Origin of the sequence: Aeromicrobium sp. (genome assembly GCF_032084975.1) — a bacterium.
GTDB lineage: Bacteria > Actinomycetota > Actinomycetes > Propionibacteriales > Nocardioidaceae > Aeromicrobium.
Genome location: NZ_DAMDLR010000013.1, coordinates 1 through 54,895, shown reverse-complemented (window position 1 = coordinate 54,895; position 54,895 = coordinate 1). Strand labels below are relative to the sequence as shown.

The 54,895-nt window shown below is 68.6% G+C and carries 65 protein-coding genes and 3 tRNA genes (1 of these 68 cut by a window edge); 63 read left to right on the top strand and 5 right to left on the bottom strand.

Annotated elements, in window-relative coordinates:
- The 6 genes from RT323_RS05335 to RT323_RS05310 all read left to right on the top strand — a co-directional run.
- Positions 1-382, top strand: partial view of a hypothetical protein gene (locus RT323_RS05335; protein ID WP_313405647.1) — the 3' portion only. 140 nt of this gene lie to the left of the window's left edge; the window shows 382 of its 522 coding nt (coding positions 141-522); the start codon falls outside the window, past its left edge; the stop codon is at positions 380-382.
- Between the two features lie 116 nt (positions 383-498).
- Positions 499-1,524 (top strand): quinone-dependent dihydroorotate dehydrogenase, encoded by a 1,026-nt coding sequence (locus tag RT323_RS05330; protein ID WP_313405646.1) that lies wholly within the window; start codon positions 499-501, stop codon positions 1,522-1,524.
- A gap of 86 nt (positions 1,525-1,610) precedes the next feature.
- Positions 1,611-1,683 (top strand) — tRNA-Thr (locus tag RT323_RS05325).
- 30 nt (positions 1,684-1,713) lie between these two features.
- Positions 1,714-1,787, top strand: a tRNA-Met gene (locus RT323_RS05320).
- Positions 1,788-1,851: 64 nt separating this feature from the next.
- A complete protein-coding gene (gene rpmG / locus RT323_RS05315; RefSeq protein ID WP_313405644.1) occupies positions 1,852-2,022 on the top strand; it encodes a 50S ribosomal protein L33 in 171 nt (56 codons plus the stop codon).
- Positions 2,023-2,123: 101 nt separating this feature from the next.
- The gene (locus RT323_RS05310; RefSeq protein WP_313405642.1) at positions 2,124-3,149 is read left to right on the top strand and encodes a UDP-N-acetylmuramate dehydrogenase; all 1,026 of its coding nucleotides are present in this window, start codon (positions 2,124-2,126) and stop codon (positions 3,147-3,149) included.
- A gap of 3 nt (positions 3,150-3,152) precedes the next feature.
- Here RT323_RS05310 and RT323_RS05305 read toward each other — a convergent pair whose 3' ends face one another.
- Both RT323_RS05305 and RT323_RS05300 read right to left on the bottom strand, forming a co-directional pair.
- Positions 3,153-3,683 (bottom strand): DUF4190 domain-containing protein, encoded by a 531-nt coding sequence (locus tag RT323_RS05305; RefSeq protein ID WP_313405640.1) that lies wholly within the window; start codon positions 3,681-3,683, stop codon positions 3,153-3,155.
- A complete protein-coding gene (locus RT323_RS05300; protein WP_313405638.1) occupies positions 3,680-4,711 on the bottom strand; it encodes an adenosine deaminase in 1,032 nt (343 codons plus the stop codon). Before RT323_RS05300 ends, RT323_RS05305 begins: the two co-directional genes overlap by 4 nt.
- A gap of 138 nt (positions 4,712-4,849) precedes the next feature.
- Between RT323_RS05300 and RT323_RS05295 the strand changes: the two genes are divergently transcribed.
- From RT323_RS05295 to RT323_RS05240, 12 genes are all read left to right on the top strand, one after another.
- Positions 4,850-4,922: transfer RNA gene (locus RT323_RS05295), tRNA-Trp, on the top strand.
- A gap of 48 nt (positions 4,923-4,970) precedes the next feature.
- Positions 4,971-5,192, top strand: a complete 222-nt coding sequence (gene secE / locus RT323_RS05290) for a preprotein translocase subunit SecE (RefSeq protein WP_313405637.1) — start codon at positions 4,971-4,973, stop codon at positions 5,190-5,192.
- Between the two features lie 21 nt (positions 5,193-5,213).
- The gene (gene nusG, locus RT323_RS05285) at positions 5,214-6,002 is read left to right on the top strand and encodes a transcription termination/antitermination protein NusG (protein ID WP_313405636.1); all 789 of its coding nucleotides are present in this window, start codon (positions 5,214-5,216) and stop codon (positions 6,000-6,002) included.
- A gap of 91 nt (positions 6,003-6,093) precedes the next feature.
- A complete protein-coding gene (gene rplK / locus RT323_RS05280; protein WP_313405635.1) occupies positions 6,094-6,525 on the top strand; it encodes a 50S ribosomal protein L11 in 432 nt (143 codons plus the stop codon).
- Positions 6,526-6,662: 137 nt separating this feature from the next.
- Positions 6,663-7,379 carry a 50S ribosomal protein L1 gene (gene rplA / locus RT323_RS05275; protein WP_313405633.1) on the top strand — a complete coding sequence of 239 codons (717 nt, stop codon included), beginning with the start codon at positions 6,663-6,665 and terminating at the stop codon, positions 7,377-7,379.
- A gap of 115 nt (positions 7,380-7,494) precedes the next feature.
- A complete protein-coding gene (locus RT323_RS05270) occupies positions 7,495-8,331 on the top strand; it encodes a hypothetical protein (RefSeq protein WP_313405631.1) in 837 nt (278 codons plus the stop codon).
- Positions 8,332-8,545: 214 nt separating this feature from the next.
- On the top strand, positions 8,546-9,181 hold the full coding sequence (rplJ, locus tag RT323_RS05265) for a 50S ribosomal protein L10 (protein WP_313405629.1): 636 nt from the start codon (positions 8,546-8,548) through the stop codon (positions 9,179-9,181).
- A 59-nt stretch (positions 9,182-9,240) separates the two neighbouring features.
- Positions 9,241-9,630, top strand: a complete 390-nt coding sequence (gene rplL, locus RT323_RS05260) for a 50S ribosomal protein L7/L12 (RefSeq protein ID WP_313405628.1) — start codon at positions 9,241-9,243, stop codon at positions 9,628-9,630.
- Positions 9,631-9,856: 226 nt separating this feature from the next.
- Positions 9,857-10,333, top strand: coding sequence for a hypothetical protein (locus tag RT323_RS05255; protein ID WP_313405627.1), 477 nt, complete (start codon positions 9,857-9,859; stop codon positions 10,331-10,333).
- 13 nt (positions 10,334-10,346) lie between these two features.
- The gene (locus tag RT323_RS05250; protein WP_313405626.1) at positions 10,347-10,616 is read left to right on the top strand and encodes a hypothetical protein; all 270 of its coding nucleotides are present in this window, start codon (positions 10,347-10,349) and stop codon (positions 10,614-10,616) included.
- A gap of 431 nt (positions 10,617-11,047) precedes the next feature.
- Complete coding sequence (locus RT323_RS05245) at positions 11,048-14,599, top strand: DNA-directed RNA polymerase subunit beta (RefSeq protein ID WP_313405625.1); 3,552 nt, start codon at positions 11,048-11,050, stop codon at positions 14,597-14,599.
- Positions 14,600-14,744: 145 nt separating this feature from the next.
- Positions 14,745-18,569 (top strand): DNA-directed RNA polymerase subunit beta', encoded by a 3,825-nt coding sequence (locus tag RT323_RS05240; RefSeq protein ID WP_313405623.1) that lies wholly within the window; start codon positions 14,745-14,747, stop codon positions 18,567-18,569.
- A 96-nt stretch (positions 18,570-18,665) separates the two neighbouring features.
- Here the strand turns inward: RT323_RS05240 and RT323_RS05235 are convergent, their stop codons facing one another.
- Together RT323_RS05235 and RT323_RS05230 are read right to left on the bottom strand one after the other, a co-directional pair.
- Positions 18,666-19,829 (bottom strand): acyltransferase family protein, encoded by a 1,164-nt coding sequence (locus tag RT323_RS05235; protein ID WP_313405622.1) that lies wholly within the window; start codon positions 19,827-19,829, stop codon positions 18,666-18,668.
- Positions 19,830-19,882: 53 nt separating this feature from the next.
- The gene (locus tag RT323_RS05230; RefSeq protein WP_313405620.1) at positions 19,883-20,905 is read right to left on the bottom strand and encodes a hypothetical protein; all 1,023 of its coding nucleotides are present in this window, start codon (positions 20,903-20,905) and stop codon (positions 19,883-19,885) included.
- A gap of 241 nt (positions 20,906-21,146) precedes the next feature.
- Between RT323_RS05230 and RT323_RS05225 the strand changes: the two genes are divergently transcribed.
- From RT323_RS05225 to map, 32 genes are all read left to right on the top strand, one after another.
- Positions 21,147-21,857, top strand: a complete 711-nt coding sequence (locus tag RT323_RS05225) for a GntR family transcriptional regulator (protein WP_313405619.1) — start codon at positions 21,147-21,149, stop codon at positions 21,855-21,857.
- 33 nt (positions 21,858-21,890) lie between these two features.
- Entirely contained in the window at positions 21,891-24,728 is a 2,838-nt protein-coding gene (locus RT323_RS05220; protein ID WP_313405618.1) for an FAD-linked oxidase C-terminal domain-containing protein, read from the top strand.
- A gap of 36 nt (positions 24,729-24,764) precedes the next feature.
- Complete coding sequence (locus RT323_RS05215) at positions 24,765-25,496, top strand: maleylpyruvate isomerase family mycothiol-dependent enzyme (RefSeq protein ID WP_313405616.1); 732 nt, start codon at positions 24,765-24,767, stop codon at positions 25,494-25,496.
- Positions 25,497-25,725: 229 nt separating this feature from the next.
- Positions 25,726-26,100 (top strand): 30S ribosomal protein S12, encoded by a 375-nt coding sequence (rpsL, locus tag RT323_RS05210; RefSeq protein ID WP_313405615.1) that lies wholly within the window; start codon positions 25,726-25,728, stop codon positions 26,098-26,100.
- Positions 26,100-26,570, top strand: a complete 471-nt coding sequence (rpsG, locus tag RT323_RS05205; RefSeq protein ID WP_313405613.1) for a 30S ribosomal protein S7 — start codon at positions 26,100-26,102, stop codon at positions 26,568-26,570. Before rpsL ends, rpsG begins: the two co-directional genes overlap by 1 nt.
- 63 nt (positions 26,571-26,633) lie before the next feature.
- Positions 26,634-28,736 carry an elongation factor G gene (gene fusA / locus RT323_RS05200; RefSeq protein WP_313405611.1) on the top strand — a complete coding sequence of 701 codons (2,103 nt, stop codon included), beginning with the start codon at positions 26,634-26,636 and terminating at the stop codon, positions 28,734-28,736.
- 115 nt (positions 28,737-28,851) lie between these two features.
- Positions 28,852-30,045 carry an elongation factor Tu gene (gene tuf, locus RT323_RS05195; protein ID WP_313405610.1) on the top strand — a complete coding sequence of 398 codons (1,194 nt, stop codon included), beginning with the start codon at positions 28,852-28,854 and terminating at the stop codon, positions 30,043-30,045.
- A gap of 95 nt (positions 30,046-30,140) precedes the next feature.
- Positions 30,141-31,049, top strand: coding sequence for a cation diffusion facilitator family transporter (locus tag RT323_RS05190; RefSeq protein ID WP_313405608.1), 909 nt, complete (start codon positions 30,141-30,143; stop codon positions 31,047-31,049).
- Between the two features lie 355 nt (positions 31,050-31,404).
- Positions 31,405-31,713 (top strand): 30S ribosomal protein S10, encoded by a 309-nt coding sequence (gene rpsJ / locus RT323_RS05185; RefSeq protein WP_078699131.1) that lies wholly within the window; start codon positions 31,405-31,407, stop codon positions 31,711-31,713.
- 13 nt (positions 31,714-31,726) lie between these two features.
- Positions 31,727-32,380, top strand: coding sequence for a 50S ribosomal protein L3 (gene rplC / locus RT323_RS05180; RefSeq protein ID WP_313405604.1), 654 nt, complete (start codon positions 31,727-31,729; stop codon positions 32,378-32,380).
- 4 nt (positions 32,381-32,384) lie between these two features.
- Entirely contained in the window at positions 32,385-33,332 is a 948-nt protein-coding gene (rplD, locus tag RT323_RS05175; protein ID WP_313405602.1) for a 50S ribosomal protein L4, read from the top strand.
- Positions 33,332-33,634, top strand: a complete 303-nt coding sequence (gene rplW / locus RT323_RS05170) for a 50S ribosomal protein L23 (protein WP_313405601.1) — start codon at positions 33,332-33,334, stop codon at positions 33,632-33,634. The genes rplD and rplW overlap by 1 nt, the downstream gene beginning before the upstream one ends.
- Positions 33,635-33,649: 15 nt before the next feature.
- Positions 33,650-34,477, top strand: coding sequence for a 50S ribosomal protein L2 (gene rplB, locus RT323_RS05165; RefSeq protein WP_313405599.1), 828 nt, complete (start codon positions 33,650-33,652; stop codon positions 34,475-34,477).
- 20 nt (positions 34,478-34,497) lie between these two features.
- Complete coding sequence (rpsS, locus tag RT323_RS05160) at positions 34,498-34,779, top strand: 30S ribosomal protein S19 (protein WP_078699126.1); 282 nt, start codon at positions 34,498-34,500, stop codon at positions 34,777-34,779.
- Positions 34,776-35,192, top strand: coding sequence for a 50S ribosomal protein L22 (gene rplV, locus RT323_RS05155; protein WP_313405594.1), 417 nt, complete (start codon positions 34,776-34,778; stop codon positions 35,190-35,192). Before rpsS ends, rplV begins: the two co-directional genes overlap by 4 nt.
- A gap of 1 nt (position 35,193) precedes the next feature.
- Positions 35,194-35,994: a 30S ribosomal protein S3 gene (gene rpsC, locus RT323_RS05150; protein ID WP_313405592.1), complete on the top strand. Its 801-nt coding sequence runs from the start codon at positions 35,194-35,196 to the stop codon at positions 35,992-35,994.
- Positions 35,994-36,413, top strand: coding sequence for a 50S ribosomal protein L16 (gene rplP / locus RT323_RS05145; RefSeq protein WP_181754450.1), 420 nt, complete (start codon positions 35,994-35,996; stop codon positions 36,411-36,413). The genes rpsC and rplP overlap by 1 nt, the downstream gene beginning before the upstream one ends.
- Complete coding sequence (gene rpmC / locus RT323_RS05140) at positions 36,413-36,646, top strand: 50S ribosomal protein L29 (protein WP_313405588.1); 234 nt, start codon at positions 36,413-36,415, stop codon at positions 36,644-36,646. The genes rplP and rpmC overlap by 1 nt, the downstream gene beginning before the upstream one ends.
- Positions 36,643-36,924: a 30S ribosomal protein S17 gene (gene rpsQ / locus RT323_RS05135; RefSeq protein WP_313405586.1), complete on the top strand. Its 282-nt coding sequence runs from the start codon at positions 36,643-36,645 to the stop codon at positions 36,922-36,924. Before rpmC ends, rpsQ begins: the two co-directional genes overlap by 4 nt.
- 7 nt (positions 36,925-36,931) lie before the next feature.
- Positions 36,932-37,300: a 50S ribosomal protein L14 gene (rplN, locus tag RT323_RS05130; RefSeq protein ID WP_087624392.1), complete on the top strand. Its 369-nt coding sequence runs from the start codon at positions 36,932-36,934 to the stop codon at positions 37,298-37,300.
- A gap of 1 nt (position 37,301) precedes the next feature.
- Positions 37,302-37,616 (top strand): 50S ribosomal protein L24, encoded by a 315-nt coding sequence (gene rplX, locus RT323_RS05125; protein ID WP_313405582.1) that lies wholly within the window; start codon positions 37,302-37,304, stop codon positions 37,614-37,616.
- A 2-nt stretch (positions 37,617-37,618) separates the two neighbouring features.
- On the top strand, positions 37,619-38,179 hold the full coding sequence (gene rplE / locus RT323_RS05120; RefSeq protein WP_313405581.1) for a 50S ribosomal protein L5: 561 nt from the start codon (positions 37,619-37,621) through the stop codon (positions 38,177-38,179).
- 1 nt (position 38,180) lies between these two features.
- Positions 38,181-38,366 carry a type Z 30S ribosomal protein S14 gene (locus RT323_RS05115; protein ID WP_313405580.1) on the top strand — a complete coding sequence of 62 codons (186 nt, stop codon included), beginning with the start codon at positions 38,181-38,183 and terminating at the stop codon, positions 38,364-38,366.
- A gap of 88 nt (positions 38,367-38,454) precedes the next feature.
- Positions 38,455-38,862, top strand: coding sequence for a 30S ribosomal protein S8 (gene rpsH, locus RT323_RS05110; protein WP_313405579.1), 408 nt, complete (start codon positions 38,455-38,457; stop codon positions 38,860-38,862).
- 16 nt (positions 38,863-38,878) lie between these two features.
- On the top strand, positions 38,879-39,421 hold the full coding sequence (gene rplF, locus RT323_RS05105) for a 50S ribosomal protein L6 (protein WP_313405578.1): 543 nt from the start codon (positions 38,879-38,881) through the stop codon (positions 39,419-39,421).
- 3 nt (positions 39,422-39,424) lie between these two features.
- Entirely contained in the window at positions 39,425-39,808 is a 384-nt protein-coding gene (gene rplR, locus RT323_RS05100) for a 50S ribosomal protein L18 (RefSeq protein WP_313405577.1), read from the top strand.
- Positions 39,809-39,839: 31 nt separating this feature from the next.
- Entirely contained in the window at positions 39,840-40,439 is a 600-nt protein-coding gene (gene rpsE / locus RT323_RS05095; protein ID WP_313405576.1) for a 30S ribosomal protein S5, read from the top strand.
- On the top strand, positions 40,439-40,621 hold the full coding sequence (gene rpmD, locus RT323_RS05090; RefSeq protein WP_313405575.1) for a 50S ribosomal protein L30: 183 nt from the start codon (positions 40,439-40,441) through the stop codon (positions 40,619-40,621). The genes rpsE and rpmD overlap by 1 nt, the downstream gene beginning before the upstream one ends.
- Before the next feature lie 2 nt (positions 40,622-40,623).
- On the top strand, positions 40,624-41,064 hold the full coding sequence (gene rplO, locus RT323_RS05085; RefSeq protein ID WP_313405574.1) for a 50S ribosomal protein L15: 441 nt from the start codon (positions 40,624-40,626) through the stop codon (positions 41,062-41,064).
- Positions 41,065-41,181: 117 nt separating this feature from the next.
- Positions 41,182-42,486: a preprotein translocase subunit SecY gene (secY, locus tag RT323_RS05080; RefSeq protein WP_313405573.1), complete on the top strand. Its 1,305-nt coding sequence runs from the start codon at positions 41,182-41,184 to the stop codon at positions 42,484-42,486.
- A complete protein-coding gene (locus RT323_RS05075; RefSeq protein WP_313405572.1) occupies positions 42,483-43,049 on the top strand; it encodes an adenylate kinase in 567 nt (188 codons plus the stop codon). The genes secY and RT323_RS05075 overlap by 4 nt, the downstream gene beginning before the upstream one ends.
- A gap of 8 nt (positions 43,050-43,057) precedes the next feature.
- Complete coding sequence (gene map / locus RT323_RS05070) at positions 43,058-43,873, top strand: type I methionyl aminopeptidase (protein WP_313405571.1); 816 nt, start codon at positions 43,058-43,060, stop codon at positions 43,871-43,873.
- Between the two features lie 6 nt (positions 43,874-43,879).
- Here map and ddaH read toward each other — a convergent pair whose 3' ends face one another.
- A complete protein-coding gene (gene ddaH, locus RT323_RS05065) occupies positions 43,880-44,737 on the bottom strand; it encodes a dimethylargininase (protein WP_313405570.1) in 858 nt (285 codons plus the stop codon).
- A 122-nt stretch (positions 44,738-44,859) separates the two neighbouring features.
- On the opposite strand from ddaH, the gene RT323_RS05060 reads away from it, so the two are divergent.
- The 13 genes from RT323_RS05060 to RT323_RS05000 all read left to right on the top strand — a co-directional run.
- Complete coding sequence (locus RT323_RS05060) at positions 44,860-45,318, top strand: Lrp/AsnC family transcriptional regulator (RefSeq protein WP_313405569.1); 459 nt, start codon at positions 44,860-44,862, stop codon at positions 45,316-45,318.
- A gap of 135 nt (positions 45,319-45,453) precedes the next feature.
- A complete protein-coding gene (locus tag RT323_RS05055; RefSeq protein ID WP_313405568.1) occupies positions 45,454-46,890 on the top strand; it encodes an MFS transporter in 1,437 nt (478 codons plus the stop codon).
- Positions 46,887-48,203, top strand: a complete 1,317-nt coding sequence (locus RT323_RS05050) for a M20/M25/M40 family metallo-hydrolase (RefSeq protein ID WP_313405567.1) — start codon at positions 46,887-46,889, stop codon at positions 48,201-48,203. The genes RT323_RS05055 and RT323_RS05050 overlap by 4 nt, the downstream gene beginning before the upstream one ends.
- Positions 48,204-48,212: 9 nt before the next feature.
- Complete coding sequence (locus tag RT323_RS05045; protein WP_313405566.1) at positions 48,213-48,578, top strand: DUF1330 domain-containing protein; 366 nt, start codon at positions 48,213-48,215, stop codon at positions 48,576-48,578.
- 147 nt (positions 48,579-48,725) lie between these two features.
- A complete protein-coding gene (infA, locus tag RT323_RS05040; protein ID WP_313405565.1) occupies positions 48,726-48,947 on the top strand; it encodes a translation initiation factor IF-1 in 222 nt (73 codons plus the stop codon).
- Between the two features lie 51 nt (positions 48,948-48,998).
- Positions 48,999-49,112, top strand: coding sequence for a 50S ribosomal protein L36 (rpmJ, locus tag RT323_RS05035; protein WP_008361054.1), 114 nt, complete (start codon positions 48,999-49,001; stop codon positions 49,110-49,112).
- 230 nt (positions 49,113-49,342) lie between these two features.
- Positions 49,343-49,711: a 30S ribosomal protein S13 gene (rpsM, locus tag RT323_RS05030; RefSeq protein ID WP_313405546.1), complete on the top strand. Its 369-nt coding sequence runs from the start codon at positions 49,343-49,345 to the stop codon at positions 49,709-49,711.
- Positions 49,712-49,719: 8 nt separating this feature from the next.
- A complete protein-coding gene (gene rpsK / locus RT323_RS05025; protein ID WP_313405545.1) occupies positions 49,720-50,118 on the top strand; it encodes a 30S ribosomal protein S11 in 399 nt (132 codons plus the stop codon).
- Between the two features lie 32 nt (positions 50,119-50,150).
- Positions 50,151-50,759 (top strand): 30S ribosomal protein S4, encoded by a 609-nt coding sequence (gene rpsD, locus RT323_RS05020; RefSeq protein WP_313405543.1) that lies wholly within the window; start codon positions 50,151-50,153, stop codon positions 50,757-50,759.
- Positions 50,760-50,823: 64 nt separating this feature from the next.
- Positions 50,824-51,834, top strand: coding sequence for a DNA-directed RNA polymerase subunit alpha (locus tag RT323_RS05015; protein WP_313405541.1), 1,011 nt, complete (start codon positions 50,824-50,826; stop codon positions 51,832-51,834).
- A 34-nt stretch (positions 51,835-51,868) separates the two neighbouring features.
- Positions 51,869-52,417, top strand: a complete 549-nt coding sequence (gene rplQ, locus RT323_RS05010) for a 50S ribosomal protein L17 (RefSeq protein ID WP_313405539.1) — start codon at positions 51,869-51,871, stop codon at positions 52,415-52,417.
- A 150-nt stretch (positions 52,418-52,567) separates the two neighbouring features.
- Complete coding sequence (locus RT323_RS05005) at positions 52,568-54,598, top strand: S8 family serine peptidase (RefSeq protein ID WP_313405537.1); 2,031 nt, start codon at positions 52,568-52,570, stop codon at positions 54,596-54,598.
- 96 nt (positions 54,599-54,694) lie between these two features.
- Positions 54,695-54,895: hypothetical protein (locus RT323_RS05000; protein WP_313405535.1), on the top strand; the 201-nt coding region annotated here is incomplete at its 3' end.

The window sequence follows — 54,895 nt, the reverse complement described above, 5'->3', positions numbered from 1 at the left end:
GATCGTCGGCGACGACCCGTTCGCTGAGCCTGTCGCGCGTGCTCTGCTCGATGCGGCCGGGTTCGACGGCGGCATCGAGGACGAGGCCGAGGTCGTCCTCGCCATGGCCAACGGCTCGGCCAAGCGCACCGAGAAGGCCCCGGGCCACCTCGACGCGCGTGCCTTCGACTTCGACGACTCCGTCGACCTCGCCCTGCGCTCCGGCAACGGGCGGCGCCTCGCAGCGCTGGACGCCGACCTGGGTCGCGAGCTCTGGGCCTCGGGCACCGGGACCCTCGCGAAACTGGGAGAGGGCCTGGGCTCCGGCTGGACCGTCTCGGTGCCCTACGCGGACGCCCCGTACGGCGTCCTGTGGTGGGTCGGGGCCTGGGTCCGCGACTGACCTGCGGTCAGCCAGATGTGTAGCCCTGCGTACCTTCTCGGGCCGAGGAAGGTACGCGCCTCCACACATCTCGCGCGCCGACGGCGCGGTCACGGCGGTGGCCTACGCTGAGCGGCGTGGCCTACGACGCTCTCTTCGACACCGTGTTCGCCCGCATGGATCCCGAGCGGATCCACGGGCGTGCCTTCGCCGCGATCCGCGCCGGCCGGCTCGTCAGCGAACGGGTGTACCGGGTCGAGCCCAGCCCCGTCACGGTGATGGGCATCGAGTTCCCCCATCGGTTCGGCCTGGCCGCAGGATTCGACAAGGACGCGCGAGGCGTCCCGGGGCTGCTCGCGCTGGGCTTCGGCCACGTCGAGATCGGCACCGTGACGGCGCGCCCCCAGCCCGGCAACGATCGGCCTCGCCTGTTCCGCCTCGTCGACGACCACGCGATCGTCAACCGCATGGGCTTCAACAACGACGGCGCCGCGGTGGTCGCATCACGCCTGCACCGGCTGCGGGGCACGGCGGCGGGGCGCGACGCGGTCATCGGCGTCAACATCGGCAAGACGAAGGTCGTGCCCGCCGAGCAGGCCGCGCAGGACTACGTCGAGAGCGCCCGGCTGCTGGTGCCGCTGGCCGACTATCTCGTCGTCAACGTCTCCAGCCCCAACACGCCGGGCCTGCGCGACCTGCAGGCCGTCGACTCCCTCGAGCCGATCCTGAGGTCGGTCAAGGACGTCGCCGACGCGAACCTCGGCCGCCGCGTCCCCCTCGTGGTCAAGATCGCCGGCGACCTGGCCGACGCCGACATCGACGCCGTCACCGACCTGGCCCTCGAGCTGGGCCTGGACGGCATCAGCGCGACGAACACGACGATCGCCCGTCCTGAGGAGCTGCGGACGCCCCGGGCCCGGATCGACGCGGTGGGCGCCGGCGGTCTCTCGGGTCCCGTGCTGGCCGATCGCGCCGTCGAGGTGCTGCGCCGGATCCGCGCGCGGGCCGGCGACGGGCTCACCCTGATCGGGGTCGGGGGAGTGACGACGCCGGCCGACGTCCGGGCCCGGATCGAGGCCGGCGCCGACCTCGTCCAGGCGTACACCGGGTTCGTCTACGGCGGTCCGTCGTGGCCCTCGCGGCTCGCGCGGGCGGCTCGCTGAAGCACTGGCATTGCAGGGTTGTTGAGGTCGGGGGTACCCCGATTTGGGAAGTTGGCCACCGACCCGGTATCTTTACTTGTCGGCTTGCCCCTTTAGCTCAGTCGGCAGAGCGTTTCCATGGTAAGGAAAAGGTCTACGGTTCGATTCCGTAAAGGGGCTCTGAGGAGCGGGGTGACTCGCAACTTACGTGGCTGGGTAGCTCAGGTGGTTAGAGCACACGACTCATAATCGTGGTGTCGCGGGTTCGAGTCCCGCCCCAGCTACCGCATCGGCGGAAAGACCAGCAACAAGCCCAGTACTCATGGGCACGACCAGAAGAGGCACACTGTGGCCAGCAAGAGCTCCGACGTTCGTCCCAAGATCACCTTGGCCTGCACCGAGTGCAAGGAACGCAACTACATCACGAAGAAGAACCGTCGCAACGACCCCGATCGCCTCGAGGTCAAGAAGTACTGCGCGCGTTGCAACACGCACCAGGCGCACCGCGAGACGCGCTGAAACAGACTTCCCGAGACGACCCCCACGCCCATCGGGCGCGGGGGTCGTCCGCGTCTGCGGCACCCTCAGCGGCTCCCGCGCCGCCTGCTAGCGTCACCGTCATGCTGCTGTCCGAGGTCACGACCCTGCGGCTGGGAGGCCCGGCCCGCACCGTGGTCGAGGCGACCACCGAGGCCGAGCTGATCGACGCCGTCCGGTCCGCCGACGAGGCGGGCGAGCCGTTGCTGCTGGTGGGCGGCGGCAGCAACCTGGTGGTGGCCGACGCGGGCTTCGAGGGCACCGTCGTGCTGATCCGGACCCGCGGCATCGACGTCTCCGCCGATGCGTGCAGCGGCGCGATGGTCACCGTCGCCGCCGGCGAGAACTGGGACGAGTTCGTCGCGTACGCCGTCGAGCGCGACTGGGAGGGCCTGGAGGCGCTCTCGGGGATCCCGGGGTCTGTCGGCGCCACCCCGATCCAGAACGTCGGTGCGTACGGCCAGGAGGTCGCGGACACGATCGTCAGCGTCCGCACGTGGGACCGCCACGAGAAGCGCGTCCGCACGATCATGTTCACCGACCTGGGCTTCGGGTACCGCCACAGCCGGTTCAAGCAGGAGCCCGGCCGCTTCGTGGTGTTGACCGTGGCGTTCCAGCTGCGCTTCGCCGCGGGGCTGGGTGCGCCGGTGCGCTACGCCGAGCTGGCGCGGCACCTGGGCGTCGAGGTCGGCGAGCGCGCCCCCCTCGACCAGGTGCGTCGGACGGTGCTCGAGCTGCGCCGCGGCAAGGGCATGGTGCTCGACCCGCAGGACCACGACACCTGGAGCGCTGGCTCGTTCTTCACCAATCCGATCCTGGGCGAGGAGGCCGCGGCTGCGCTGCCGGCCGACGCGCCGCGATTCGGTCAGCCCGACGGTTCCGTCAAGACCAGCGCGGCGTGGCTCATCGACCACGCCGGGTTCGCGAAGGGCCACCGTCGTGGGCAGGTGGGCCTGTCGGACAAGCACGTGCTCGCGCTGACCAATCGCGGCGAGGGCACCACCGCAGAGCTGCTCGACCTCGCCCGCGAGGTGCGTGACGAGGTCGAGCGGACGTTCGGGGTGCGCTTGGTCAACGAGCCGGTGATCGTGGGCGACGCCCGGCTCTAAAGGTCAGAGCAGCCCGGACAGGGACAGCTCGTTCATCTCCTGGTAGTCCGAGGTCGACGATGCGACGCCGATGATGATCAGCACGACGAAGAACGCGAGCACCAGGATGCTCAGGATCAAGATGACGGTGGCGATGATGCCCAGGATCCGCCCGGCCTGTGCCTCGCCACGACCGTCGTAGACGCCGGGGTTGGCGTCGATCTCGGCCACCGCGCGGTTGCCCATGACCCAGGCGAACGGGCCCAGCACCTGGCACACGACCAGGCCGAGGATGCCCAGCACGAGGACGAGAGTGGCCTTGGGGTGCTTCGGGGCCACCTGCCACTGGCCGGGAGCGCCGTAGGGCTGCTGGCCGCCGTACGGCTGCTGGGCGCCGTAGGGCTGGCCCGGGGGCTGCTGGTACGGCTGCTGGGCGCCGTAGGGCTGGCCCGGAGGCTGCTGGCCGCCCGACGGCTGCTGCGGGTCGCCGGACGGGTCGTTCGGCTGCTGCCCCGGATCGTCACCGGGGTAGGACGGCGGCTGGTTCTCGCTCATGGCGCCATCGTTCCACGATCATCGGCCAACCAGGCCTCGACACCCTGCAGCGCCGCGGTGCGCAGGTCGTCCGGCGCCCGGGAGGCCCGTAGCGAGCGGCGGGCCAGCTCGGCGAGCTCCTGGTCCGAGAAGTCCTGCGCGGCCCTCAGCAAGGCGTACTGGCCCGCGAGCCGCGTGCCGAACAGCAGCGGGTCGTCGGCCCCCAGGGCGATGTCCACCCCGGCGGCCAGGAGCTCACGCACCGGGACCTCGTCGATCGTGGTGTAGACGCCCAGGGCGACGTTCGAGGCCGGGCAGACCTCCAGCGCGATGCCGGACTCGGCGATCGTGTCGAGCAGCCGGGGGTCCTCGACGACCCGGATGCCGTGCCCCAGTCGGTTCGGCGTGAGGTGGGTCAGGCACTGGCGCACGTGCTCGGGGCCTCGCAGCTCGCCGGCGTGGGGAGCGAGCGTGAGCCCGGCGCGCGCCGCGATCGCGAAAGCCGGCCCGAAGTCGGCGGTGGAGCCACGGCGCTCGTCGTTCGACAGGCCGAAGCCGTGCACGCCGCGCCCGGCGTACTGCGCCGCCAGGCGCGCCAGCGTCCGCGCGTCGAGGGGGTGGCGCGTGCGGTTCGCGGCGATGATCACGCTCATCCCCAGTCCCGTCGAGGCCGAGGCGTCGCGCACGGCGTCGATGACCAGGTCGGTGAAGGCCGAGATGCCACCGAACCGCGCACCGTAGCCGGACGGGTCCACCTGGATCTCGGTCCAGACGCAGCCGTCCGCGACGTCGTCCTCGGCGGCCTCGCGCACGAGCCGTCGCACGTCGTCCTCGGTGCGCAGGACCGAGCGGGCGACGTCGTAGAGTCGCTGGAAGCGGAACCAGCCCTTCTCGTCGGCCGCCGAGAGCTGTGGGGGCCAGTCCTCGACCAGCGCCGCGGGCAGGTGCACACCGTCGCGTTCGGCCAACTCGATGAGGGTGCCGTGGCGCATCGACCCGGTGAAGTGCAGGTGCAGGTGGGCCTTGGGCAGGGTGGTCAGGGGCCGCACGCGCCCATCGTGCCATGCCCCGTCCGGGCCGGCCGACCGGCCGATCGACGACACCGGTTTCGCATTCGTGGAGTCGTTGCGTACACTTGACGAAACCGGCGAAACTACCCTGATTCGTCATGCCCGGAATCGGGCGGAAGGGCACTGGCGCAACTGGCAGCGCATCGGTCTCCAAAACCGAAGGTTGGGGGTTCAAGTCCCTCGTGCCCTGCAAGGTCGGTCCGCACCGCGGATCGATGAGGTACGACGAAGGAGCACCGTGAGCGAGAATCACGAACTGGCTGGGACCCGCGCCAAGCGCACGTCCCCGCTCACGTTCTACCGCCAGGTGGTCGCCGAGCTGCGCAAGGTGGTCTGGCCGACCCGCCCGCAGGTCGTCAACTACTTCTTCGTCGTGCTCGTCTTCGTGCTGATCATGATGGCGTTCGTCTCCGCGCTCGACTACGGGTTCGGCAAGGCCGCCTTCGCCATCTTCGCCTAACCCCAAGGACTGAAACTCACCGTGACCTCCGAATTCGACGAGACCGACGCACCCGTGGACGAGACGTCCACCGATGAGGCGTCGGCCGACGAGACCCCCGCCGACGACGTCGTCGCCGACGAGTCCGGCGTGGCCGAGGGCGACGCCACGGACGCGGACCAGGCCGACGAGTCCGACGAGGCCGACGAGGCCGTCGACCCCCTGCAGGAGTTCCGCGACCGGCTGTGGACCCAGCCCGGCGACTGGTACGTCATCCACACGTACGCCGGCATGGAGAAGCGCGTCCAGCAGAACCTCGAGAACCGCAAGATCGCGCTCAACGCCGAGGACTACATCCACGAGATCGTCGTGCCGACCGAAGAGGTCGCCGAGATCAAGAACGGTCAGCGCAAGCTCGTCAAGCGCACCGTGCTGCCGGGCTACGTGCTCGTCCGCATGGACCTGACCGACGACTCGTGGGGCGTCGTGCGCCACACCCCGTCGGTCACGGGCTTCGTGGGCAACGCGCACCAGCCCGTGCCGCTGAGCCTGTCCGAGGTCGAGAAGATGCTCGCCCCCGCCGTCGAGGCCGAGGTCGCCGCCGAGGCCACCGAGACCGCCGAGAAGGCGCAGCAGGCCGCGGCCCCCAAGGTCGAGTTCAGCGATTTCGCCGCCGGCGACTCCGTGCTCGTCATCGACGGCCCGTTCGCGACGCTGCACGCCACCGTCACCGAGATCAACATCGAGGGCCAGAAGGTCAAGGGCCTCGTCGAGATCTTCGGTCGCGAGACGTCGGTCGAGCTGCCGTTCGACTACATCCAGAAGGTTTGATCGCCCCGCGATCAATGTCGGCCGAGTCGCCGCGCCTGAACGAGTGGCGCACCCGGCCCTGAACGAACACCACCAGTAAGAAGGACCCGAAATGCCTCCCAAGAAGAAGGTCGCAGCTGTCGTCAAGGTGCAGCTGCAGGCCGGCAAGGCCAACCCGGCGCCGCCCGTCGGCACCGCGCTCGGCCCGCACGGCGTCAACATCATGGACTTCTGCAAGGCGTACAACGCCCAGACCGAGTCCATGGCCGGCAACGTCATCCCCGTCGAGATCACGATCTACGAAGACCGGTCGTTCACCTTCGTCACGAAGACGCCGCCGGCCGCCGAGCTGATCAAGAAGGCCGCGGGCCTGGCCAAGGGCTCGTCCGTGCCGCACACCGACAAGGTCGGCAAGCTCAGCAAGGACCAGGTGCGCGAGATCGCCCAGACCAAGCTGCCCGACCTCAACGCCAACGACGTCGACGGCGCCATGAAGATCGTCGAGGGAACCGCCCGCTCCATGGGCGTCACCATCGACAACTGATCGTCATCGCACACGGTTTCTGAGCATTCGATCGCTCAGGACCACGGTTCTTGAGCACGTGCCCAAGGATCAAGGAAACGTGGAAGGGCCAGCTGGGTCCGCACCACATCTGGTAGCAACAGGAAGAGACACCAGTCATGCCACAGCACAGCAAGGCGTACCGCGCGGTCGCCGAGAAGATCGATCGCGACGCCCTCTACACGCCGCTCCAGGCCGTCACCCTGGCCAAGGAGTCCGGCTCCAAGAAGTACGACTCGACCGTCGACGCCGTCGTGCGTCTCGGCGTCGATCCCCGCAAGGCCGATCAGATGGTGCGCGGCACCGTCAACCTGCCGCACGGGACCGGCAAGACCGCCCGGGTCCTGGTCTTCGCCACCGGCGCCAACGCCGATGCCGCTCGTGAGGCCGGCGCCGACTTCGTCGGTGCCGACGAGCTCGTCGACAAGATCAACGAGGGCTGGCTCGACTTCGACGCCGTCGTCGCGACGCCCGACATGATGGGCAAGGTCGGCCGCCTCGGCCGCGTCCTGGGTCCGCGCAACCTGATGCCGAACCCGAAGACGGGCACCGTCACGACCGACGTGGCCAAGGCTGTCGGCGACATCAAGGGCGGCAAGATCGAGTTCCGCGTCGATCGTCACGCCAACGTGCACTTCGTGATCGGCAAGGCGTCGTTCAGCGCCGAGCAGCTCGCCGAGAACTACGGCACCGCCATCGAGGAGATCCTGCGTCTCAAGCCCTCCAGCTCGAAGGGCCGTTACATCAAGAAGGCGACCATCTCCGCGACGACGGGCCCCGGTGTCCCGGTCGACCCGACGCGCTCGCGCAACTTCGCGACCGACGACGAGGCCTGAGCGGCCGACTCGCCCGCACGAACACACGACGCCGTCCCCGCGCATCGCGGGGGCGGCGTCGTCGTTCGCGCCGAACCCGCGGTCGCGTCGGTGGCCGGTCGGTAGGCTCGTCCCCATGAAGAAGTCCGTCGGCGTCCTGCTCGCCACCGCTGTCCTCGCCCTGTCGTCCGCGTGTGGCCAGTCGGGCTCTGACGCCGGCGCGGCGGCCTCCGGCGACGCTGGCAGGGCGGACACGACGGCCGCGGCGGACGAGTCGCCCAGCGACGCGCCGTTGACGCGCGACAACTTCGCCGAGCGCCTCAGTGCCGCACAGCTCGAAGCCGGCAGCGCACACATCGAGACGACCACGTCCGCCTCCGGGATGGACGTCTCCATGACGGGCGACGTCGTCATCGCGAAGAACCTGGAGGACTCGGCCAGCCGCGTCTCCATGGACTCGTCCGGGATGGCGATGGAGGTCCGCGTCGTCGGGGGCAACCTGTACATGAAGATGGGCCAGATGACCGGCGGCAAGTTCGTCAAGATCGACCTCGATGATCCCGATGGTGCCTTCGCCAAGAGCTTCGGGAGCCTCACGGAGCAGATCGATCCCGGCGAGCAGCTCGCGCTGTTCGACGACGCCCTCGTGGAGTTCGAGAACCAGGGCAGCGGCGGCGAGATCGACGGCGTCGAGACGTCGAAGCTGCGCCTCGTCCTGGACACCGAGAAGGTGCTGGGCGCCAACGCCGACGCGAAGAAGCTGGGCCCGAAGCTGCCCCAGCAGATGGAGTACGTGCTGTTCGTCGGCCAGGACGATCTGATGCGCCGGATGGTGGCGGACATCGCCGGTACCTCGACCACGACGGACTGGAGCCGTTGGGGTGAGGACGTCGAGGTCGAGGCACCGAAGAAGTCCGAGATCACCGACGCGCCGGCGTTCCCGTTCCCGACCGCGGGCGCGCTCGACGGCTGAACGACCCCGATTTGGAGGAACGCCGGGCGTCCGCCTAGACTGGTCGAACCGAAGACCGCCGGTGGTGTCTCCCACGAGTCACCCGAAGCGCCCGCCAGGGCGGCCCGCGCAGGTGCAGATCAGGGTTCGTCCCTGCGTTCTCCGAGCGTCCTGTGCCTGTGGCACGGGACGCTTTCTCGTGCAGGTGGTCTTCGCATGACAGTGAAGGAGACCCATGGCACGCCCGGACAAGGCAGCAGCCGTCGCCGATCTCGCGGACAACTTCCGTGAGGCCAACGGCGCGGTGCTCACCGAGTACCGCGGCCTCAACGTCAAGCAGCTGCAGGATTTGCGGCGCGCGCTTGGCGATGCCGCGAGCTATGCCGTCGCCAAGAACACGCTGACCAAGATCGCCGCCAAGGACGCCGGAATCGAGCTCGACGAGTCGCTGCTCACCGGCCCCACCGCGATCGCCTTCATCACGGGCGATCCGGTCGATGCGGCGAAGGGTCTGCGCGACTTCGCGAAGGCTAACCCCTCTCTCGTCCTGAAGGGCGGCTTCCTCGACGGGAAGACGCTCAGCGCGGACGAGATCAACAAGCTGGCCGACCTCGAGTCGCGTGAGGTCCTCCTCGCGAAGCTCGCTGGCGGCCTCAAGGCCAACCTGGCCAAGGCCGCGGGGCTCTTCAACGCCCCGCTGTCGCAGGCGGCCCGCACGTTCGCGGCGCTGCAGGCGAAGGCCGAAGCCGATCCGTCGGTCCTGGCTGCGGGAGCTCCCGCCGCCGAGACCGCCGAGCAGGCACCCGCCGACGACGCCCCCGCGGCCGAGTCGGACACCGAGAACGTCGAGACCGACGTCACCGAGGGCTGAACCGCCCGATTCCCATCGGGACCCCCTCGGGGTCTCATTGCAGAAAGGACGCCACAATCATGGCGAAGCTGAGCACTGACGAACTGCTGGATGCGTTCAAGGAAATGACCCTCATCGAGCTCTCCGAGTTCGTGAAGCAGTTCGAGGACACCTTCGAGGTCACCGCGGCCGCTCCGGTGGCCGTGGCCGCTGCGGGCGCCCCCGCCGGTGGCGGCGACGCCGCTGCCGCCGAGGAGAAGGACGAGTTCGACGTCGTCCTCGAGTCCGCCGGCGACAAGAAGATCCAGGTCATCAAGGAGGTCCGTGGCCTCACGAGCCTCGGCCTCAAGGAGGCCAAGGACCTCGTCGAGGGCGCGCCCAAGGCCGTCCTGGAGGGTGTCAACAAGGAAGCTGCCGACAAGGCCAAGGAGGCCCTCGAGGCCGCCGGCGCCACGATCACCCTCAAGTGATCTTCGGCTGACTGCTCGTACGAAGCGCCCATCCCGCAAGGGGTGGGCGCTTCGTCGTTCTCCACCATCGTTCTGAGTGGCCCCGTCCGTCACAGCCGCACCGGGATGCGCGCAGCCCTTGACTTCATCTGCTCAAGACCTACAGAGTCCGTCCTGACGCGGGCGATCTGGCCCGCGAAGAAATGCTTCGGGGGAATCAAGAAGGGTTGAATTCGGTCGTTTTTCCTTGAGGGCAATCGTCGCGATGTTGACGGCAGTTCTCCTCAGCACGTTCGCCGTCGGGAGTGCTTCGGCGACGGAGGACGTGAGTGAGCGCAGCTGCACGGCGGCAGAGTACGGGCAGCTGTTCGCGGCGCTGGACAAGGCGGGCGCCACGTCGACAGGCGTCGGGGGCCTCGATCCGAGAAAGACGGTCTCGGTCGATGAGAAGGCATGGGGCGACATCCAGAAGCTGAGCGCAGGCGGAGGATTCACCAACCCCTACATCTCGTTCAACAGGACGGATCAGCAGGCACTTCTCAACGGGAGTGTCGCGGGGATCGTCGGCACGATCTGTGTCGTCGGCACGCCGGTCGCCTGCGCGGTCGCTGGGGCGATCGCCGCCGTGGCCCTGGTGTACTTGAACAAGCACGGCCTGTGCCCGTCGTCGAAGAAGAACCTTCGCGTCTACGTCCACAGCCGCACGGCGAAGTGCGTTAAGTGAGGAGGTGGGTCCCATGCTCGGGTCCCTCGTGGTCGTACTCGGATTCGTGGTGATCCTGCTCGGCAGGCTCAAGGGTTTCGAGGCAGAGCGACACAGCGCACGAGCGAGTCTGGGTCGCATGATCTTGACCGTCGTCGCCGGCATGGCCGTGTGGATGCTCGTGGGCGCCGTCGGATCGTTGCCCGACTCGTCGGGTGTCTACCTCGGTGTGCTGCTGATGGGTGTCGCAGCTCTGCTCTCGATGTTCGCCCGCCGCTCGAGAATGGCTCATCCGGCCAACTAGTCGGGACTCATCCGTGCGAAGCGTCCACCCCACCCGGGGTGGGCGCTTCGTCGTGTCCACAGGCCACCGAGGCTCGTCGACCGCGTCGCGGCGAGGCGGCACGCCGCCGAACCGGGGGCCCGTTCTGCCACGTCTATCACGTGGTATGGCAGCAAAAAGCCAGAGATCATGGCTGATTGCGAACCCGTTGTCAAGAGTGGGGTTGATATCGGTGTGTCGATGGGGTTAAGATGGACGTTCGCGCCCACTTTGTCATGCCCTCGTCCCGTCCTGGCCCTGAAATGCCGGTCTTGACAGGGTTCTCGAAGCGTGCGCGCTGCACGGCGGGAGCCGTGTGAACAAGCCCCCGCGCGGTGTGAGCCGCGCGACACAAATGAATCGTACAGAACCGCCACGTTCATTCGCATGCGAGTTCCTTGGAAGGACTTCTCTTGGCCGCCTCGCGTACCGCCGCACACCAGAATCACACTTCGCGCATCTCCTTCGCGAAGATCGCCGAACCGCTCGAGGTTCCCGAGCTCCTCTCCCTGCAGACCGACAGCTTCGACTGGCTGATCGGCAGCGACGCCTGGCGTGAGCGGGTCGAGTCGGAGCTGGCCGCAGGCCGCACGGATGTCTCGACCAAGTCCGGCCTGGAGGAGATCTTCGAGGAGATCAGCCCCATCGAGGACTTCTCCGAGACGATGAGCCTGTCGTTCCGCGACCACCGCTTCGAGCCCGCGAAGTACTCGGTCGAGGACTGCAAGGACCGCGACGTCACGTACGCCGCGCCGCTGTTCGTCACCGCCGAGTTCATGAACAACGAGACCGGCGAGATCAAGAGCCAGACGGTCTTCATGGGCGAGTTCCCGCTCATGACCGACAAGGGCACCTTCATCATCAACGGCACCGAGCGCGTCGTCGTGTCGCAGCTCGTCCGTTCGCCCGGCGTCTACTTCGAGCGCACGCCGGACAAGACGTCCGACAAGGACATCTTCACCGCTCGCGTCATCCCGTCGCGCGGTGCTTGGCTCGAGTTCGAGATCGACAAGCGCGACATCGTCGGCGTCCGTCTCGACCGCAAGCGCAAGCAGTCCGTCACGATGCTGCTCAAGGCCCTGGGCTTCAGCGAGGAGAAGATCCTCGACACCTTCGGCCAGTACGACTCGATCCGCTTGACGATGGAGAAGGACTCCGTCCGCAGCGAGCTCGTCCGCGAGGAGCTCGAGAAGAAGGCCCGTGACGCGGGCGTCACGCAGGAGATGGTCGACGCCGAGGTCACCCGCCGTTCGCTCATCGACATCTATCGCAAGCTGCGTCCGGGCGAGCCGCCGAGCGTCGAGGCCGCGCAGACCCTGCTGGAGAACTACTACTTCAACCCGAAGCGGTACGACACGGCCAAGGTCGGTCGCCACAAGATCAACAAGAAGATCGGCTCCGACGCCGCGTTCGACCAGCAGACGCTGACGCTCGACGACGTCGTGGGCACGATCCACTACGTCGTGGCCCTGCACGACGGCGCGGCCGAGCTCGAGACCGCGGCCGGCACCGTCCCGGTCGAGGCCGACGACATCGACCACTTCGGCAACCGCCGCATGCGCACCGTGGGCGAGCTGATCCAGAACCAGCTCCGCACCGGCCTGGCGCGCATGGAGCGTGTCGTGCGCGAGCGGATGACGACCCAGGACGTCGAGGCGATCACGCCGCAGACCCTGATCAACATCCGTCCGATCACGGCGGCGCTGAAGGAGTTCTTCGGCACCAGCCAGCTGTCGCAGTTCATGGACCAGAACAACCCGCTCGCCGGCCTGACGCACAAGCGTCGCCTGTCGGCGCTCGGCCCGGGCGGCCTCTCGCGTGAGCGCGCCGGCTACGAGGTCCGTGACGTCCACCCGTCGCACTACGGCCGCATGTGCCCCATCGAGACGCCCGAAGGCCCGAACATCGGCCTGATCGGCTCGCTCGCGTCGTTCGGTCGCATCAACGCGTTCGGCTTCGTCGAGACGCCGTACCGCCGCGTCATCGACGGCAAGGTCAGTGAGCAGATCGACTACCTGACCGCGACCGACGAGGACCGCTACATCGTCGCGCAGGCGAACTCGCTGCTCAACGAGGACGGCTCCTTCGCCGAGGATGCCGTGCTGGTCCGCCAGCGTGGCGGCGAGGCCGAGCTCCGTCCGGCCGCCGAGGTCGACTACATGGACGTCTCGCCGCGCCAGATGGTGTCGGTCGCGACGGCCCTGATCCCGTTCCTCGAGCACGACGACGCGAACCGCGCGCTCATGGGCGCCAACATGCAGCGTCAGGCCGTGCCGCTGATCCGCAACGACGCTCCGCTCGTCGGCACCGGCATGGAGTACCGCGCCGCCGTCGACGCCGGTGACGTCACCGTCGCCAAGAAGCCGGGCGTCGTCAAGGAGGTCTCGGCCGACTCGGTCGAGATCATGGAGGACGAGGGCACGTACACGACGTACCGCCTGGCCAAGTTCCGTCGCTCGAACCAGGGCACCTGCACGAACCAGCGCCCGCTGGTCCGCGAGGGGCAGCGGGTCGAGGTCGGCACGCCGCTGGCCGACGGTCCGTGCACCGAGCACGGAGAGATGGCGCTGGGCACCAACCTGCTCGTCGCCTTCATGCCGTGGCAGGGCCACAACTACGAGGACGCGATCATCCTGTCCCAGCGCGTCGTCCAGGACGACCTGCTGACCTCGATCCACATCGAGGAGCACGAGGTCGACGCCCGCGACACCAAGCTGGGCCCCGAGGAGATCACGCGTGACGTCCCGAACGTCAGCGAGGAGACCCTGGCCAACCTCGACGAGCGCGGCATCATCCGCATCGGCGCCGAGGTCGGCAACGGCGACATCCTGGTCGGCAAGGTCACGCCCAAGGGCGAGACCGAGCTGACCCCCGAGGAGCGCCTGCTGCGCGCGATCTTCGGCGAGAAGGCGCGCGAGGTGCGCGACACCTCGCTCAAGGTCCCGCACGGCGAGTCCGGCACCGTCATCGGCGTCCGCGTCTTCGACGCGTCCGAGGGTGACGAGCTGAGCCCGGGCGTGAACCAGCTGGTGCGCGTCTACGTGGCCCAGAAGCGCAAGATCAGCCACGGTGACAAGCTCGCCGGCCGTCACGGCAACAAGGGCGTCATCGCCAAGATCCTGCCCATCGAGGACATGCCGTTCCTCGAGGACGGCAGCCCGGTCGACATCGTGCTGAACCCGCTGGGCGTGCCCGGCCGCATGAACGTCGGCCAGGTCCTCGAGACCCACCTGGGCTGGATCGCCAAGGCCGGCTGGGAAGTCCCGAAGGAGACCCAGGACGAGTGGGCCGAGCGCCTGCGCAAGATCGGCGCCGACTCGGCCGAGCCGAACACCAACGTCGCCACCCCGGTGTTCGACGGTGCTCGCGAGGACGAGATCTCCGGTCTGCTGAGCGTGACGCGTCCCAACCGCGACGGCGACCGCATGGTCGGTCCGGACGGCAAGGCGCGACTGTTCGACGGTCGTACCGGCGAGAAGTTTCCCGACCCGATCAGCGTGGGCTACATGTACATGCTCAAGCTGCACCACCTGGTCGACGACAAGATCCACGCTCGCTCGACGGGCCCGTACTCGATGATCACCCAGCAGCCGCTCGGCGGTAAGGCCCAGTTCGGTGGCCAGCGCTTCGGTGAGATGGAGTGCTGGGCGATGCAGGCGTACGGCGCCGCCTACACCCTGCAGGAGCTGCTGACCATCAAGTCGGACGACGTGGTCGGCCGCGTGAAGGTGTACGAGGCCATCGTCAAGGGCGAGAACATCCCCGAGCCGGGCATCCCCGAGTCCTTCAAGGTGCTCCTCAAGGAGCTCCAGTCGCTGTGCCTCAACGTGGAGGTGCTGTCCTCGGACGGCGCAGCCATCGCGATGGCCGACGGCGACGACGAGGACCTCGAGCGTGCCGCCGCGAATCTGGGCATCAACCTGTCCCGGAACGAGGCCGCGACCGTGGACGATCTCGCGAATTAGTTTTCGGTCCCCGGGCCGTGGAACACGGCCTGTGACGCAGTCCGTGGTGACACGGCCCGGGGGCGCTAGAGCACATTTGAATTGGCAGTCAGGAAAAGCGGATCTCACCCGCTGATCCACAATCCCTCTGGGGAAAGGAAGTTACGTGCTCGACGTCAACTTCTTCGATGAACTCCGCATCGGTCTCGCGACCGCGGAGGACATCCGCAACTGGTCCTACGGCGAGGTCAAGAAGCCGGAGACCATCAACTACCGCACGCTCAAGCCCGAGAAGGACGGCCTCTTCTGCGAGAAGATCTTCGGCCCCACCCGGGACTGGGAGTGCTACTGCGGCAAGTACAAGCGCGTCCGCTTCAAGGGCATCATCTGTGAGCGGTGTGGTGTCGAGGTCACGCGGTCCGGCGTCCGCCGTGAGCGGATGGGCCACATCGAACTCGCCGCGCCGGTCACCCACATCTGGTACTTCAAGGGTGTCCCGAGCCGGCTCGGCTACCTGCTCGACCTGGCCCCCAAGGACCTCGAGAAGGTCATCTACTTCGCGGCCTACATGATCACCTCCGTCGACGAGGAGGCCCGTCACCGCGACATGCCCTCCCTCGAGGCGCAGATCGAGGTCGAGAAGAAGACCATCGAGAACGACCGCGACGCGGCCGTCGACGCCCGCGCCAAGAAGCTCGAGACCGACCTGGCCGAGCTCGAGGCCGAGGGCGCCAAGGGCGACGTGCGCCGCAAGGTGCGCGAGGGCGCGGAGCGCGAGATGAACGCGATCCGCCGCAAGGCCGACCAGCAGGCCGAGCGCATCCAGCAGGTCTGGGACCGGTTCAAGAACCTCAAGGTCCAGGACCTCGAGGGCGACGAACTGCTCTACCGCGAGATGCGTGACCGTTTCGGCATGTACTTCGAGGGCGGCATGGGCGCGGCGGCGCTCCAGAAGCGCCTCGAGGACTTCGACCTCGACGCCGAGGCCGAGCTGCTCCGCGAGATCATCGCGACGGGCAAGGGCCAGAAGAAGACCCGTGCGCTCAAGCGCCTGCGCGTCGTCACGGCGTTCCAGACCACGAGCAACAGCCCCAACGGCATGGTGCTCGACTGCGTCCCGGTCATCCCGCCGGACCTGCGCCCCATGGTCCAGCTCGACGGTGGCCGCTTCGCGACCTCCGACCTCAACGACCTGTACCGCCGCGTCATCAACCGCAACAACCGCCTCAAGCGGCTCCTCGACCTCGGCGCGCCCGAGATCATCGTCAACAACGAGAAGCGGATGCTTCAGGAGGCCGTCGACGCGCTGTTCGACAACGGTCGTCGTGGTCGCCCCGTCACCGGCCCGGGCAACCGCCCGCTCAAGTCGATCTCCGACATGCTCAAGGGCAAGCAGGGTCGTTTCCGTCAGAACCTGCTCGGTAAGCGCGTCGACTACTCGGGCCGTTCGGTCATCGTCGTCGGCCCGCAGCTCAAGCTGCACCAGTGCGGTCTGCCCAAGCAGATGGCACTCGAGCTGTTCAAGCCGTTCGTGATGAAGCGACTGGTCGACCTGAACCACGCGCAGAACATCAAGAGCGCCAAGCGCATGGTCGAGCGTGCTCGCCCGGTCGTGTGGGACGTGCTCGAAGAGGTCATCACCGAGCACCCGGTGCTGCTGAACCGTGCGCCCACCCTGCACCGTCTGGGCATCCAGGCGTTCGAGCCGCAGCTCATCGAGGGCAAGGCCATCCAGATCCACCCGCTCGTCTGCTCGGCCTTCAACGCCGACTTCGATGGTGACCAGATGGCCGTCCACCTGCCGCTGTCGGCCGAGGCGCAGGCCGAGGCCCGCATCCTGATGCTGTCGACGAACAACATCCTCAAGCCGTCGGACGGCCGACCGGTCACCATGCCCACCCAGGACATGATCATCGGCCTGTACTTCCTGACGCTCGAGCGTGAGGGTCACGTCGGAGAGGGTCGTGCCTTCAGCTCGCCCGCCGAGGCGACGATGGCGTTCGAGCGCGACGAGATCACGCTGCAGAGCAAGATCAGGATCCGCATCGACGGCGAGCTCCGCGAGACGACCCTGGGTCGCGCGATCTTCAACGACGCGCTGCCGCAGGACTACCCGTTCGTCAACTTCCAGGTCGGCAAGAAGGAGCTCGGCGTCATCGTCAACGACCTCGCCGAGCGCTACAGCAAGGTCGACGTGGCGGTGGCCCTGGACAACCTCAAGGACACCGGCTTCCACTGGGCGACGCGCTCCGGCGTGACGATCTCGATGGACGACGTCGTCAGCCCGCAGGAGAAGCAGCAGATCCTCGAGAAGTACGAGGCGCAGGCGGCCAAGGTCCAGCAGCAGTTCGACCGGGGTCTCATCACCGAGGACGAGCGTCGCCAGGAGCTCATCGAGATCTGGACCCAGGCCACGGCCGAGGTCTCGGCCTCGATGGAGGTCCTGTTCAAGGCCAGCGGCGACAACCCGATCTGGATGATGGTCAACTCCGGTGCTCGCGGCAACATGATGCAGCTGCGTCAGATCGCCGCCATGCGAGGACTGGTCGCGAACCCGAAGGGCGAGATCATCCCTCGTCCGATCAAGGCGAACTACCGCGAGGGCCTGTCGGTCGTCGAGTACTTCATCGCAACCCACGGTGCTCGTAAGGGCCTGGCCGACACCGCGCTGCGTACGGCCGACTCGGGTTACCTGACCCGTCGTCTGGTCGACGTCAGCCAGGACGTCATCATCCGCGAGGAGGACTGCGGCACCGAGCGTGGTCTGCCCAAGGTCATCGCGACGCGTCTGGACGACGGCACGCTCGTCGCCGCCGAGAACGTCGAGACCTCGGCCTACGCCCGCAACGCGGCGGTCGACATCGTCCACCCCGAGACCGGCGAGGTGCTGGTCGGTGCAGGTGAGGACCTCGGCGACGTCGAGATCCACCACCTCATCGCCTCGGGCGTCGAGTCGATCAAGGTCCGCACGGTCCTGACGTGTGACGCCAAGACCGGCACGTGCGCCAAGTGCTACGGCCGTTCGCTGGCCACCGGCAAGCTCGTCGACATCGGCGAGGCCGTCGGCACCATCGCGGCCCAGTCGATCGGTGAGCCCGGTACCCAGCTGACGATGCGTACCTTCCACACCGGTGGTGTGGCCGGTGACGACATCACGCACGGTCTGCCGCGCGTCGTCGAGCTCTTCGAGGCCCGCCAGCCCAAGGGCAAGGCCCCCATCACCGAGGCCGCCGGTCGCATGACGATCGACGACTCGGACAAGGGCCGCAAGCTCGTCGTCACTCCCGACGACGGTGCCGAGCCGATGGAGTACCCGGTCACGAAGCGTGCGCGGCTGCTCGTCAAGGACGGCGACCACGTCGAGGTCGGCGACCAGCTCACGCACGGTACGCCCGATCCGCAGGAGGTCCTGCGCATCCTGGGTGTCCGCAAGGCGCAGGAGCACCTCGTGGACGAGGTCCAGGAGGTCTACCGCAGCCAGGGCGTGGCGATCCACGACAAGCACATCGAGATCATCGTGCGCCAGATGCTCCGTCGCGTGACGGTCATCGAGCAGGGTGACGCGAAGCTGATCCCCGGTGACCTCGCGGACCGCGCTGTCTTCGAGGAGGAGAACCGCCGCGTCGTGGCCGAGGGTGGCACCCCCGCCTCCGGTCGACCGGTCCTGATGGGCATCACGAAGGCCTCGCTGGCCGTCGAGTCCTGGCTGTCGGCCGCCTCCTTCCAGGAGACGACCCGCGTCCTCACCGAGGCCGCGATCCAGGGCAAGTCGGACTCGCTGCGCGGCCTCAAGGAGAACATCATCATCGGCAAGCTGATCCCGGCCGGCACCGGCCTGGAGCGGTACCGCAACATCCGGGTCGAGCCCACCGAGGAGGCGCGTCAGAACGCCTACGCGGTCAGCGGCTACGACAGCTTCGACTACCAGTTCGGAGCATCGGACGCGGCGCCGGTGGCGTTGGACGACTACGACTTCAGCTTCGACAACTGAGTCACTGCGAAGGGGCCCTGCCGATCCGGCAGGGCCCCTTCGTCATGTCCGAGGGCCGAGGGCGCCCAGCGAGCGACGTCGGCCGATCCGAAGGCCTCAGCGCAGCCCGTGCCCCAGGGGCCGGTCGGCCGGCCGGTCGACCCGTGGGGGAGTCATCCGCTCGAGGCCGCGGTCCCACACGTCGGGGTGGGCGTCCTGCGAGTGGTACGTGTCCTCGCGGGGGTCGCGGAACATCCACGACAGCCGCGGTTCGAAGACCGGGCGGAACACCGTGGCCACCGGGCGGGTCATCAGCAGGTTGGCCACGACGAGCGCGACGACGATGCAGCCCAGGACGGCGGTGGCGCCGTAGGGCTCGATCCGGTCCCACAGGCGGAAGTGGCGGTCGAGCCAGATGATGACGAAGCCGTGCAGCAGGTAGCAGTAGAAGGTGCGTCCGCCCAGCGTCGTGGTCCACGACCGCCCGCGCGGCACCAGGGACAGCGCGGCCAGGGTCAGCGCGAAGGCGATCACGAGCAGCAGGGCCCGGATCGCGATGCCCTCGACGGGGCCGGCACCCAGCTCGTCGTAGCGCGCCTTCCACAACAGCCACGTGGTCGGCCAGCGCTCGGCCCACGACTGGGCGAACAGCTGGCACAGTACGAAGGTGCCGCCCAGCAACAGGGCTGAGGCGATCCGGGTCCGCGTGGCGCCGAGTCGCATGAACGTGTCGCGCTCGAAGTGCAGGCCGATCACGTAGAAGGGCAGCAGTCCGAGCACCTTCGGCAGCGCCAGGACGTTCGGGATCTCGATCAGCCCGGCCAGCAGCGAGATCACGATCGCGGTCGTGATCGGGTACTTCAGGGCGCGCCAGATCGGCGTCGTGAGCCGCCAGATGAACAGCGCGGCGAGGAACCAGCCGAGCCATTGCGGCGACAGGATCATGAAATGCTCGGGCTCGCCGTCGTAGTGGCGGGTGATCAGCTGCAACCCGGTCTCGACGATCAGGTACGGGACGATGAGCGTCGACACGATGCGCCGGATCTGACGGAAGTCGCCCACGTAGTGACGCGCGGTGTAGCCGGAGATCAGGACGAAGAACGGCATGTGGAAGGCGTAGACCCACGTGTAGACGCCACGAGCGGAGTCCATGACGACCAGCTCGGTCAGCGAGTGGCCGATGACGACGAGCAGCATCACCCAGTACCGCGCGTTGTCGAGGTAGGCGACGCGCTCCTGGGGGGCCTTCGTGCTGACGGGCAGCGGATCGAGACGACTCATCGCTCTCGACTGTAGTAGTTCCGGGCCCGGTCAGCCCGGGGGAGCGGAGCGCCTCAGGCGGTCGGCTCGATGAACAGCGAGAGATAGTTGCCGCGGGCCGAGAGCGTGTGGACGGTGCGCACGATCGTGCCGCCGCGACCGGGAGCCCAGGTGGTCACGATGACCTCGTTGAGGTCGGCCATCACGTCGCGGCGCAGGGTGCCCTCGGCGACGCGCTCGGACGTGAACGACTCGCTGACCTCGGTGGCGATGGAGGCGCGGGGCGTCGTCATCGTCGCGAAGGGCGGGCGCCGGCTGGACAGCAGCACGGTGGCGCTCGACGGCGGGGTGTAGTCGTCGATGGCGGGCGAGTCGGCCGGCGCGTCCTCGTCCATCTTGGGCCAGATCCAGCCGGTCCTCTCGGTGGTCGCCTCGACGTCCGCCGGATCGGGCAGGTCCTCGGGGGTGCGGTTCTCCTGGCCCTTGCGGGGGTCCCCGACATAGGAGACGCGCAAGTGCATGACCGGCTGCTCGAGCGATGCGAGGTTGCCCGTGCGGGTCGCCACGCGACCGGGATCGACGCTCAGCTGGACCCGCAGGTCGCGCTCGCCCGGGCTGGTGCCGGTGACGTCCAGCTGGCACCCGGTGATGCGCCGGTCGCGCGCGCGGCAGTAGGCCGCGAGATCGTCGGTGACGATCCCGGCGTCGGGCAGCAGGACGGCGATGTCGGCGAGCAGGCGTCGCACGACGAGCGTCGGGTCGCCGTCGATCCGCATGAGGGAGACGAACGTGTCCGCGCGCGGCGGTTCGTCGAGGTCCTCGAAGGTGTCGCCCTCGGGGCGGGTGCTGACGGTGGGCTCGGTCGTGGGGGTGGGCTCGGTGCCTTCCTCCAGCTCACGCTCGAGCGCCTGCTCGGCCTGGACCGCCTCCAGCTCGGGGCGGTAGGCCTCGACCAGGCGCTCGCTGCGGAAGCGGACGAGCGGACCCATCTGGACTGCGCCGTCCGGGACGATCAGCCCGTAGGCGATCGGGCTGGCGGGACCGGACTCGTGGACGTTGATCTCGGGGGGCGTGCCCGTGCGGTCGCTGTCGGGCATGGTGCCTGTGCCGGTGCAACCTGCCAGCGTCAGGAGCAGAGTCGCAGCAACAGCGGCGGTCAGACGGCGCATCGATCCCCTCGGTCCGGTGTGGAAGTCCCAAGGGTATCGGGTGCCGTCGTATGGTTCTGTCCATGTTCGCGCCCAGCCGCTCGGAGCGGATCCTCGCCCGGGGGGTGCCGGTGCACCGGTCTCGTCGCGTGCGTGGACGACGCCGTCGGCTCTCGGTGACGGCGGTACCGTGACCGCGCGGCCCACCGCCACGGACCGGGTGTTCGCACTGCTGCGCGAGCGCATCGTCGGGGGCGACCTCGCCGCGGGGTCGCAGCACTCCATCTACCGGCTGGCCGAGCAGCTCGAGGTCTCGCGGACGCCCGTGCGGGAGGCGGTCCTGCGGTTGGCGGACCTCGGACTCGTCGAGATCGAGCGCAACCGGGGCGTGCGGGTCCGCAGCGTGACCGCGGCGGACGTGCGCGAGGTGTTCGAACTGCGTCTCCTGCTCGAGGTGCCGGCCGCCGCGGGCGCCGCGGTCAAGGCCGACGACACGGCGCGAGCGGCGCTGGCATCGAACGTCGAGGCGATGCGCGCGCACGCGCGGACGGGCAGCGAGGCGGACTTCACGGCGGTCGACCGCGACTTCCACGCGCTCGTCGCGGCGGCCATGCGCAACCCACGACTGGAGGCGGAGGTGGCCCGGCTGCGCGACTCGATTCAGGCCCGCGGCGTCTCCACCTTCGGCCGGTCACGGCCGTTGAGCGAGGTGGCGGGCGAGCACGCGCCGATCGCCGACGCGATCCTGCGCGCCGAGCCCGCCGAGGCCGCCGCCGCCATGGCGGGCCACCTCGAGCGCACCGCCACGTTGCTCATGCGCCAGGTGGCGATACCCGGCGACGAGGTAGACGAGCACTGGGCGGCCGACGTGCGCGCCGCTCTCGGGGCAGCCGGGGAGTAGCATGCTACTGACCGCCCCCGAAGGAGCCGCCCGATGACGACCACCGTGACCGACCCGACCCCGGGTGCGACCGGCGACGTGGTGTCCGCCCTGCGCCGCGCCGGGGTGCGCGACGTCGATGACTCGTCCCTGGCGCGAGCGCTCTACAGCTCGGACGCCTCCCTCTATCGCGTCGAGCCCACGGTCGTCGTGCGCCCGCACGACCTCGACGAGGTGCACGCGGTGCTCGAGGCCTGCCGTGCGACGGGAACGCCGCTGACGTCGAGGGGCGCGGGCACCTCGATCGCCGGCAACGCAGTCGGGACCGGCGTCGTCCTGGACTTCTCGCGGCACATGAACCGGATCCTCGCGATCGACGAGGCCACCGCGACGGCCGAGGTCCAGCCCGGCGTGGTCCACGCCGTGCTCCAGCGAGCCGCGGCACCGATGGGGCTGCGCTACGGTCCCGACCCGTCGACGCACACGCGATGCACGGTCGGCGGGATGATCGGCAACAACGCCTGCGGCAACCGCGCCCTGGGGTACGGGCGCAGCGCCGACAACGTCGCCGCGCTGGACGTGCTCACCCCGGCGGGGGAGCGGATCCAGGTGGGCCGGGACGTCGCCGTCACCTCCGAGCGGCTCGAACGGCTCAGGTCGCTCGTCGGCGACCACCTGGCCACGGTTCGGACCGAGTTCGGCCGCTTCGGCCGCCAGGTCTCGGGTTACAGCCTCGAGCACCTGCTGCCGGAGCGGGGCTTCGACGTGGCGTCCTTCCTGGCCGGCACCGAGGGCACGCTCGCGGTGATGCTCGGCGCGACCGTCGACCTCGTGCGTGATGCGCCGGTGCGTCACCTCCTGGTGCTGTCCTTCCCCTCGATGGCCGAGGCTGCCGACCACGTCCCGGCGATCCTGCCGTTCGACCCCATCGCCTGCGAGGGGCTCGGCGGCCGCATCGTCGAGGTCTATCGCGCCGCGAACGGGGTGTCGTCGGTGCCTGACCTGCCTGAGGGCGACGGCTTCCTGTACGTGGAGCTGGCCGGCGACGACGCCGCGGAGCTGCGGGCTCGCGCCGACCGGGTCGTCCGTGCGGCGGGAGCCCTGGGCCATCGCCACGTCACGTCGCCGATCGAGCAGTCGGTGCTGTGGCGCATCCGCGAGGAGGGTGCCGGGCTGGCGTCCCGCGCGTGGGACCGCCCCGCCCTGGCCGGGTGGGAGGACGCGGCCGTGCCCCCCGAGCGCCTCGGCACGTACCTGCGCGGCTTCGAGGCCCTGCTGGACGAGCACGACCTGCACGGAACCCTCTTCGGGCACTTCGGTGACGGCTGCGTCCACGTCCGGATCGACTTCCCGCTCGACGAGCCGGGCGGTCGTCAGGGCTTCCGCGCCTTCCTGACCGAGGCCGCCACGCTGGCGGCGGAGCACGGCGGCTCGTTCTCCGGCGAGCACGGCGACGGCCGGGCCCGCTCTGAGCTGCTGCCCCTGATGTACTCGCCCGAGGCGATCGGACTGTTCGAGCAGGTCAAGCACGTGTTCGACCCGGACGACCTGCTCAATCCCGGCGTGCTGGTGCGACCGCGACCGCTCGACGCCGACCTGCGCACCCAGGGGGCCGGCTGGCCGGTGGGCCTGCCCGCGACCCGCAAGGGCCTCAAGCTGCTGCACGACGGCGGCGACTTCGGGGCGGCGGTGCATCGCTGCACGGGCGTCGGCAAGTGCCTGGCAGCTCCGGCCGCCGGTGTCATGTGTCCCTCGTTCCAAGCCACGCGCAACGAGAAGGACTCCACGCGCGGGCGCTCGCGCGTGCTGCAGGAGATGGTCGACGGCCGCCTGGTCGACCAGGGCTGGTCCAGTCCCGAGGTCCACGAGGCGCTCGACCTGTGCCTGTCGTGCAAGGGATGCCTGGGTGACTGCCCCACCGGCGTCGACATGGCCAGCTACAAGTCCGAGGTGCTGCACCAGACCTATCGCGGACGCCTGCGGCCGCGGACGCACTACATCCTCGGGCGGCTGCCGCTGTGGGCCCGGCTGACCTCACCGGTCGCGCGGATCGCGAACCTCGCGCTGCGCGTGCCCGGGATCGCGCACCTCGCACGGTGGGTCGCGGGCATCGACCAGCGGCGCAGCATCCCGGCCTTCGCGACCCGCACGTTCTCGAAGGAGGTCGCGCGGCAGGAACGCGCCACCGGCGGGGAGCCCGTGCTCGTGTGGGCCGACTCCTTCACCGAGTACTTCTCGACGGAGGCCGGCCGCGCGGCCGTGCGTCTGCTGGAGTCCTGCGGGTACGAGGTGCGGTTCCTCGAGCGCCAGCAGTGCTGTGGCCTCACCTGGATCTCGACCGGACAGCTCGACACGGCGGCGGAGCTGGCCGGCGCCGCGGTCGAGCAGCTCCATCCGTTCGTGGCGCAGGGGATCCCGGTCGTGGGACTGGAGCCGTCCTGCCTCGCGGTGCTGCGGACGGACGCCGTCGAGCTCGTCGACGACCCGCGCGCGGCCGAGGTGGCTCGCGGGGTGTTCACCCTGGCCGAGCTGCTGCGCGACCGTGAGGACCTCGACCTGCCGGACCTCACCGGACGCACGCTGGTCGTGCAGCCGCACTGCCACCAGGCGTCGGTCATGGGGTTCGAGGCCGACCTGCAGCTGCTCGCGCGCACGGGCGCCACGGTCAAGCGGGTCGGTGGCTGCTGTGGCCTGGCCGGCAACTTCGGCGTCGAGAAGGGGCACTACGAGGTCTCGGTGGCCGTGGCCGAGCTCCAGCTGCTGCCGGCCGTCCGTGAGGCAGGTCCCGATGCGATCGTCGTCGCGGACGGATTCTCGTGCCGTACCCAGCTCGACGACCTCGCGGGCGTCCGCGCGGTGCACCTGGCCGAGCTGCTCCTCGGTGGCACGTGACGCGAACGGGGCCCACGGCACGAGAGGATGGGTCCCATGGAAGAGCCACTGGTCCTGCTCGGCCGCGAGATGGCGGGCGTCGCGTCCCTGGCCGGCCGGATCGAGGGTGACGAGCCCGTTCCCGCCTGCCCGGGCTGGACGACCGCCGACATGGTCACCCACCTCGGGACGGTCCACCGCTGGGCCGCCGCCATCGTGCTGTCGGGACAGCGCATCACGGAGGAGCCCGACGTGCGGGCGACCGAGCCGCTCGACGAGTGGTATGCCGGCACGGCGACGGCGCTGATCGCCGCGCTGCAGGCCGTCGACCCGCAGGAGCCCGCCCCGAACTTCGCCCACGTGGACGAGGTCGCCGGCTTCTGGGCGCGGCGCCAACTGCACGAGACGTGCGTGCACCGGGTCGACCTCGCCCAGGCGTGCGGCCTTCCCGACCTGGTGTGGGACGTGGACCCGCAGGTCGCCGCCGACGGGATCTCCGAGGTCATCCGCATCCTGGGCCGCCGGATGACCCTGCGGGGCGAGCGTCCGCATGTCGACGCACCCGTCCGCCTGGTCGCGACCGACCTGGACCGCTCGTGGATCGTCGCGCCGGACGACCAGGACCCCACCGCGGCACCGCGCCTGGTCCACCGCGAGATCGACGTGCAGGGTGAGGCGGTCGGCACCGCCGTCGACCTTTACCTCGCCCTGTGGGGACGCGTGCCGGCGTCCGCTGTCGGTCCCACCGGCGCGGCCGTCGCGTGGTTCGAGGGTCCGCGCGTGCCCTGACGCTCGGGGAACCGTCGTCGAGGCGATTTGTCCGCGCGAGGTGGGCTCAGGTAAGATGGGGAGCCGTGCCCGACGTGAGTCGGCACGACGTTCGAACGGACAAGGGCCCGTGGCCCGATGATCCGTGACCACGGTGGCCGGATGCCGCCTTGGTGGAGATCGAGGAAGACCAGCGAGGCCGCATGCGCGCCCGCGATTGGACCGGGAGAAACTCCCAGGAAGAGGCATAGTGCCCACCATCAACCAGCTTGTCCGCAAGGGCCGCCAGAGCAAGGTCGTCAAGACCAGCACGCCGGCCCTGAAGGGTTCGCCCCAGCGACGTGGCGTGTGCACCCGCGTGTACACCACGACTCCGAAGAAGCCGAACTCCGCGCTGCGGAAGGTTGCTCGTGTCCGTCTCTCCAGTGGCACCGAAGTGACCGCCTACATCCCCGGCGAGGGCCACAACCTGCAGGAGCACTCGATCGTGCTCGTGCGTGGTGGTCGAGTGAAGGACCTCCCGGGCGTCCGTTACAAGATCATTCGCGGCTCCCTCGACACCCAGGGTGTCAAGGGCCGCAAGCAGGCTCGCAGCCGTTACGGCGCGAAGAAGGAGAAGAGCTGATGCCTCGCAAGGGTCCCGCTCCGAAGCGTGCCATCGAGACCGATCCGGTCTACGGAAGCCAGCTGGTCACCCAGCTGATCAACAAGGTGCTGTTCGACGGCAAGAAGCAGGTCGCACAGCGCATCGTCTACACCGCTCTCGAGGGCACCCGCGAGAAGACCGGCACCGATCCGGTCATCACGCTCAAGCGCGCGCTCGACAACGTGAAGCCGAGCCTCGAGGTCAAGAGCCGCCGCGTCGGCGGTGCGACCTACCAGGTCCCGATCGACGTCCGCCCCGGCCGTCAGACCACCCTCGCGCTGCGCTGGCTCGTCAAGTACAGCTCCGAGCGTCGCGAGAAGACCATGGCCGAGCGCCTCATGAACGAGCTGCTCGACGCCAGCAACGGTCTGGGTGCCAGCGTGAAGAAGCGCGAGGACACCCACAAGATGGCCGAAGCCAACAAGGCGTTCGCCCACTACCGCTGGTGACCGTGGGCGCGGTGACCCCGCGCTCGCACACCACCCACCATCTCTGCGAAGGCTGATCCTCACGTGGCAACCGACATCACCACCGACCTGACCCGGGTCCGCAACATCGGCATCATGGCGCACATCGATGCCGGCAAGACCACCACCACCGAGCGCATCCTGTTCTACACCGGCATCAACTACAAGATCGGCGACACCCACGAGGGTTCGGCGACGATGGACTGGATGGAGCAGGAGCAGGAGCGCGGCATCACGATCACGTCGGCCGCGACGACCTGCTGGTGGCACAACACCCAGATCAACATCATCGACACGCCCGGTCACGTCGACTTCACGGTCGAGGTCGAGCGCTCGCTGCGCGTCCTCGATGGTGCGGTCGCGGTGTTCGACGGTGTCGCCGGTGTCGAGCCGCAGTCCGAGACGGTCTGGCGTCAGGCCGACAAGTACGGCGTCCCGCGCATGTGCTTCGTCAACAAGCTCGACCGTACGGGCGCCTCGTTCGACTTCTGCGTCAAGACGATCCGCGAGCGCCTCGGCGCCACCGCGCTCGTGATGCAGCTGCCGATCGGTGCGGAGGCGGACTTCCTGGGCGTCGTGGACCTGGTGGGCATGCGTGCCCTGACCTGGCGCGGCGAGACCGCGGTGGGCGAGGACTACACGATCGAGGAGATCCCGGCCGACCTGGCCGAGGCTGCCGAAGAGGCCCGCGAGTCGATGCTCGAGACGCTGTCGGACATCGACGACGAGATCGCCGAGCTGTTCCTCGACGGCGCCGACATCCCCGTCGACGTGCTCAAGGCCGCCATCCGTCGCGCGACGCTCGCCGCCAAGCTCAACCCGGTGCTGTGTGGCACCGCGTTCAAGAACAAGGGCGTCCAGCCCCTGCTCGACGCGGTCGTCGACTACCTGCCCAGCCCGATCGACGTCGGCGACATCGTCGGCCTCGATCCCAAGGACGAGTCGAAGAACGACACGCGTCCGCCGTCCGACGAGGCGCCGTTCGCGGGCCTGGCCTTCAAGATCGCCACCGACCCGCACCTGGGCAAGCTGACCTTCGTGCGTGTCTACTCCGGCCGTCTCGAGGCGGGCACCCAGGTCCTCAACGTGACCAAGGGCCGCAAGGAGCGGATCGGCAAGGTCTACCAGATGCACGCGAACAAGCGTGAGGAGATCGCGTCGGTCGGCGCCGGCCAGATCGTGGCCGTCATGGGCCTCAAGGACACCACCACGGGCGAGACCCTGGCCGACTCGGCCAACCCGATCGTGCTGGAGTCGATGACGTTCCCGGATCCGGTGATCCAGGTGGCCATCGAGCCCAAGACCAAGAGCGACCAGGAGAAGCTCGGCGTCGCGATCCAGAAGCTCGCCGAGGAGGACCCGACGTTCCAGGTCCACACCGACGAGGAGACAGGTCAGACGATCATCGCCGGCATGGGCGAGCTCCACCTCGACATCCTGGTCGACCGCATGAAGCGCGAGTTCAAGGTCGAGGCCAACGTCGGCAAGCCGCAGGTCGCCTACCGCGAGACCATCCGCCGCAAGGTGGAGAAGTACGACTACACCCACAAGAAGCAGACGGGTGGTTCGGGTCAGTACGGCAAGGTGCAGATCACGTACGAACCCCTCGACACCTCCGAGGGCGAGCTCTACGAGTTCAGCAACGCCGTCACCGGTGGCCGCATCCCGCGCGAGTACATCCCGAGCGTGGACGCGGGTATCCAGGACGCCCTCAACGTGGGTATCCTCGCCGGTTACCCCATGGTCGGCATCAAGGCGACCCTCATCGACGGTGCCTACCACGACGTCGACTCCTCGGAGATGGCGTTCAAGATCGCCGGCTCGATGGCCACCAAGGAGGCTCTCCGCAAGGCCGACCCGGTCCTGCTCGAGCCCATGATGGCGGTCGAGGTCCGTACTCCGGAGGAGTACATGGGCGACGTCATCGGCGACATCAACTCCCGTCGTGGGCACATGCAGTCCATGGACGACGTCAGTGGCGCGAAGGTCATCCGGGCCCTCGTCCCGCTCTCGGAGATGTTCGGGTACGTTGGCGACCTGCGGTCCAAGACCCAGGGACGTGCCAACTACACGATGCAGTTCGACTCGTACGCGGAGGTCCCCCGGGCCGTCGCGGACGAGATCGTCAAGAAGATGCGAGGCGAGTGAGGCGGGTACTCTCACCCCCTCCTCTTCGTGATCACAACGCAGTAACCCACCACAGACGCCACACCTGGCTCCCGGCCGGTGGCGTATCAACACCAAGTCCACCAGGAGGACAACAGTGGCGAAGGCGAAGTTCGAGCGGACCAAGCCGCACGTCAACATCGGCACCATCGGTCACATCGACCACGGCAAGACGACGCTGACGGCTGCGATCTCCAAGGTTCTGCACGACAAGTACCCGGACCTGAACGAGGCATCGCCGTTCGACTCGATCGACAAGGCTCCGGAAGAGAAGCAGCGCGGCATCACGATCTCGATCGCTCACATCGAGTACCAGACCGAAGATCGTCACTACGCGCACGTCGACTGCCCCGGCCACGCCGACTACGTGAAGAACATGATCACGGGCGCGGCTCAGATGGACGGCGCGATCCTCGTGGTCGCCGCCACCGACGGCCCGATGCCGCAGACGCGTGAGCACGTGCTGCTCGCCCGCCAGGTCGGCGTGCCGGCCATGGTCGTGGCGCTCAACAAGTGCGACATGGTCGACGACGAGGAGATCCTCGAGCTCGTCGAGCTCGAGGTCCGTGAGCTGCTCAACGAGCAGGACTTCGACGGCGACAACGTGCCCGTCGTCAAGGTTGCGGCCCACCCGGCCCTGACCGGCGACGCCAAGTGGGCCGAGTCGATCCTCGAGCTCATGGCCGCGGTCGACGAGTACATCCCGCTGCCCCCGCGTGAGACGGACAAGCCGTTCCTCATGCCGGTCGAGGACGTCTTCACGATCACCGGTCGTGGCACCGTCATCACCGGTCGTATCGAGCGCGGCATCGTCAAGGTCAACGACACGGTCGACATCGTCGGCATCCGTGATGACAAGCAGACCACGACGGTCACCGGCATCGAGATGTTCCGCAAGCTGCTCGACGAGGGCCAGGCGGGCGAGAACGTCGGCCTGCTGCTGCGTGGCACGAAGCGCGAGGACGTCGAGCGCGGCATGGTCGTCATCGCGCCCGGCTCGACGACGCCGCACACGGAGTTCGAGGGTCAGGTCTACATCCTGTCCAAGGAGGAGGGTGGCCGTCACACGCCGTTCTTCAACAACTACCGTCCGCAGTTCTACTTCCGCACCACGGACGTCACCGGCGTCGTCACGCTGCCCGAGGGCACCGAGATGGTCATGCCCGGCGACAACACCGAGATGTCGGTCGTGCTGATCCAGCCGATCGCCATGGAGGAGGGCCTGCGCTTCGCCATCCGCGAGGGCGGCCGCACCGTCGGCGCCGGCCGTGTCACCAAGATCAACAAGTGATCTGATCTGACACGCACTGCGTGAGGAACCCCCGGGACTTCGGTCCCGGGGGTTCTTTCGTCTGTCCGCTCCGGGTCGCCCGGTAGCCTGCGGGCATGGGGCACGACCACGCGCACGGGGCAGGCGTCAGGCACCGCGGGAGGCTGCTGGCGGTGCTCGGCCTGACGCTGCTGGTCCTGGTGGTCCAGGTCGTGGTGGGCGCGATGACCGGGTCGCTGGCGCTGCTGGCCGATGCCGGACACATGCTGAGCGACTCGGTCGGTCTCGTCCTGGCGCTGGGCGCCATCGCCGTCGCGCAGCGTCCCGGAGGTGCCCGTCACACCTACGGAGTGCACCGGACCGAGGTCCTCGCCGCCGGCGCGAACGGACTGATCCTGCTCGGCATCTGCGCGGTGATCGCGCTCAATGCCGTCCGCCGGCTCGACGACCCGCCGCCGATCGACGGGGGACCGGTGCTGGCGGCGGGTGCCGTCGGCCTGGTCGTGAACATCGTCGGGCTCCTGGTGCTCAGGGCCGGGGCGCGCGAGAGCCTCAACGTGCGTGGCGCCTACCTCGAGGTCCTCGGCGACGCGCTCGGGTCGGTCGCCGTCATCGTGTCGGCGGTGGTGATCGTCAGCACCGGGTGGCACGTGGCCGATCCGATCGCCTCTCTCGTGATCGCGGCACTCGTGGTGCCGCGAGCCGTGTCGCTGCTGCGCGACGTCGCCGAGGTTCTCCTCGAGTCCAGTCCCCGCGACGTCGACCTCGACGAGCTGCGCCAGCACATCCTCGGCGTGGCCGGTGTGGTCGACGTCCACGACCTCCACGTCTGGACGATCACCAGCGGGATGCCGGTGATGAGCGCCCACGTCGTGGTCGACGAGACGGTGACGGACATGGGGGAGGCCCACGGCGTGCTCGATCGGCTCACGGCGTGCCTGAGCGACCACTTCGACGTGGCGCACTCGACCTTCCAGATTGAGCCTGCGGGCCACGTGGAGCCTGAGGGCCACGCACACCGCTGAGGGCCGACCGGGCGAACGTGGCGGACGGCACACGAGGACCGTGAGAACCCGATTTGTGTTCGGCCCGGGGAGTCTGTCAGAATGGTCAGGTTGCCCCGACATGGTCGCGGTGGCTCCTGCGGTCAGGAACTCACGCCTGGCTCAACGCAGCGGCCGACCCCGAGTCCATGTTGTCCGGCCAGTCGAGTCGCCTCGCGACGCGGAGCCGGTCCAACCACCTAACTCGAGAAGTGTGTGAACTTGCGCGCGTCCAGCGTCGCGACACGCCCGACCTCGGGGAATGGAGCAGGGAGCATGCTGGCCCCCAAACCCGGGGACCAGCGAACGAAGACGAACGTAAAGGACGAGCGAGAGCATGGCGGGACAGAAGATCCGTATCCGGCTCAAGGCCTACGACCACGAGGTCATCGATTCCTCGGCGAAGAAGATCGTCGACACCGTGACCCGCACCGGCGCCAAGGTCGCCGGTCCCGTGCCGCTGCCGACGGAGAAGAACGTGTACTGCGTCATCCGTTCGCCGCACAAGTACAAGGACAGCCGCGAGCACTTCGAGATGCGCACCCACAAGCGGCTCATCGACATCATCGACCCGACGCCCAAGACCGTCGACTCGCTCATGCGACTCGACCTCCCGGCCGGTGTCGACATCGAGATCAAGCTCTGAGGGGAGTACGCACATGATCAGCAGCACTGTCACCGCGCGCGGCCTCCTCGGTCGCAAGCTCGGCATGACGCAGGTCTGGGACGAGAACAACCGGGTCATCCCGGTGACCGTCCTCGAGGCCTCGACCAATGTCGTCACCCAGATCCGCACCCGCGAGACGGACGGCTACAGCGCCATCCAGCTCGGCTACGGCGAGATCGACGGACGCAAGCTGAACAAGCCGCAGTCCGGTCACTTCGCGAAGGCCGGCGTCACGCCGCGTCGTCACGTCGTCGAGATCCGCACCGAGGCCGTCGCCGACTTCACCGTCGGCCAGGAGGTCTCGCCCGAGATCTTCGCCGCGGGCGACAAGATCGACGTGACCGCCACCAGCAAGGGCAAGGGCTTCGCCGGCGTCATGAAGCGTCACGGCTTCGCCGGTGTGTCCGCCTCGCACGGCGCGCACCGCAACCACCGCAAGCCGGGCTCGATCGGTGGCTGCGCCACCCCGGGTCGCGTCTTCAAGGGCCTGCGCATGGCGGGCCACATGGGCACGGACACCGTGACCACCCAGAACCTCACCGTCCACGCGGTCGACACCGAGCGCGGTCTGATCCTGGTCAAGGGCGCCGTGCCCGGGGCCAAGGGCGCGCTCGTGGTCATCCGCTCCGCTGCGAAGGGAGCCTGACGACATGGCACAGACGATCGACGTCGACCTGCCCGTCGACATCTTCAACGCCCGGGTCAGCATTCCGCTGATGCACCAGGTCGTCACCGCCCAGCTCGCCGCTGCCCGTCAGGGCACGCACGACGTCAAGTCGCGCGGCGAGGTTCGTGGCGGCGGCAAGAAGCCGTACCGCCAGAAGGGCACCGGCCGCGCCCGTCAGGGCTCGATCCGCGCGCCCCAGTACGCCGGTGGTGGCGTCGTGCACGGCCCCACGCCGCGCTCGTACGAGCAGCGCACGCCCAAGAAGATGAAGGCCGCCGCGCTGCGTGGCGCCCTCACCGACCGGGCCCGTAGTGGACGACTCTTCGTCGTCGACTCGCTCGTGACCGGCGACGCGCCGTCCACCAAGACCGCGCTCGCCGCCGTGCGCCAGCTCAGCAACCGCGCCCGTGTGCTCGTGGTCATCGACCGCGACGACACGAACACGGTCAAGAGCCTGCGCAACGCCGAGTTCATCGCGCTGCTGACGTTCGACCAGCTCAACACGTACGACGTGCTGCTGGCCGACGACATCATCTTCACCAAGGCCGCGTTCGACGCGTTCGTGGCGGCTCGCTCCGCCGAAGGTGTCGAGACGGTCAAGCTCAGCCAGGCCGTCGACTCCGACGTCCCGGCCGCGAAGCCCGCCAAGGCTCCTGCCGCGAAGGCCGCCCCGGCTGCCGCCGCGGACGACGCCAAGGCCGGCGCCACGAAGACCCAGCCGTACGGCCCGGGTTCGAAGGCTCCGCTCGCCAGCGGCAACGCGCCCAAGGGTCACGAGATCAAGGGCAACGAGGGCTCGAAGAAGTACCACACGCCCGACGGCCAGTGGTACGACCAGACGGATGCCGAGGTCTGGTTCGACTCCGCCGAGACCGCCGAGGCCGCTGGCTTCACCGCGGCCGGTGGCGACCAGGCTCAGGAGGAGAACTGATGTCCAACCACGGAACCTTCGCGCGTGACGTCCTGATCGCGCCCGTCGTCAGCGAGAAGAGCTACGCGCTGCTCGATGACAACAAGTACACGTTCGTGGTCCACCCGGACGCCAACAAGACCCAGATCAAGATCGCCGTCGAGGAGATCTTCGGGGTCAAGGTCACGGGCGTGAACACGATCAACCGCAAGGGCAAGGCCCGCCGCACCCGCAACGGCCTCGGCAAGCGCAAGGACACCAAGCGCGCCGTCGTCAGCGTCGCCGCGGGTCAGAGCATCGACATCTTCTCGAGCCCGAGCTGAAGGACTGACTGAGACATGGCTATTCGCAAGTACAAGCCCACCACGCCGGGCCGTCGCGGCTCGAGCGTGGCGGACTTCGCCGAGATCACGCGCACGACGCCCGAGAAGTCGCTGGTCCAGCCGCTGCCCAAGAAGGGTGGCCGCAACAACCAGGGCCGCATCACCACCCGTCACCAGGGTGGTGGCCACAAGCGCGCCTACCGCATCATCGACTTCAAGCGCTACGACAAGGACGGCGTGCCGGCCAAGGTCGCTCACATCGAGTACGACCCGAACCGCACCGCCCGCATCGCGCTGCTGCACTACGCCGATGGCGAGAAGCGCTACATCATCGCCCCCGAGGGCCTGACGCAGGGCATGACCGTCGAGGCCGGTACCGGCGCCGACATCAAGCCCGGCAACAACCTGCCGCTGCGCAACATCCCGGTCGGAACCACGATCCACGCGATCGAACTCCGTCCCGGCGGTGGCGCCAAGATGGGCCGCTCGGCCGGCGCCAAGGTGCAGCTCGTCGCCAAGGAGGGCTCGCGCGCCCAGCTGCGTCTGCCCTCGGGCGAGATGCGCTACGTCGACGTCCGCTGCCGCGCCTCGATCGGTGAGGTCGGCAACTCGGAGCAGTCGAACATCAACTGGGGCAAGGCCGGCCGCAACCGCTGGAAGGGCAAGCGCCCGACCGTCCGTGGCGTCGCCATGAACCCGATCGACCACCCGCACGGTGGCGGTGAGGGCAAGACCTCCGGTGGCCGTCACCCGGTCAGCCCGTGGGGCAAGCCCGAGGGCCGTACGCGCAAGCGCAAGGCCAGCGACCAGATGATCGTCCGCCGCCGCAAGAGCGGTCGCTGAGAGAGGACCTGGAGAAAAAGATGCCTCGTAGTTTGAAGAAGGGTCCCTTCGTTGACGGCCACCTCGAGAAGAAGGTGGACGCTCAGAACGCGGCCGAGACCCACAACGTCATCAAGACCTGGTCGCGTCGCTCGATGATCCTGCCGTCCTTCATCGGACACACGATCGCCGTGCACGACGGCCGCAAGCACGTGCCCGTGTTCATCACCGACTCGATGGTCGGCCACAAGCTGGGTGAGTTCGCTCCCACCCGCACGTTCAAGGGCCACGAGAAGGACGACCGGAAGGCGAAGCGCCGATGAGTGCCACCACCCGCGACAACACGAGCCTGCGCCGCGAGCGCCTGCTGGGCGACCGCCCCGGCGCCTTCGCGATCGCACGCTACGTCCGTGTCACCGCGCAGAAGTCGCGCCGTGTCGCTGATCTGATCCGCGGCTCGCGCGTCGAGGACGCGTTGACCATGCTGAAGTTCCAGCCGCAGGCCGTGGCCGAGAACTTCTACAAGCTGGTCGACTCGGCCGCCGCGAACGCCGAGACCACCGAGGGCCTGGACCGTTCGACCCTGGTCATCACCACGGTCCTGGTCGACGAGGGCCCGACGATGAAGCGCTGGCGCCCGCGCGCCAAGGGTGCGGCCAACCGCATCCTCAAGCGCACGAGCCACCTGACGGTGGTCGTCGAACCCGCAACCGATGAGAAGAAGGGTGGCAACTGACATGGGTCAGAAGATCAACCCGCACGGTTTCCGCCTGGGCATCTCCACGGATCACAAGAGCCGTTGGTACGCCGACAAGCTGTACTCCAGCTACGTGGGTGAGGACGTCAAGATCCGTCGCCTGCTGACCAAGGGCATGGACCGCGCCGGCATCAGCCGCGTCGAGATCGAGCGCACCCGCGACCGGGTCCGGGTGGACATCCACACGGCCCGTCCGGGCATCGTGATCGGTCGCCGTGGCGCCGAGGCCGACCGCATCCGCGGCGACCTGGAGAAGCTGACCGGCAAGCAGGTCCAGCTGAACATCCTCGAGGTCAAGCAGCCCGAGATGGACGCCCAGCTCGTCGCGCAGGGCGTGGCCGAGCAGCTGTCGGGTCGTGTGCAGTTCCGTCGTGCCATGCGCAAGGCGATGCAGACCACGATGCGCAGCGGTGCCAAGGGCATCCGGATCCAGTGCTCGGGCCGTCTCGGCGGCGCCGAGATGAGCCGTTCGGAGTTCTACCGCGAGGGTCGCGTCCCGCTGCACACGCTGCGCGCGGACGTCGACTACGGCTTCTACGAGGCCAAGACGACCTTCGGCCGCATCGGCGTGAAGGTCTGGATCTACAAGGGTGAGGTCGCCGGCACCCGCGCCGAGCGCGAGGCCGAGCAGGCCCGTCGCGCCGCCGCTCCCGGCAGCCGTCGTCCCGGTCGTGGAGAGCGTGGCGGACGCCGCCCCGCTCGTGACGCCGCGCCCGCTGCTGCGAACGCCGCCCCCGCGGCTGCCGCAGCGCCTGCGGCCAGCGAAGGAGCTGAGTCCTGATGTTGATGCCTCGTCGCGTCAAGTACCGCAAGCAGCACCACCCCAAGCGCCGCGGCATGGCCAAGGGCGGCACCGAGCTCGCGTTCGGTGAGTTCGGCATCCAGGCTGTCGAGGGTCACTACGTGACCAACCGACAGATCGAGTCGGCCCGTATCGCCATGACCCGCCACATCAAGCGTGGCGGCAAGGTCTGGATCAACATCTACCCGGACCGTCCGCTGACCAAGAAGCCCGCCGAGACCCGCATGGGCTCGGGCAAGGGCTCGCCCGAGTGGTGGGTCGCCAACGTCAAGCCCGGCCGTGTCATGTTCGAGCTCTCCGGTGTCACCGAAGAGGTCGCCCGTGAGGCGATGCGCCGCGCAATCCACAAGCTGCCGATGAAGGCACGCTTCATCACCCGCGAGACAGGAGACCTGTGATGGCAAGCAACGCCGCAGAACTCCGCGACCTCAACGCCGGCGACCTGGCCGACAAGCTGAAGGAGGCGAAGGAGGAGCTGTTCAACCTGCGCTTCCAGAACGCCACCGGTCAGCTCGACAACACCGCGCGTCTGCGCACGGTGCGCAAGGACATCGCGCGCATCTACACGGTCATCCGTGAGCGCGAGCTCGGCATCATCGAGCCGCTGCCGAACGAGGGGGCGAAGGCATGAGCACGAAGGACAACGAAGTGAGCAACGAGCGCTCGTCGCGAAAGATCCGTGAGGGTCTGGTCGTCAGCGACAAGATGGACAAGACCATCGTCGTCAGCATCGAGGAGCGCTTCAAGCACCCGCTGTACGGCAAGGTGCTGCGCCGCAACATCAAGCTGAAGGCTCACGACGAGGCCAACGAGGCCGGCATCGGCGACCGCGTGCTCCTGTCGGAGACGCGCCCGCTGTCCGCCACCAAGCGTTGGCGCCTCGTCGAGGTCCTCGAGAAGGCGAAGTGAGAGACAGATGATTCAGCAGGAGTCGCGACTCAAGGTCGCCGACAACACGGGTGCCAAGGAGATCCTCTGCATCCGCGTTCTCGGTGGCTCCGGTCGTCGCTACGCCGGTATCGGCGACACGATCGTCGCCACCGTCAAGGATGCGATCCCCGGAGGCAACGTCAAGAAGGGCGATGTCGTCAAGGCGGTCGTCGTGCGCACCGTGAAGGAGCGCCGTCGTCCGGACGGTTCGTACATCAAGTTCGACGAGAACGCCGCCGTCATTCTCAAGACCGATGGTGACCCGCGCGGAACGCGCATCTTCGGCCCCGTGGGCCGCGAGCTGCGCGACAAGAAGTTCATGCGGATCATCTCGCTCGCTCCGGAGGTGCTCTGACATGGCTCGTATTCGCAAGGGTGACCAGGTCAAGGTCATCGCCGGCAAGGACAAGGGCGTCGAGGGCAAGGTCATCGCCGTCAACGCCGAGTCCGACCGCGTGATCGTCGAGGGCGTCAACCGCGTCCAGAAGCACACGAAGGCCGGCCAGACCGGAGCCGAGGGCGGCATCATCACCGCCGAGGCCCCGATCCACGCCTCCAACGTGATGCTCGTCGTCGACACCGACAACGGCAAGACCACCACCAAGGTGGGCTCCGGCGTCGTCGACGGCAAGAAGACCCGCATCAGCCGCAAGACCGGAAAGGAGATCTGATCATGGCCGACACCACCACCGGGCCTCGCCTGAAGGCGAAGTACCGCGAGGAGATCCTGCCCGCGCTGCGCGAGCAGTTCGAGTACGACAACGTCATGCAGGTCCCCGGCCTCACGAAGATCGTCGTCAACATGGGCGTCGGTGAGGCGGCCCGCGACGGCAAGCTCATCGAGGGTGCCATCAAGGACCTCACGGCCATCACCGGCCAGAAGCCGCAGGTCACCAAGGCCCGCAAGTCCATCGCGCAGTTCAAGCTGCGTGAGGGCATGCCGATCGGCACGCACGTCACGCTGCGTGGCGACCGCATGTGGGAGTTTCTCGACCGCCTGCTGACGCTCGCGCTGCCGCGCATCCGTGACTTCCGCGGCCTGTCGCCGAAGCAGTTCGACGGCCGTGGCAACTACACGTTCGGCCTGACCGAGCAGGTCATGTTCCACGAGATCGACCAGGACAAGATCGATCGCAGCCGGGGCATGGACATCACGGTCGTCACCACGGCCACCAACGACGACGAAGGCCGCGCGCTGCTCAAGCTGCTCGGCTTCCCGTACAAGGAGAACTGACATGGCGAAGACCGGTCTGAAGGTCAAGCAGTCCCGCACGCCGAAGTTCGCCGTGCGTGGCTACACGCGCTGCCAGCGCTGCGGCCGCCCCCGCTCCGTCTACCGCAAGTTCGGCCTGTGCCGTATCTGCCTGCGGGAGATGGCGCACCGCGGCGAGCTGCCCGGCGTGACCAAGAGCTCCTGGTAATCACCACCACCCAGACGCAGCAGGTCCCCTCCCACGGCGTCATGCCGGACGAGACGGAAACCGCAGCGAGAAACGGAACACAACTGTTATGACGATGACTGATCCGATCGCGGACATGCTCACGCGTGTCCGCAACGGCAACCAGGCGTACCACGACTCGGTGACCATGCCGCACTCCAAGCTCAAGGAAGGCGTCGCCGCCATCTTGAAGCAGGAGGGTTACATCACCGACTACTCCGTGGCCGAGCCGGGCGAGGGCGAGGTCGGCAAGTCGCTGACCATCACGCTCAAGTACGGCCCGCACCGCGAGCGCTCGATCGCCGGTATCCGACGCATCAGCAAGCCGGGTCTTCGCGTGTACGCGAAGTCCACCAACCTTCCGAAGGTCCTCGGCGGCCTGGGCGTGGCGATCATCTCCACGAGCCAGGGTCTGCAGACGGACCGTCAGGCCAACACCAACGGAGTGGGCGGGGAAGTCCTCGCCTACGTCTGGTGACGAGAGGAGACTGAACATGTCGCGCATCGGCAAACTCCCCGTCGCCGTTCCTTCGGGCGTCGAGGTCAACATCGAGGGTCAGACCATCACGGTCAAGGGCCCCAAGGGTCAGCTGTCGCACACCGTCGCCGAGCCCATCACCGTCCGCAAGGACGAGGACGGCGCCCTGGCGGTCGAGCGACCGAACGACGAGCGTCGCAGCAAGGCCCTCCACGGCCTCTCGCGCACGCTGGTCAACAACATGGTCATCGGTGTGACCGAGGGCTACGAGAAGAAGCTCGAGATCGTGGGCGTCGGTTACCGCGTGCTCCCCAAGGGCCCGTCGGAGATCGAGCTCAACCTCGGCTTCAGCCACCCGGTGCCGTTCACGGCGCCCGAGGGCATCACGTTCACCGTCGAGGGCCCGACCAAGCTCACCGTGTCGGGCATCGACAAGCAGGCCGTGGGTGAGGTCGCAGCCAACATCCGCAAGATCCGCAAGCCGGAGCCCTACAAGGGCAAGGGCGTGCGTTACGCGGGCGAGCGCATCCTGCGCAAGGCCGGAAAGGCTGGTAAGTAAGCCATGGCAATCTCGATCAAGCACGCCAAGCACACCGCTGGTCGCGTCGCGTCGCGTCAGCGCCGCCAGATCCGCGGTCGCAAGAAGATCCAGGGTTCGGCGGAGCGTCCTCGCCTCGTCGTCACCCGCTCGAGCAAGCACATCGTCGCGCAGGTCGTCAACGACCTCGAGGGACACACGCTCGCGTCGGCTTCCACCATGGAGGCGGACCTGCGTTCGTTCGACGGCGACAAGTCGGCCAAGGCCAAGAAGGTCGGCGAGCTGCTGGCCGACCGCGCCAAGGCCGCCGGCATCGCCTCCGTGGTCTTCGACCGCGCCGGCAACAAGTACGCCGGTCGCGTCGCGGCCCTGGCCGACGGTGCCCGCGAGAACGGACTGGAGTTCTGATGATCATCACGAGCAACAAGGGGAGTGCCGCATGAGCACGCGCCGACAGGGTGGCGAGCGTCGCGGAGGCCGCGGCGACCGCAACGCCGACAAGTCCAACTACATCGAGAAGGTCGTCACGATCAATCGTGTGGCCAAGGTCGTCAAGGGTGGCCGCCGCTTCAGCTTCACCGCTCTGGTGATCGTCGGAGACGGCGACGGCCAGGTCGGCATCGGCTACGGCAAGGCCAAGGAAGTCCCCACGGCCATCGCCAAGGGTGTCGAGGAGGCGAAGAAGAGCTTCTTCCGCGTCCCCCGCATCCAGGGCACCATCCCGCACCCCGTGCAGGGTGAGAAGGCTGCGGGCGTCGTCTTCCTGCGCCCGGCGTCCCCCGGTACCGGCGTCATCGCCGGTGGCCCGGTCCGCGCCGTGCTGGAGGCCGCTGGCATCCACGACGTGCTGAGCAAGTCGCTCGGGTCCTCGAACGCGATCAACATCGTCCACGCGACGGTCGAGGCGCTTCGTCTGCTCGAGTCGCCCCAGGACGTGGCCGACCGCCGCGGCCTGCGGGTCGAGGACGTCGCTCCTGCCGCCCTGCTGAGGGCCGGCAAGGAGAAGTCCTCCGAGACTCCCGCGGAGGTGGGTGTCTGATGGCGAAGCTCGAGGTCACCCAGGTCCGCTCGGCGATCGGCCGTGAGCAGAACCAGCGCAACACGCTGCGTTCGCTCGGGCTCAAGCGCATCGGCGACGTCAAGGTCGTCGAGGACCGTCCCGAAATCCGCGGCATGGTCAACACCATCCCGCACCTCATCTCCGTGAAGGAGGTCGACTGATCATGGCGATCAAGTTGCACCACCTGCGTCCCGCCCCGGGCGCCAAGACAGCCAAGACCCGTGTGGGTCGCGGTGAGGGCTCCAAGGGCAAGACCGCTGGTCGTGGCACCAAGGGCACCAAGGCCCGTTACCAGGTGTCCGCCGGCTTCGAAGGCGGCCAGATCCCGCTCCACATGCGCCTGCCGAAGCTCAAGGGCTTCACGAACCCGTTCCGGGTCGAGTACCAGGTCGTCAACGTGGGCCGGATCGGCGAGCTCTTCGCCGAGGGCGGCGCGGTCGACGTCGCGGCCCTCGTCGAGAAGGGCGCGGTCCGCAAGGGCCAGCCCGTCAAGGTGCTCGGCGGCGGCGACATCGACGTGGCGGTCCAGGTGACCGTCGACAAGGTGTCCGCGTCTGCCAAGTCCAAGATCGAGGCCGCCGGCGGCACGGTCTCCGCGTCCTGACGCGTAGGCCGACCGAAGCGAACCACTGACGGGCGGGTTCTCCCAGTGCGGGAGACCCGCCCGTTTTCGCTCACTGTTAGAGTCAGACGGCATTTGCCGTGAAGCTGGAGGAAGTCCGTGCTCAAAGTCTTCGTGAACGCGTTCAGGACACCTGAACTGCGTCGCAAGATCCTCTTCGTGCTGGGGATCATCGTGCTCTTCCGGCTCGGCTCGATGGTGCCTGCCCCGGGCGTGAACGTCTCGAACGTGCGCCAGTGCGTGGATGCGGCCGCGGGCGGTGAGAACGCCGGCCTGTTCGCGATGATCAACGTGTTCTCCGGCGGCGCACTGCTGCAGCTGACCGTCTTCGCGCTCGGCATCATGCCGTACATCACCGCGAGTATCATCCTGCAGCTGCTCGTCGTCGTGATCCCGCGACTGGAGGCCCTCAAGAAGGAGGGTCAGGCCGGTCAGGCGAAGATCACCCAGTACACGCGTTACCTGACGGTGGGCCTGGCGATCCTGCAGGCCGCCGGCATCGTGGCGCTCGCCCGTAGCGGCGACCTCTTCCAGGGCGCCTGCAACCTGCCCCTGCTCTACCGTCCCGACAGCCTCGCGTCCTATGTCCTCATCGTCACGGTGATGGTCGCCGGCACCAGCGTCATCATGTGGTTCGGTGAGCTCATCACCGACCGCGGCGTCGGCAACGGCATGTCGATCCTCATCTTCACGCAGGTCGTCGCGACGTTCCCCGGCTCGATGTGGAACATCCGTCAGGCCCAGGGCATCACGGTCTTCGCGATCGTCACGATCGTCGGCCTCGCCGTGGTCGCGCTCGTCATCTTCATCGAGCAGGCCCAGCGGCGGATCCCCGTCCAGTACGCCAAGCGCATGGTCGGCCGCCGGATGTTCGGCGGCTCCTCGACCTACATCCCGCTCAAGGTGAACCAGGCCGGCATCATCCCGGTGATCTTCGCGTCCAGCCTGATGTACCTGCCGGTGCTGTGGGTCAACTTCAACTCCGGCTCGAGTGCCGCCAGTTGGATCCAGGACCACTTCGTGACCGGCGACCACCCGTTCTACATGATCACCTTCTTCGCGCTGATCGTGTTCTTCACGTACTTCTACGTGTCGATCACGTTCAACCCCGAGGAGGTCGCCGACAACATGAAGAAGTACGGCGGGTTCATCCCGGGCATCCGCGCCGGCAAGCCGACGCAGGACTACCTGGGCTACGTGCTCTCGCGCATCACGGCACCGGGCGCGCTGTACCTGGGCCTGATCTCCCTCATCCCGATGTTGGCGATCGCGCTGGTCGGCGCCAACCAGAACTTCCCGTTCGGTGGTACGACGATCCTCATCATCGTGGGCGTCGGACTCGACACGGTGAAGCAGATCGAAAGCCAGTTGCAGCAGCGCAACTACGAAGGGTTCCTCAAGTGAGACTGCTCATCATGGGTCCGCCGGGTGCGGGCAAGGGCACGCAGGCGGTCGCGCTCGCCGAGCGCATCGGTGGCGCGCACATCTCGACCGGTGACATCTTCCGGGCGAACGTCGCGCAGGAGACCGAGCTCGGCCGCACCGCGAAGCGCTTCATGGACGCCGGCGAGTACGTGCCCGACGAGGTCACGAACGCGATGGTGGCCGACCGTCTCGCGCAGGACGACGCCCGCGAGGCGTTCCTGCTCGACGGGTACCCCCGCACGCTCGACCAGGTGGCCAAGCTCGACGAGATCCTCAACGAGCTGGGCACGCAGCTCGACGGGGTCGTCGCCCTCACGGTCGTCGAGGACGAGCTGATCTCTCGCTTGCTCGAGCGCGCCAAGGTGAGCGGTCGGACCGATGACACCGAGGACGTCATCCGGCATCGCCAGGACGTGTACCGCGCCGAGACCGAGCCGCTGCTGGCCGTCTACCGCGACCGGGGCCTGCTGGTCGAGGTCGACGGCATGGGCACGCCCGACGCGGTCGGGCAGCGCATCGCCGACGCCCTGCCGTCCGCCTGAGGTGACCCATGTTCGGTGAGTCCATCGAACTCAAGACCCCCGAGCAGCTCGCCACGATGCGGCAGGCGGGTCTGGTGGTGGGCCGGACCCTCGAGGTCCTGCGCGCCGCCGTCGCGCCCGGCGTGTCCACCGGCGACCTCGACGCGCTCGCGCGCGAGCGGCTGGCCGCCGAGGGCGCCACGTCGAACTTCCTGGGCTACCACGGCTTCACCGGTGTCATCTGCGCATCCGTCAACGACGAGATCGTCCACGGCATCCCCGGCGGCCGTGTGCTGGCCGAGGGCGACCTGGTCTCGATCGACTTCGGCGCCGTGGTCGACGGCTGGCACGGTGACGCGGCGATCAGCGTGCCGGTCGGTGAGGTCGCCCCCGAGGTGACCGAGCTGAACCGCGTCACCGAGGAGTCCCTGTGGCGGGGGATCGCGGCCGCGCGCCTCGGCGGTCGCGTCGGCGACATCTCGCACGCCATCGAGTCCCATGTCCGCGGCCAGGGTCGCTACGGGATCACCGACGGCTTCACGGGCCACGGCATCGGCTCCGAGATGCACCAGGCGCCGGACGTCCCGAACCGCGGCAAGCGCGGCAAGGGGCCCAAGATCGTGGCGGGCATGGCCCTGGCGATCGAGCCGATGATCACGCTGGGCACGTCGCGCGCCGCCATCCTCGAGGACGACTGGACCGCGGTGACGACCGACGGCACGTGGGCCGCACACCACGAGCACTCGATCACGGTCACGACCGAGGGCGTGTGGGTGCTGACGGCGATCGACGGGGGCGCCGCGCGTCTCGCCGAGCTGGGCGTCCCGTGCGCCGAACCCGCCTGACTCGGCTCAGCCGTGCAGCTCGGCGGTGCAGCACTTCACGCTGCCGCCGCCCTTGACGAACTCGCCCAGCTCCACCGGCACCGGCCGGTAGCCGCGCTCCGCCACGGCCGTGGCCAGCTGGGACGCCTCGCGGGGGAGAACGACGTTGAGGCCGTCGCTGACGAGATTCAGGCCGAACGTGAGCGCCTCGGCCTCGCTGCACTCCCACGAGCCCGGGAAGAGCGCACGCAGGAGCTCGCGGCTGGCTGCACTGAAGGCGCCCGGGAACCACGCGATGTCGGCGGGTGCCTCGCCGCGCCCGTCATCGAGGACGCCGATCGCCACGTCGAGGTGGTAGAACCGCGGGTCGACCAGCTCGAGCGAGACGACGGGCCGATCCAGTACGACGGCCGCCTCCGCGTGTGCCGTCGTCGAGGTGCGGAACCCGTGGCCGGCCAGGATGCGGTCGGCCAGCACGAGGAAGTCGCCCTCGCCTTCGTTGGTGTGCTCGGGCCGGGCGACGGCGCGACCGAGGGAGCGCAGGAAGTCCACGTGGGCATGCGCCTCGGCCTGGCGCTGGGGGAACGCGAACGCGGCACCGTAGGTCCGATGGCCGGCCGAGACGGCGCCGTTGGCGGCGAACACCATGTCGGGCAGGCCCGGAACGGGGTCCATCAGCTCGACCCGGTGCCCCAAGCGGCGGTACGCGTCGTGAAGGGCGAGCCATTGCGCGTGCGCGGCGTGCCGGTCGACGGGTCTGCTCGGGTCCATCCACGGGTTGATGGCATAGGCGACCTCGAAGTGGGTCGGCGGGCACATGACGTAGGTGCGCGTGCGGGCGCGACGGACGGACGTGGACGCCGGTGCCGGCAGGGTGTGGGACATGTGCCTCCTCGGGTGGTGGACCGAGCCTAGGCGTGGCGGACCGCCGGAACCAGCCGCCAAACCTGCGTTCGATGCGTGCAATCGTGCCCGTATGGCCGCTCGGGCGGTGATATGTTGCGTGGATGCCACTCGATGACATCGACCGTGCCCTGCTCGAGGCCCTCACCGAGGATGCGCGGGCCAGCTTCGCCGCGCTCGGGACCCGGGTGGGCCTGTCCGCTCCCGCCGTGAAACGACGCGTGGACCGGCTCGTGGACCGCGGGGTCATCAGCGGCTTCACGATCGTCGTGGACCCGCAGCACCGGGGCTGGACGACCGAGGCGTACGTCGAGGTGCACTGCCAGGGGACGATCTCGCCCGAGGTGCTGCGCAAGGCCTTCCTCAAGGTCCCGCAGGTGCACGCGGCCGCCACCGTTTCCGGAGCGGCGGACGCCATCTTGCACATCGTGGCCGAGGACGTCCGCGACCTCGAGCAGGCCCTCGAGCAGATCCGGATCGGCGCCGCGAGCGTGTCCCAGACCGAGACGTCCATCGTCCTCTCGCGGCTGATCGAGGGGCGCCTTCCGGTCGTCGGCCGCTGAGCGCGGTCGGCCGCGCTGTCCCGTCGCCGCCCCCTTCCCACTCTTGTGAACGGATCCACGCGTCGAAGGCTGATCGACGTGGATCCGATACCAAAAGTGGGGGAGGTCGGTCGCCGGGGCACTACCGTGTGGCCCATGGGACGAACTCGGGCCGCCTCGGTCGGTGCAGGACTCGTCGGCGCTCTCGTCTTCGTCGAGTTCGTCAGTGGCTTCCTGCAGGGCTACTACACCCCGCTGGCGACCGACATCGCCCGGCACCTGGACATCCACGACGCGGACGTCAACTGGTTCGAGGCGGCGCAACTCCTCCTCTCGGCGCTGTGCGTGCCCCCGTTGTCGAAGCTGGGCGACCTCGTGGGACACCAGCGTGTCCTGTTGTGGTCGGCCGTGCTCACCGCGGTCGCCACGTGGGGGATCGCGCTGTCGTCGACGTTCCCGATGTACCTCGTGTTCTGGGCGCTGCAGGGCGTCTTCACCGTCTGGCTGCCCCTCGAGGTGGCCCTGATCTACCGCCGCAGCATCGGCCTGCCGATGCGCGCGGCGGCGACCCGGCGTGCCACCGGGGTCATCGTGGCGGCGTTGCAGGCGGGCGCGATCGCCGGCGCGCTGTCCGCGGGTGCCACGTCCGCCGCGTTCGGCCCGATGTGGCTCGTCCTCGCGGTGCCCGCCGTGTTGACGCTCGGGGTGGTCGTGGTGATCGTCGGCTTCGTGCCCGACGTCCACGAGCGACAGGCCGGCAGCCTGGATGGGAGGGGGCTGCTGTGGATCAGCGCCAGCCTCCTGCTCGTGACCGGCGGGCTGTCCCTGGTCCGGGTGTGGGGTGCCGGATCGCCGTGGCCGTGGCTGGCGATCGTCGCCGGCCTGGTCGTCCTCGTGCCGTTCTGCCGTCACGAGCTGCGGGTGCCCGACCCGATCATCGACCTGCGCGTCATGCGCAGGCCCACCATGTGGCCCGTCCAGTTCACCGCCCTGCTGTTCGGTGTCAGCGTCCTGGGCGCGCAGATCCCGTTGTCGACGTTCGCCCAGACCGATCCCGACGAGCACGGGTACGGACTGGGCCTGGACGCCACGTCCGTCGCGCCCATCATCGGGGGCTACGTGCTCTCGATGCTGGTCGGCGCGCTCGTCTTCGCCCGGGTCAGCCAGCGCTTCAGTCCGCGCAACTGCCTCATCGGCGCCGCTTCGCTCGTGGGGATGGGCTACGGGGCACTGCTCCCGCTGCACGACTCGGTGGTCCAGATGGTGCTGTGCATGGTCGTCGCAGGGCTGGGGTCCGGTGCCCTGGTCGCCGCCCTGCCCGCGGCCGCCGCCGCTGCCGCGCCCGAGGGTCGCACCGCGGTGGCGACCGGCCTGACCAACACGACCAAGACGATCGGCGGCTCGTTCGCGTCGTGCGTCTTCGGCGTGGCGCTGGCGGCCGGGGCCACGCACTCCACCGCCGCCTCCCTGTCCGGCTACTACACGGTGTGGATCCTGTGCTCGGTCACGGCGTTCGTCGCCGCGGTGGGCCTGACGTTCGTACCCCGACTCGCCTTCGCCGACCCGGCCCCCCTCGAGGAGATCGACCGATGACCGCCGCAGACCGCCTCGCCGAGCTCATCTCCTGCCGGACCGTCTCGGCCCCGGACGAGCGTGACGAGGACCAGTTCGTCGCCTTCCGTGAGGCCTTCGCCCGGCTCTACCCGCGATTGCACGCCGAGCTCGAGCTCACGCGCTTCGCCGGAGGCTCACTGTTGTTCCGCTGGCCGGGGCGCAGCGCGGACCGTCCGCTCGTGCTGATGGCGCACTACGACGTCGTGCCGGCGCCGGCCGAGCAGTGGGACCGCGACCCGTTCGACGGTGCGATCGAGGGCGGCTTCGTGCACGGGCGCGGCGCGCTCGACGACAAGGGCCCGCTCGTGTGCATCGCCGAGGCCGTGGAGTCGTTGCTGGGGGAGGGGTTCGAGCCCGCGCGGGACGTGTACCTCTCGTTCGGCGCGGACGAGGAGGTCTTCGGTCAGGGAGCCGCCGACGTCGTCGACCACCTCGAGTCCCTCGGTGTCCGGCCATGGCTCGTCTCGGACGAGGGTGGGGCGATCGTCGACGACGGCCTGCCGGGGGTGTCGGCCCTGACCGCCATGGTCGCGATCGTCGAGAAGGGCACGGTCGACGTGGGCCTGCTCGCCCGCGGCGGCGGAGGGCACGCCTCCACCCCCGCGAAGAACGGCGCGACGGCCCGCCTGGCGCGTGCCGTCCTGCGCCTCGAGCGCAACCCGGCGACGCCGCACCTGTCCGACCCCGTCCTGCAGATGCTGGACGCCCTGTCCGACCTGGTGCCGCGGCCGGTCGGCGCGGTGCTGCAGAACGCCCGGCGCGCGAACCGGCCGGTGGCCGAGCTCCTGGCCCGCTTGGGCAAGGAGACCGGCGCGATGGTCCGCACGACCATGGCGGTCACGCAGCTGAGCGGGAGCCCGGCGCGCAACGTGCTCGCGACCGAGGCGCGCGCGAACGTCAACGTGCGGCTCGCGGTCGGCGACACGAAGGCCCAGCTGGTCCGACGGCTCGAGCGGCTGATGCGTGGGCTCGACGTCGAGATCGAGCGGGTCGACGGCGAGGACCCGCCGCCCGTCTCGCGCACCGACAACGACGCCTGGCGGGCGTTGGGCGAGGCGATCTCCATCCTCGACCCCGACATCCGGGTCGTGCCCTACGTGCAGACCGGAGGCACCGACTCGCGCCACTTCACCCGTATCAGCGACTCGGTCTACCGTTTCGCTCCGCTGCACATGACGCGCGCGCAGCGCGACTCGATCCACGCCCCCAACGAGAAGGTCGCGGTCGAGACCCTCGAGCGCGGCAGCGCGTTCCATCGTGCACTCATCACGGGCATGGCCGCGGACGCGTAGGGTCGGACCATGCCTGTCGATCCCACCGGTGCCGATCTCAAGCGCTTCCTGGCCGAGGACCCCGGCGGTCCCGTCGTGATGCTCAACCTGCTGCAGTTCCGCGAGGACGGCGCCGCGTCCTACCGCGAGTACAGCGACCGGATCGGCCCGTTCCTGGCGAAGGTCGGCGGCGAGGTCGTCCACGCGGGCAATCTGGCGACGCCGCTGGTCGCGCCGGACGGATGGTCCTGGGACGCCGTGCTGCTCGTGCGGTACCCGTCGCGACAGGCCTTCAGCCAGATGGTGGGTGACCCCGAGTACCAGCAGATCACGGGCCTGCGCACCGCGGCACTCGACGAGGCGGTCCTGCAACCCAGCTCGACCTGGGGCGCGTGACGACACCGATTTGAGTCGGGACCCCCTTTCAGCGTAGAATCGTGTGTCGGCCTTGTCAGGCTCGTTTCCCCATGCCTTCGGCAGCCCAATCGGGCGGGGACACGCGCGTGTCAGGACCGATCGGACGAGACGAAGAAGTTGAGGTGTATGGCGAAAAAAGAAGGCGTCATCGAAATGGAGGGCTCGGTCGTCGAGGCCCTGCCCAACGCGATGTTCCGGGTCGAGTTGGCCAACGGCCACAAGGTCCTGGCCCACATCAGCGGGAAGATGCGCCAGCACTACATCCGCATCCTCCCCGAGGATCGGGTCGTGGTGGAGCTCTCGCCGTACGACCTCAGCCGTGGACGCATCGTCTACCGCTACAAGTGATCAACAACTGAAGAGCACACGTTCAGTTCGCACCGAAGAGAGAGCATCTCGATGAAGGTCAACCCGAGCGTGAAGAAGATCTGTGACAAGTGCAAGGTGATCCGTCGCCACGGCCGCGTCATGGTGATCTGCGAGAACCCGCGCCACAAGCAGCGCCAGGGTTAAGCAGATTTCCATCGCGCAGGTCCACTGACACGGCGGCCGAGAGGCCGCCAGGACAGAACCCGCGCAGCAGCCTTCTTCAACGCAGCACCCTGAACATCTGACGGCTCATCCGGCCGCGTCGCAAGGCGCGAACGGGTGTCACCTCCGGCGCAGAGGCCGGAGCTCGATCGAGGCGATCGGGACGCCCCAGGTGACGACACCTCTGCTGAACCGAAAGGAACTGCCAGCACATGGCACGCCTCGTCGGAGTGGATCTGCCGCGCGAAAAGCGCGTGGTGATCGGACTCACGTACATTTTCGGTGTCGGTCGCACTCGTGCGATCGAGACCCTCGCCGCCACCGGCATCGACCCCAACACCCGCGTTCACGAGTTGAACGACGACCAGCTCGTCGCACTCCGTGACCACATCGAGGCGAACTTCCAGGTCGAGGGTGACCTGCGCCGCGAGGTCACCGCGGACATTCGCCGCAAGATGGAGATCGGCTCGTACCAGGGCCGCCGTCACCGTGCGCACCTGCCCGTTCGCGGCCAGCGCACGAAGACCAACGCGCGTACCCGCAAGGGCCCCAAGCGCACCGTCGCCGGAAAGAAGAAGTGAGGTAGCTGATGCCCCCGAAGAACTCCGGCGCCAAGAAGTCGCGCCGCAAGGAAAAGAAGAACGTCGTTCAGGGCGAGGCCCACATCAAGAGCACGTTCAACAACACGCACGTGACGATCACCGACCCCAGCGGCGCGGTCATCTCCTGGGCCTCCGGCGGAACCGTCGGCTTCAAGGGCTCGCGCAAGTCGACGCCGTACGCCGCCGGCATGGCCGCCGAGGCCGCCGGCAAGGCTGCGATGGATCACGGCATGAAGAAGGTTGACGTCTTCGTGAAGGGCCCCGGTTCGGGCCGCGAGACGGCGATCCGGTCGCTCAGTGGCGTCGGCCTCGAGGTCGGCACCATCTCCGACGTGACCCCCAGCCCGCACAACGGCTGCCGTCCGCCCAAGCACCGTCGTCTCTGACGCGTCGACCTTTCTTCTAGGAGTTATCAACCATGGCCCGTTACACCGGACCTCTCACCAAGAAGTCGCGTCGTCTCGGCGTCGACCTCGTCGGTGGGGACAAGGCCTTCGAGCGCCGTCCGTACGCGCCCGGCCAGCACGGCCGTACCCGCGTCAAGGAGTCGGAGTACCGCACCCAGCTGCAGGAGAAGCAGAAGGCGCGTTACACCTACGGCGTCCTCGAGAAGCAGTTCCGCAGGTACTACGAGCTCGCGTCGCGCCGTCCCGGCAAGACCGGCGACAACCTGCTGAGCCTGCTCGAGAGCCGTCTCGACAACGTCGTCTACCGTGCCGGCCTGGCCCGCACGCGGCGTCACGCCCGCCAGCTGGTGACCCACGGTCACTTCATCGTCAACGGCGTGAAGACGAACATCCCGTCCTTCCAGGTCAGCAAGCACGACATCATCGATGTCAAGCCCAAGAGCCTCGAGACGACGCCGTTCATCATCGCCCGTGAGACGCACGACGCCGACACCGTTCCCGGCTGGCTCGACGTCTCGCCCGACCGTGGCCGCATCCTGGTTCACCAGCGCCCCGTGCGCGAGCAGATCGTCGTTCCGATCCAGGAGCAGCTGATCGTCGAGTTCTACTCGAAGATCTGATCCACCCGATATCTGTCCACTTACCCGGCCCCTCATATAGCGGTGGGTCCGGAAAGGAAGAAACATGCTGATCGCCCAGCGCCCCGTCCTGTCCGAAGAGGTCGTCGACGAGTTCCGTTCGCGGTTCGTCATCGAGCCCCTCGAGCCGGGCTTCGGCTACACCCTCGGCAACTCGCTGCGTCGTACGCTGCTGTCGTCGATCCCGGGTGCGGCCGTCACCTCGATCAAGATCGACGGTGTCCTGCACGAGTTCTCGACCATCGAGGGCGTCACCGAGGATGTCACCGAGATCATCCTCAACCTCAAGAACCTGGTCGTGTCCTCGACGATCGACGAGCCGGTCGTCATGTACCTGCGCGCCGACGAGGCCGGTGACGTGACCGCTGCGGCGATCACTCCGCCGGCGGGCATCGAGGTCCACAACCCCGACCTGCACGTCGCGACGCTGAACGACAAGGCGCGTCTCGAGATCGAGCTGGTCGTCGAGCGTGGCCGCGGCTACGTGTCGGCCGTCCAGAACAAGACGGGCGACGAGGAGATCGGCCGCATGCCGGTCGACTCGATCTACAGCCCCGTCCTGAAGGTCACCTACAAGGTCGAGGCCACCCGAGTCGAGCAGCGCACCGACTTCGACAAGCTGATCATCGACGTCGAGACGAAGCAGTCGATGCTTCCGCGCGACGCGATCGCGTCGGCGGGCTCCACGCTGGTCGAGCTGTTCGGCCTGGCGCGTGAGCTCAACGTCGAGGCCGAGGGCATCGACATCGGCCCGTCGCCGGTCGACGAGCAGCTCGCTGCCGACCTCGCCCTGGCGATCGAGGACCTGGACTTCACGGTCCGTTCCTACAACTGCCTCAAGCGCGAGGGCATCCACACCGTGGGTGAGCTCATCACGCGCAGCGAGCAGGACCTGCTGGACATCCGCAACTTCGGCTCGAAGTCGATCGATGAGGTCAAGGCCAAGCTCGCCGAGCTCGGTCTGGCCCTCAAGGACAGCCCGTCGGGATTCGACCCGTCCGCCGTCATCGACAACTTCGACGAGGACGCCAGCTTCGCCGAGGACGAGCAGTACTGATCTGCTCTGACACCACTGATTCAGGAGTAACGACATGCCCACCCCCACCAAGGGTCCTCGCCTCGGCGGCAGCCCCTCGCACCAGCGGCTGATCCTGGCGAACCTGGCCCAGAGCCTGTTCGAGCACGGCCGCATCACGACGACCGAGGCCAAGGCCAAGCGCCTGCGCCCGTACGCCGAGCACCTCATCACGAAGGCCAAGACCGACACGGTGGCCAACCGCCGCCACGTCGTCAAGGTCATCCGCGACAAGGGTGTCCTGCACACCCTCTTCACGGAGATCGGTCCGGCCATGGCCACCCGTCCGGGCGGCTACACGCGCATCACGAAGATCGGTCCGCGCAAGGGCGACAACGCCCCCATGGCCGTCATCGAGATCGTCGAGACCAAGCAGTTCGACGCGTCGCAGCCGGCCCCGGCCGCTGCACCCGCCGAGCCCGTCGAGACCACGGACGAGGTCGCCCAGACCCCGGCCGAGGCCGCTGACGAGACGACGACGGACGAGGCCCCCGCGGCCGACGTCGCCGCCGACGACGCTGCTGTCGAGGAGGCCCCCGCGGCCACCGAGGACGAGGCCAAGTAACACCTCTCGTTCGAAGCGCCCACCCCGATCGGGGTGGGCGCTTCGTCGTTGCGGGGGTGGGGTGCTTCGCGCAGCGTTCCCGGATTCGCTCGGCACGTCCTGGCGGGGATATGCTCACGTGGCCACAGTTGTCTCGGGGGAGGGCCCCACATGTCCCAGCGCTTGCGCCGTCCATTCACGATCGCGCTGCCGATCATCACGTCACTGGCGCTCGCCGCGGGTGCGGTCTCGGCCGTCGCCCAGGACCCGGCGCCGCTCCCGACCGAGGCGGCGCCGCTCAACGACGTTGCCGTCGAGCAGCCTGCCCGTGGCCTGATCGTCAAGCTGGATGATGCCGCCGACGCGCAGGTCTCCGACCTCACGGACGAGGTGGAGGCCGAGCTGCCGCAGGACGTGACGGTCGCGAATGCGCAGTCGGGTTCGGACCTGGGCCTGCTCTCGCTGTCCGAGCAGGTGGACGCCGCCGACCTCGACGACGCGATCGAGCAGCTCGAGGCGAACCCCGACGTCGAGTGGGCCGTGCCCAACGGCGTCCGGATGCCGTCGGCGACCGCCTCCGACATCTACTACCGCCAGGGCTACCAGTGGAATCTCAACGGCCAGTGGGGAGTCCGGGCGAACCAGGCCTGGGACATCACCACCGGCAGCCCGAACGTGCGGGTCGCGGTGATCGACACCGGCATCCTCGGGAGCCACCCCGACCTACGCGGGCGGTACGTGGCGGGCCGCGACTTCGTCGACGACGAGTACCGCTGCGTCAACCGCGCGTGCACCAGGATCAAGTACCGCCGGACGTTCGTCAGTGCCAACGACCGCAACAGCTGGGACGGCAGCCCGGCCGACCCGGGCGACTGGCGCAACGGCGGCACGTGCGCGCAGATGGGCGCCAGCCAGAGCACGTGGCACGGCACCCACGTCGCCGGCATCGTCGCCGCGACGCGCAACAACGGCGGCGTCGTCGGCATCGCCCCCGGCGTCAAGGTCCAGCCGATCCGTGCCCTGGGCCGGTGCGGTGGCACCGACTGGGACATCGCGATGGGCATCTTGTGGGCCAGCGGTGCCAACGTGAACAAGTACGACCGGCGCCACGGGCGGATCCCGCTCAACCGAACGCCCGCCAAGGTGATCAACCTGTCCCTGGGCGCCTCGGCCAACTCGATCCGTCAGGCACGCCAGGCCTGCCGCCTCTACGGTTCGGTCGCCCGGACCGCGCGTGCCCGCGGCTCGATCCTGATCGCTGCCGCCGGTAACGCGGGAATCGACCACCGTTACAACGTGCCGTCCTCGTGCCCGGGCTTCGTCTCGGTCGCCGCCACGATGAAGACCGGCGCCCGGGCGTCCTTCTCCAACTACGGCGCGGGCATCGACATCGCGGCGCCGGGCGGCTCCGGCTACGGATCGGCCGAGGACCAGATCCTGTCGACCTGGAACGCGGGCACGACGCGGCCGGGCACGAATGCCTGGGGTTTCATGCCCGGCACGAGCATGGCGGCTCCCGCGGTCGCGGCTGCCGCCGCCCTGGGCCAGTCCGTCGGCATCACGAACCCTGACGTGCTCGAGCGAGTCCTGAAGGCCACGGCGCGCCGGTCGAACTGTGACACCAACGGGTGCGGCGCCGGCATCGTCGACGCGTACGGTGTGCTGACGGCCAGGGCGCCCACGAGCGCACCGCGGATCAGCGGCTCGCCCCGTCCCGGCGGGACCTTGAGCGCGACGACCGGATCGTGGCGCAACCGCGCATCCGTCGGCCTCGCCTGGTATCGCGGCTCCCGCGTCGTCGGGACCGGAGCGTCCTACCGCCCGACGCGCGCCGACATCGGCCGCCGACTCGTGGTGCGCGCGACGGCCGCGAACGGCAACCGCAACATCTTCCACCAGTCGAGCATCGTCGTGAAGTCGAAGTCGCGCACCGTCCTGGTGATGCCCAAGCGCGTCAAGAAGTCCAAGCGCGTGCGGGTCCGGGTCAAGGTGACCGCGCCCTACGTGCGTGCGACCGGCGTCATCCGGGTGTTCGACGGCCGGAAGCGGATCGCCGTCAAGAAGCTCAAGGCGAAGAACCGCGGTTCGGTGCGGATCACGCTGCCCAAGCTGAAGAAGGGCAAGCACCGGATCCGCGTCGTCTACTCCGGCAGCGGCAAGGTCACGGCGTCGAAGCGGATCAAGGTCGTCCGCTCGCGCTGACCGGTCGCGCCAAAGCGCGGGTGTGACGGGTGGGACTCCCGTATTCTGCCGGGATCGTCTCCCCGCAGGGAGTCCCACCTCCAGTCAGGACATCGCGTGCGTCGTCGCCTCGCCCTCAGCGCCCTGCCCGTTCTCCTCGTCGCCTCGGCGCTGGTCTCGTCGGGTGCGTCCGCCGCTCCGGCTCCGTCGCCCGCGGCCGCCGTGGACCGGTCCGACGCGAAGGAGCCGCCGCGGGTGGCGCGCGGACTGATCGTCAAGGCGGCCTCCGCGAGTGCCGCGCGCCGTTCGTCGCTGGCG

Bases quoted from the DNA above. Each gene is read 5' to 3' on its own strand.
- rplJ (WP_313405629.1), top strand. From the start codon at position 8,546: ATGGCACGCCCGGACAAGGCAGCAGCCGTCGCCGATCTCGCGGACAAC.
- RT323_RS05050 (WP_313405567.1), top strand. From the start codon at position 46,887: ATGACCGCCGCAGACCGCCTCGCCGAGCTCATCTCCTGCCGGACCGTC.
- rplD (WP_313405602.1), top strand. From the start codon at position 32,385: ATGGCACAGACGATCGACGTCGACCTGCCCGTCGACATCTTCAACGCC.
- RT323_RS05005 (WP_313405537.1), top strand. From the start codon at position 52,568: ATGTCCCAGCGCTTGCGCCGTCCATTCACGATCGCGCTGCCGATCATC.
- rpsE (WP_313405576.1), top strand. From the start codon at position 39,840: ATGAGCACGCGCCGACAGGGTGGCGAGCGTCGCGGAGGCCGCGGCGAC.
- rpsC (WP_313405592.1), top strand. From the start codon at position 35,194: ATGGGTCAGAAGATCAACCCGCACGGTTTCCGCCTGGGCATCTCCACG.
- RT323_RS05055 (WP_313405568.1), top strand. From the start codon at position 45,454: ATGGGACGAACTCGGGCCGCCTCGGTCGGTGCAGGACTCGTCGGCGCT.
- RT323_RS05310 (WP_313405642.1), top strand. From the start codon at position 2,124: ATGCTGCTGTCCGAGGTCACGACCCTGCGGCTGGGAGGCCCGGCCCGC.
- rplR (WP_313405577.1), top strand. From the start codon at position 39,425: ATGGCAATCTCGATCAAGCACGCCAAGCACACCGCTGGTCGCGTCGCG.
- rplK (WP_313405635.1), top strand. From the start codon at position 6,094: ATGCCTCCCAAGAAGAAGGTCGCAGCTGTCGTCAAGGTGCAGCTGCAG.
- rpsM (WP_313405546.1), top strand. From the start codon at position 49,343: ATGGCACGCCTCGTCGGAGTGGATCTGCCGCGCGAAAAGCGCGTGGTG.
- RT323_RS05015 (WP_313405541.1), top strand. From the start codon at position 50,824: ATGCTGATCGCCCAGCGCCCCGTCCTGTCCGAAGAGGTCGTCGACGAG.
- rplN (WP_087624392.1), top strand. From the start codon at position 36,932: ATGATTCAGCAGGAGTCGCGACTCAAGGTCGCCGACAACACGGGTGCC.
- rplO (WP_313405574.1), top strand. From the start codon at position 40,624: ATGGCGATCAAGTTGCACCACCTGCGTCCCGCCCCGGGCGCCAAGACA.
- rpmJ (WP_008361054.1), top strand. From the start codon at position 48,999: ATGAAGGTCAACCCGAGCGTGAAGAAGATCTGTGACAAGTGCAAGGTG.
- RT323_RS05115 (WP_313405580.1), top strand. From the start codon at position 38,181: ATGGCGAAGACCGGTCTGAAGGTCAAGCAGTCCCGCACGCCGAAGTTC.
- rplF (WP_313405578.1), top strand. From the start codon at position 38,879: ATGTCGCGCATCGGCAAACTCCCCGTCGCCGTTCCTTCGGGCGTCGAG.
- rplP (WP_181754450.1), top strand. From the start codon at position 35,994: ATGTTGATGCCTCGTCGCGTCAAGTACCGCAAGCAGCACCACCCCAAG.
- rplL (WP_313405628.1), top strand. From the start codon at position 9,241: ATGGCGAAGCTGAGCACTGACGAACTGCTGGATGCGTTCAAGGAAATG.
- rplA (WP_313405633.1), top strand. From the start codon at position 6,663: ATGCCACAGCACAGCAAGGCGTACCGCGCGGTCGCCGAGAAGATCGAT.
- rplB (WP_313405599.1), top strand. From the start codon at position 33,650: ATGGCTATTCGCAAGTACAAGCCCACCACGCCGGGCCGTCGCGGCTCG.
- rplQ (WP_313405539.1), top strand. From the start codon at position 51,869: ATGCCCACCCCCACCAAGGGTCCTCGCCTCGGCGGCAGCCCCTCGCAC.
- RT323_RS05270 (WP_313405631.1), top strand. From the start codon at position 7,495: ATGAAGAAGTCCGTCGGCGTCCTGCTCGCCACCGCTGTCCTCGCCCTG.
- rpsJ (WP_078699131.1), top strand. From the start codon at position 31,405: ATGGCGGGACAGAAGATCCGTATCCGGCTCAAGGCCTACGACCACGAG.
- rplW (WP_313405601.1), top strand. From the start codon at position 33,332: ATGTCCAACCACGGAACCTTCGCGCGTGACGTCCTGATCGCGCCCGTC.
- rpsD (WP_313405543.1), top strand. From the start codon at position 50,151: ATGGCCCGTTACACCGGACCTCTCACCAAGAAGTCGCGTCGTCTCGGC.
- RT323_RS05220 (WP_313405618.1), top strand. From the start codon at position 21,891: ATGACGACCACCGTGACCGACCCGACCCCGGGTGCGACCGGCGACGTG.
- rpsH (WP_313405579.1), top strand. From the start codon at position 38,455: ATGACGATGACTGATCCGATCGCGGACATGCTCACGCGTGTCCGCAAC.
- rplC (WP_313405604.1), top strand. From the start codon at position 31,727: ATGATCAGCAGCACTGTCACCGCGCGCGGCCTCCTCGGTCGCAAGCTC.
- rplX (WP_313405582.1), top strand. From the start codon at position 37,302: ATGGCTCGTATTCGCAAGGGTGACCAGGTCAAGGTCATCGCCGGCAAG.
- rplE (WP_313405581.1), top strand. From the start codon at position 37,619: ATGGCCGACACCACCACCGGGCCTCGCCTGAAGGCGAAGTACCGCGAG.
- ddaH (WP_313405570.1), bottom strand. From the start codon at position 44,737: ATGTCCCACACCCTGCCGGCACCGGCGTCCACGTCCGTCCGTCGCGCC.
- rpmD (WP_313405575.1), top strand. From the start codon at position 40,439: ATGGCGAAGCTCGAGGTCACCCAGGTCCGCTCGGCGATCGGCCGTGAG.
- map (WP_313405571.1), top strand. From the start codon at position 43,058: ATGTTCGGTGAGTCCATCGAACTCAAGACCCCCGAGCAGCTCGCCACG.
- rpmC (WP_313405588.1), top strand. From the start codon at position 36,413: ATGGCAAGCAACGCCGCAGAACTCCGCGACCTCAACGCCGGCGACCTG.
- rpsQ (WP_313405586.1), top strand. From the start codon at position 36,643: ATGAGCACGAAGGACAACGAAGTGAGCAACGAGCGCTCGTCGCGAAAG.
- infA (WP_313405565.1), top strand. From the start codon at position 48,726: ATGGCGAAAAAAGAAGGCGTCATCGAAATGGAGGGCTCGGTCGTCGAG.
- RT323_RS05190 (WP_313405608.1), top strand. From the start codon at position 30,141: ATGGGGCACGACCACGCGCACGGGGCAGGCGTCAGGCACCGCGGGAGG.
- rpsG (WP_313405613.1), top strand. From the start codon at position 26,100: ATGCCTCGCAAGGGTCCCGCTCCGAAGCGTGCCATCGAGACCGATCCG.
- RT323_RS05305 (WP_313405640.1), bottom strand. From the start codon at position 3,683: ATGAGCGAGAACCAGCCGCCGTCCTACCCCGGTGACGATCCGGGGCAG.
- rpsK (WP_313405545.1), top strand. From the start codon at position 49,720: ATGCCCCCGAAGAACTCCGGCGCCAAGAAGTCGCGCCGCAAGGAAAAG.
- RT323_RS05045 (WP_313405566.1), top strand. From the start codon at position 48,213: ATGCCTGTCGATCCCACCGGTGCCGATCTCAAGCGCTTCCTGGCCGAG.
- RT323_RS05235 (WP_313405622.1), bottom strand. From the start codon at position 19,829: ATGAGTCGTCTCGATCCGCTGCCCGTCAGCACGAAGGCCCCCCAGGAG.
- RT323_RS05230 (WP_313405620.1), bottom strand. From the start codon at position 20,905: ATGCCCGACAGCGACCGCACGGGCACGCCCCCCGAGATCAACGTCCAC.
- RT323_RS05060 (WP_313405569.1), top strand. From the start codon at position 44,860: ATGCCACTCGATGACATCGACCGTGCCCTGCTCGAGGCCCTCACCGAG.
- RT323_RS05215 (WP_313405616.1), top strand. From the start codon at position 24,765: ATGGAAGAGCCACTGGTCCTGCTCGGCCGCGAGATGGCGGGCGTCGCG.
- rplV (WP_313405594.1), top strand. From the start codon at position 34,776: ATGAGTGCCACCACCCGCGACAACACGAGCCTGCGCCGCGAGCGCCTG.
- rpsS (WP_078699126.1), top strand. From the start codon at position 34,498: ATGCCTCGTAGTTTGAAGAAGGGTCCCTTCGTTGACGGCCACCTCGAG.
- RT323_RS05250 (WP_313405626.1), top strand. From the start codon at position 10,347: ATGCTCGGGTCCCTCGTGGTCGTACTCGGATTCGTGGTGATCCTGCTC.